Annotated in this window: 53 protein-coding genes (2 of these 53 cut by a window edge); 22 read left to right on the plus strand and 31 right to left on the minus strand. The window is 65.6% G+C overall.

The genetic code is table 11. The annotated features are described in order from the left end of the window. From rsmA to QF038_RS14170, 3 genes are all read right to left on the minus strand, one after another. Positions 1-215 carry the 5' end (the start) of a 16S rRNA (adenine(1518)-N(6)/adenine(1519)-N(6))-dimethyltransferase RsmA gene (gene rsmA / locus QF038_RS14160; protein ID WP_307610703.1) on the minus strand. The gene continues 658 nt to the left of window position 1, outside the view, so 215 of the gene's 873 nt are visible here — the first part of the coding sequence; it begins with the start codon at positions 213-215; its stop codon lies beyond the left edge, outside the window. A gap of 123 nt (positions 216-338) precedes the next feature. Continuing rightward, positions 339-1,520 (minus strand): resuscitation-promoting factor, encoded by a 1,182-nt coding sequence (locus QF038_RS14165; RefSeq protein WP_307610704.1) that lies wholly within the window; start codon positions 1,518-1,520, stop codon positions 339-341. 280 nt (positions 1,521-1,800) lie between these two features. Then, positions 1,801-2,706 carry a TatD family hydrolase gene (locus tag QF038_RS14170; RefSeq protein ID WP_307610705.1) on the minus strand — a complete coding sequence of 302 codons (906 nt, stop codon included), beginning with the start codon at positions 2,704-2,706 and terminating at the stop codon, positions 1,801-1,803. Between the two features lie 165 nt (positions 2,707-2,871). Here QF038_RS14170 and QF038_RS14175 point away from each other — a divergent pair, with 165 nt between their 5' ends. Genes QF038_RS14175 through QF038_RS14185 form a run of 3 tightly spaced genes read left to right on the plus strand, consistent with a single transcriptional unit; the run spans position 2,872 to position 7,923 of the window. Beyond that, positions 2,872-3,996, plus strand: a complete 1,125-nt coding sequence (locus tag QF038_RS14175; RefSeq protein ID WP_307610706.1) for a MoxR family ATPase — start codon at positions 2,872-2,874, stop codon at positions 3,994-3,996. 10 nt (positions 3,997-4,006) lie between these two features. Next, positions 4,007-5,443, plus strand: coding sequence for a DUF58 domain-containing protein (locus tag QF038_RS14180; protein WP_307610707.1), 1,437 nt, complete (start codon positions 4,007-4,009; stop codon positions 5,441-5,443). Next, complete coding sequence (locus QF038_RS14185; protein ID WP_307610708.1) at positions 5,440-7,923, plus strand: DUF3488 and transglutaminase-like domain-containing protein; 2,484 nt, start codon at positions 5,440-5,442, stop codon at positions 7,921-7,923. Before QF038_RS14180 ends, QF038_RS14185 begins: the two co-directional genes overlap by 4 nt. Positions 7,924-7,991: 68 nt before the next feature. Here QF038_RS14185 and QF038_RS14190 read toward each other — a convergent pair whose 3' ends face one another. Both QF038_RS14190 and rsmI read right to left on the minus strand, forming a co-directional pair. Then, the gene (locus tag QF038_RS14190) at positions 7,992-9,491 is read right to left on the minus strand and encodes an NAD-dependent succinate-semialdehyde dehydrogenase (RefSeq protein WP_307610709.1); all 1,500 of its coding nucleotides are present in this window, start codon (positions 9,489-9,491) and stop codon (positions 7,992-7,994) included. A 184-nt stretch (positions 9,492-9,675) separates the two neighbouring features. Beyond that, positions 9,676-10,611: a 16S rRNA (cytidine(1402)-2'-O)-methyltransferase gene (gene rsmI / locus QF038_RS14195; RefSeq protein ID WP_307610710.1), complete on the minus strand. Its 936-nt coding sequence runs from the start codon at positions 10,609-10,611 to the stop codon at positions 9,676-9,678. Positions 10,612-10,656: 45 nt separating this feature from the next. On the opposite strand from rsmI, the gene QF038_RS14200 reads away from it, so the two are divergent. After that, positions 10,657-12,384, plus strand: coding sequence for a dolichyl-phosphate-mannose--protein mannosyltransferase (locus QF038_RS14200; RefSeq protein ID WP_307610711.1), 1,728 nt, complete (start codon positions 10,657-10,659; stop codon positions 12,382-12,384). A gap of 65 nt (positions 12,385-12,449) precedes the next feature. Further along, positions 12,450-14,279 (plus strand): long-chain fatty acid--CoA ligase, encoded by a 1,830-nt coding sequence (locus QF038_RS14205; protein WP_307610712.1) that lies wholly within the window; start codon positions 12,450-12,452, stop codon positions 14,277-14,279. Here QF038_RS14205 and QF038_RS14210 read toward each other — a convergent pair. Beyond that, complete coding sequence (locus tag QF038_RS14210; protein WP_307610713.1) at positions 14,270-15,493, minus strand: TIGR01906 family membrane protein; 1,224 nt, start codon at positions 15,491-15,493, stop codon at positions 14,270-14,272. The genes QF038_RS14205 and QF038_RS14210 overlap by 10 nt on opposite strands. A 126-nt stretch (positions 15,494-15,619) precedes the next feature. Next, the gene (locus QF038_RS14215) at positions 15,620-16,612 is read right to left on the minus strand and encodes a stage II sporulation protein M (RefSeq protein WP_307610714.1); all 993 of its coding nucleotides are present in this window, start codon (positions 16,610-16,612) and stop codon (positions 15,620-15,622) included. A gap of 67 nt (positions 16,613-16,679) precedes the next feature. Between QF038_RS14215 and QF038_RS14220 the strand changes: the two genes are divergently transcribed. Further along, positions 16,680-17,480, plus strand: coding sequence for an RDD family protein (locus QF038_RS14220; protein WP_307610715.1), 801 nt, complete (start codon positions 16,680-16,682; stop codon positions 17,478-17,480). A 16-nt stretch (positions 17,481-17,496) separates the two neighbouring features. On the opposite strand, the gene QF038_RS14225 is transcribed toward QF038_RS14220, so the two are convergent. From QF038_RS14225 to QF038_RS14240, 4 genes are all read right to left on the minus strand, one after another. After that, positions 17,497-18,735 (minus strand): Ig-like domain-containing protein, encoded by a 1,239-nt coding sequence (locus tag QF038_RS14225; protein WP_307610716.1) that lies wholly within the window; start codon positions 18,733-18,735, stop codon positions 17,497-17,499. A gap of 63 nt (positions 18,736-18,798) precedes the next feature. Next, positions 18,799-20,277, minus strand: a complete 1,479-nt coding sequence (gene ahcY / locus QF038_RS14230; RefSeq protein WP_307610717.1) for an adenosylhomocysteinase — start codon at positions 20,275-20,277, stop codon at positions 18,799-18,801. Positions 20,278-20,380: 103 nt separating this feature from the next. Next, positions 20,381-20,617, minus strand: coding sequence for a hypothetical protein (locus tag QF038_RS14235; protein ID WP_307610718.1), 237 nt, complete (start codon positions 20,615-20,617; stop codon positions 20,381-20,383). Between the two features lie 77 nt (positions 20,618-20,694). Continuing rightward, complete coding sequence (locus QF038_RS14240) at positions 20,695-21,084, minus strand: DUF3499 domain-containing protein (RefSeq protein WP_306638703.1); 390 nt, start codon at positions 21,082-21,084, stop codon at positions 20,695-20,697. 119 nt (positions 21,085-21,203) lie between these two features. Between QF038_RS14240 and QF038_RS14245 the strand changes: the two genes are divergently transcribed. Beyond that, positions 21,204-21,716 (plus strand): metallopeptidase family protein, encoded by a 513-nt coding sequence (locus tag QF038_RS14245; RefSeq protein WP_307610719.1) that lies wholly within the window; start codon positions 21,204-21,206, stop codon positions 21,714-21,716. A gap of 32 nt (positions 21,717-21,748) precedes the next feature. On the opposite strand, the gene QF038_RS14250 is transcribed toward QF038_RS14245, so the two are convergent. The 3 genes from QF038_RS14250 to QF038_RS14260 are packed head-to-tail and all read right to left on the minus strand — an operon-like array spanning position 21,749 to position 27,295. Beyond that, the gene (locus QF038_RS14250) at positions 21,749-23,413 is read right to left on the minus strand and encodes a DUF5719 family protein (protein WP_307610720.1); all 1,665 of its coding nucleotides are present in this window, start codon (positions 23,411-23,413) and stop codon (positions 21,749-21,751) included. Then, the gene (locus QF038_RS14255; RefSeq protein ID WP_373461573.1) at positions 23,406-26,735 is read right to left on the minus strand and encodes a glycosyltransferase; all 3,330 of its coding nucleotides are present in this window, start codon (positions 26,733-26,735) and stop codon (positions 23,406-23,408) included. The genes QF038_RS14250 and QF038_RS14255 overlap by 8 nt, the downstream gene beginning before the upstream one ends. Before the next feature lie 29 nt (positions 26,736-26,764). Continuing rightward, the gene (locus tag QF038_RS14260; protein ID WP_307610721.1) at positions 26,765-27,295 is read right to left on the minus strand and encodes a WhiB family transcriptional regulator; all 531 of its coding nucleotides are present in this window, start codon (positions 27,293-27,295) and stop codon (positions 26,765-26,767) included. A gap of 392 nt (positions 27,296-27,687) precedes the next feature. Between QF038_RS14260 and QF038_RS14265 the strand changes: the two genes are divergently transcribed. Beyond that, positions 27,688-28,386: a TIGR03089 family protein gene (locus tag QF038_RS14265; protein WP_307610722.1), complete on the plus strand. Its 699-nt coding sequence runs from the start codon at positions 27,688-27,690 to the stop codon at positions 28,384-28,386. Between the two features lie 22 nt (positions 28,387-28,408). Here the strand turns inward: QF038_RS14265 and QF038_RS14270 are convergent, their stop codons facing one another. Further along, positions 28,409-28,978 (minus strand): GtrA family protein, encoded by a 570-nt coding sequence (locus tag QF038_RS14270; protein ID WP_307610723.1) that lies wholly within the window; start codon positions 28,976-28,978, stop codon positions 28,409-28,411. 176 nt (positions 28,979-29,154) lie between these two features. Between QF038_RS14270 and QF038_RS14275 the strand changes: the two genes are divergently transcribed. From QF038_RS14275 to manA, 4 genes are read left to right on the plus strand one after another with little or no spacing between them, the layout of a single operon-like run. Beyond that, a complete protein-coding gene (locus QF038_RS14275) occupies positions 29,155-30,351 on the plus strand; it encodes a 5-(carboxyamino)imidazole ribonucleotide synthase (RefSeq protein ID WP_307610724.1) in 1,197 nt (398 codons plus the stop codon). After that, positions 30,348-30,932, plus strand: coding sequence for a 5-(carboxyamino)imidazole ribonucleotide mutase (gene purE / locus QF038_RS14280; protein WP_307610725.1), 585 nt, complete (start codon positions 30,348-30,350; stop codon positions 30,930-30,932). The genes QF038_RS14275 and purE overlap by 4 nt, the downstream gene beginning before the upstream one ends. Positions 30,933-30,942: 10 nt before the next feature. Next, positions 30,943-32,589, plus strand: coding sequence for an LCP family protein (locus tag QF038_RS14285; protein ID WP_307610726.1), 1,647 nt, complete (start codon positions 30,943-30,945; stop codon positions 32,587-32,589). A 36-nt stretch (positions 32,590-32,625) separates the two neighbouring features. Next, positions 32,626-33,873 carry a mannose-6-phosphate isomerase, class I gene (manA, locus tag QF038_RS14290; protein WP_307610727.1) on the plus strand — a complete coding sequence of 416 codons (1,248 nt, stop codon included), beginning with the start codon at positions 32,626-32,628 and terminating at the stop codon, positions 33,871-33,873. 106 nt (positions 33,874-33,979) lie between these two features. Here the strand turns inward: manA and QF038_RS14295 are convergent, their stop codons facing one another. Next, on the minus strand, positions 33,980-35,035 hold the full coding sequence (locus QF038_RS14295; protein ID WP_307610728.1) for a peptidoglycan bridge formation glycyltransferase FemA/FemB family protein: 1,056 nt from the start codon (positions 35,033-35,035) through the stop codon (positions 33,980-33,982). An 85-nt stretch (positions 35,036-35,120) separates the two neighbouring features. Next, positions 35,121-36,143: a class II fructose-bisphosphatase gene (gene glpX, locus QF038_RS14300; RefSeq protein ID WP_307613487.1), complete on the minus strand. Its 1,023-nt coding sequence runs from the start codon at positions 36,141-36,143 to the stop codon at positions 35,121-35,123. 232 nt (positions 36,144-36,375) lie between these two features. On the opposite strand from glpX, the gene QF038_RS14305 reads away from it, so the two are divergent. From QF038_RS14305 to QF038_RS14315, 3 genes are all read left to right on the plus strand, one after another. Then, positions 36,376-37,056, plus strand: coding sequence for a DUF4245 domain-containing protein (locus QF038_RS14305; protein WP_307613488.1), 681 nt, complete (start codon positions 36,376-36,378; stop codon positions 37,054-37,056). 10 nt (positions 37,057-37,066) lie between these two features. Next, a complete protein-coding gene (locus QF038_RS14310) occupies positions 37,067-37,681 on the plus strand; it encodes a carbonic anhydrase (protein WP_256246833.1) in 615 nt (204 codons plus the stop codon). A 76-nt stretch (positions 37,682-37,757) separates the two neighbouring features. Then, positions 37,758-39,185 (plus strand): class II fumarate hydratase, encoded by a 1,428-nt coding sequence (locus QF038_RS14315; protein ID WP_307610729.1) that lies wholly within the window; start codon positions 37,758-37,760, stop codon positions 39,183-39,185. Between the two features lie 212 nt (positions 39,186-39,397). On the opposite strand, the gene QF038_RS14320 is transcribed toward QF038_RS14315, so the two are convergent. Beyond that, positions 39,398-39,868 carry an NUDIX domain-containing protein gene (locus QF038_RS14320; protein ID WP_307610730.1) on the minus strand — a complete coding sequence of 157 codons (471 nt, stop codon included), beginning with the start codon at positions 39,866-39,868 and terminating at the stop codon, positions 39,398-39,400. 44 nt (positions 39,869-39,912) lie between these two features. Then, a complete protein-coding gene (locus tag QF038_RS14325) occupies positions 39,913-40,467 on the minus strand; it encodes an A24 family peptidase (protein WP_307610731.1) in 555 nt (184 codons plus the stop codon). A 58-nt stretch (positions 40,468-40,525) separates the two neighbouring features. Between QF038_RS14325 and QF038_RS14330 the strand changes: the two genes are divergently transcribed. Together QF038_RS14330 and QF038_RS14335 are read left to right on the plus strand one after the other, a co-directional pair. Then, complete coding sequence (locus QF038_RS14330) at positions 40,526-41,317, plus strand: hypothetical protein (protein WP_307610732.1); 792 nt, start codon at positions 40,526-40,528, stop codon at positions 41,315-41,317. Positions 41,318-41,359: 42 nt separating this feature from the next. Then, on the plus strand, positions 41,360-42,007 hold the full coding sequence (locus QF038_RS14335) for a GNAT family N-acetyltransferase (RefSeq protein WP_307610733.1): 648 nt from the start codon (positions 41,360-41,362) through the stop codon (positions 42,005-42,007). A gap of 76 nt (positions 42,008-42,083) precedes the next feature. On the opposite strand, the gene QF038_RS14340 is transcribed toward QF038_RS14335, so the two are convergent. Next, positions 42,084-43,502, minus strand: coding sequence for a PhoH family protein (locus QF038_RS14340; protein ID WP_307610734.1), 1,419 nt, complete (start codon positions 43,500-43,502; stop codon positions 42,084-42,086). 238 nt (positions 43,503-43,740) lie between these two features. Beyond that, positions 43,741-44,502 carry an isoprenyl transferase gene (locus QF038_RS14345; RefSeq protein WP_307613489.1) on the minus strand — a complete coding sequence of 254 codons (762 nt, stop codon included), beginning with the start codon at positions 44,500-44,502 and terminating at the stop codon, positions 43,741-43,743. A 229-nt stretch (positions 44,503-44,731) separates the two neighbouring features. Here QF038_RS14345 and QF038_RS14350 point away from each other — a divergent pair, with 229 nt between their 5' ends. Next, positions 44,732-45,403 (plus strand): hemolysin III family protein, encoded by a 672-nt coding sequence (locus QF038_RS14350; RefSeq protein WP_373461647.1) that lies wholly within the window; start codon positions 44,732-44,734, stop codon positions 45,401-45,403. Between the two features lie 4 nt (positions 45,404-45,407). On the opposite strand, the gene QF038_RS14355 is transcribed toward QF038_RS14350, so the two are convergent. Further along, positions 45,408-45,770, minus strand: a complete 363-nt coding sequence (locus QF038_RS14355; RefSeq protein WP_307610737.1) for a hypothetical protein — start codon at positions 45,768-45,770, stop codon at positions 45,408-45,410. Between the two features lie 98 nt (positions 45,771-45,868). Beyond that, complete coding sequence (gene mca / locus QF038_RS14360) at positions 45,869-46,774, minus strand: mycothiol conjugate amidase Mca (RefSeq protein WP_307610738.1); 906 nt, start codon at positions 46,772-46,774, stop codon at positions 45,869-45,871. A gap of 127 nt (positions 46,775-46,901) precedes the next feature. Here mca and QF038_RS14365 point away from each other — a divergent pair, with 127 nt between their 5' ends. Continuing rightward, a complete protein-coding gene (locus QF038_RS14365) occupies positions 46,902-47,369 on the plus strand; it encodes a DUF4307 domain-containing protein (protein WP_307610739.1) in 468 nt (155 codons plus the stop codon). Positions 47,370-47,510: 141 nt separating this feature from the next. Continuing rightward, positions 47,511-48,005, plus strand: coding sequence for a transcription elongation factor GreA (gene greA / locus QF038_RS14370; protein ID WP_307610740.1), 495 nt, complete (start codon positions 47,511-47,513; stop codon positions 48,003-48,005). A 75-nt stretch (positions 48,006-48,080) separates the two neighbouring features. Here greA and QF038_RS14375 read toward each other — a convergent pair whose 3' ends face one another. The 4 genes from QF038_RS14375 to QF038_RS14390 are packed head-to-tail and all read right to left on the minus strand — an operon-like array spanning position 48,081 to position 52,311. Beyond that, positions 48,081-48,716, minus strand: coding sequence for a rhomboid family intramembrane serine protease (locus QF038_RS14375; RefSeq protein ID WP_307610741.1), 636 nt, complete (start codon positions 48,714-48,716; stop codon positions 48,081-48,083). Between the two features lie 9 nt (positions 48,717-48,725). Continuing rightward, complete coding sequence (gene ilvA, locus QF038_RS14380; protein ID WP_307610742.1) at positions 48,726-49,964, minus strand: threonine ammonia-lyase; 1,239 nt, start codon at positions 49,962-49,964, stop codon at positions 48,726-48,728. 3 nt (positions 49,965-49,967) lie between these two features. Next, on the minus strand, positions 49,968-51,311 hold the full coding sequence (locus QF038_RS14385; protein ID WP_307610743.1) for an AI-2E family transporter: 1,344 nt from the start codon (positions 51,309-51,311) through the stop codon (positions 49,968-49,970). Positions 51,312-51,351: 40 nt separating this feature from the next. Then, positions 51,352-52,311 (minus strand): aldose 1-epimerase family protein, encoded by a 960-nt coding sequence (locus QF038_RS14390; protein ID WP_307610744.1) that lies wholly within the window; start codon positions 52,309-52,311, stop codon positions 51,352-51,354. A gap of 132 nt (positions 52,312-52,443) precedes the next feature. Between QF038_RS14390 and galT the strand changes: the two genes are divergently transcribed. Together galT and galK are read left to right on the plus strand one after the other, a co-directional pair. Beyond that, positions 52,444-53,604 (plus strand): galactose-1-phosphate uridylyltransferase, encoded by a 1,161-nt coding sequence (gene galT, locus QF038_RS14395; protein ID WP_307610745.1) that lies wholly within the window; start codon positions 52,444-52,446, stop codon positions 53,602-53,604. Then, positions 53,601-54,788: a galactokinase gene (gene galK, locus QF038_RS14400; protein WP_307610746.1), complete on the plus strand. Its 1,188-nt coding sequence runs from the start codon at positions 53,601-53,603 to the stop codon at positions 54,786-54,788. Before galT ends, galK begins: the two co-directional genes overlap by 4 nt. Positions 54,789-54,885: 97 nt before the next feature. Here galK and QF038_RS14405 read toward each other — a convergent pair whose 3' ends face one another. The 4 genes from QF038_RS14405 to QF038_RS14420 all read right to left on the minus strand — a co-directional run. Beyond that, entirely contained in the window at positions 54,886-55,824 is a 939-nt protein-coding gene (locus QF038_RS14405) for a Bax inhibitor-1/YccA family protein (protein WP_307610747.1), read from the minus strand. Positions 55,825-55,960: 136 nt separating this feature from the next. Next, entirely contained in the window at positions 55,961-56,668 is a 708-nt protein-coding gene (locus QF038_RS14410; RefSeq protein WP_373461648.1) for an ABC transporter ATP-binding protein, read from the minus strand. Further along, complete coding sequence (locus tag QF038_RS14415) at positions 56,661-57,608, minus strand: ABC transporter ATP-binding protein (RefSeq protein ID WP_307610749.1); 948 nt, start codon at positions 57,606-57,608, stop codon at positions 56,661-56,663. Before QF038_RS14415 ends, QF038_RS14410 begins: the two co-directional genes overlap by 8 nt. After that, positions 57,605-57,671, minus strand: partial view of a branched-chain amino acid ABC transporter permease gene (locus QF038_RS14420; protein ID WP_307610750.1) — the 3' end only. The gene runs 1,184 nt beyond the window's last position; the window shows 67 of its 1,251 coding nt (coding positions 1,185-1,251); its start codon lies beyond the right edge, outside the window; the stop codon is at positions 57,605-57,607. Before QF038_RS14420 ends, QF038_RS14415 begins: the two co-directional genes overlap by 4 nt.

Genomic DNA, 57,671 nt, shown 5'->3' on the forward strand with positions numbered 1-57,671 from the left:
CCGAGGGTCAGGGACCCGAGGCCAGGCCCTACTTCGAGCACTGTTTCATCCGGTCCAATGCCGGCCGCGGCCACGATCCTTCGGATGGTGTTGCCGTCAATCACAAAGTTCTGGCCCAGGGTCTTGGTGGGGCGGATGCCGATCTCTTCCGCCAGCCGGCGTATGTCGGAGGCACCAAACAGCGGTGCGGGCGCGGCGGGGATGGGTTCAGTCACCTAGGTATCCTATCCCGCGTGCCGGTCCCGGCCTGCCGGGCAAAGCTGCGGTTAAATGCCGCGGCCGGGCCCGGAAGATCCGGGTCCGGCCACGGTGCGGTGGGGCTTCAGTTATGCCGTCCGTCAGCGGCTTGCCGCCCAGCCGCAGCCCCAGGGCTGCAGGCCGCGCTGCGCGTAGACGCGGTTGGCGATGTCGATCTGTTGTGCCTTGCTGGCGAGGCTGGCGTTGGGGGCGTACGCGCCGCCGCCGGCTCCGATCCAGGTCCGGATGTCGAACTGGAGGCCACCGTAGTAGCCGTTGCCGCTGTTGATGGACCAATTGCCGCCTGATTCACACTGGGCGATCTTGTCCCACATGGCTTCGTTCATCATGGCCGGAGCGGCTGCACCGGTGTTGGCACCGGCACTGGCACTGGCTGCCGGGGCCGGGGCGGCCTGGGCCACAGGCTTGGCTTTGGTGCCCACCGTGATCTTCTCGGTGACGGGCTGCGCGGTGACCGATTCGGTGACCAGGGTGCGGGATGCCTCGCGGCCATCAACGAGTACCAGCTTGAAGGTCTTCTCCAGCTTGCCGGCGGCACCGGCCTGGGTGACTTCCTTTTCACCCTTCAACAGCTCGGCACTTTCGACGGTCTCAGTCTTGAAGGGGACGTCCTCGGTGGTCACTGCGGTCTGTCCAACGTCCACGCGGGAGACCTTGATCACCATGTTGTTGACCACGTGGGCATTGGCCGGCTGGGAGGAGCGGTCGTTGGCTCCAAGGGTCAGGCCGGCATCCTCCAGGACTTTGCCCACGGTAGCGGCAGTGGTGGTGGCCGCCTGGACCTTGCCGTCGGCGACGATGCTCACGGACTTGGGGGTGGAGATGGAAACGAAGGATCCCGCCACTGAAAGCTGTGCGTCCTTGGGAACCGAGACCGACGACGCGCTTGCGACACCAAGTTCGGTGACCAGTCCTTCAACGTCCTGCGCGGTGGTGTTCACCGTCTTTTCGGAGCCGTCAAGGCTGACTTTGACTTCCTTGGCCTGGTTCACGTTGATAACCGTGCCGTTCTGGACGGTGTTGTCGATGGCCGGGGAAACCCGGTCCGCCGGCTTCAGTTCGAGGTTGGCGCTCTTAACGACCTGCCCCACTGTTCCACCGAAGGTCTGAACGGAAGTTACCTTGCCATCAACGTTGAGCGTGATGGTTTTGTTATTGCCCACGAAGGCTACGAGTCCCACCACCAGTGCGCACAGCACCAGCAGCTGGGTTCCAACCTTGAAAAAGCTGAACTTGCCGTCCGTTGTGAAGAACTTGACCACGATTGCCCGTAACTTTAGCTCCGTCCGGGCACGGGGAGAGCGCAATAAAATGCCCGGGCACACCTCGAGGAGGGGTAGTCCGGGCACCGTTGCGCCGCCACACTCCTGCCTGCAGGCAAGCCGGAACAAGCCCGGCGTATCCTGCTGCGGAAGAAGTGAACTTATCCGGTGGCCTTCCCCGACCCCGGCTAATAGTTTTCCACTGTAACCGTAGCGTTATAAAGCCGCCAAGAAATTTGCATACCAGGTATTTGTTGGAAGGTGGGCAGGCAATGTGTTCTTAATCCCATTTTCCGTAGGCGCGCACGGTATTTTCGCTGATGCCGGCACACAGGCCGGCAAGGTCCCGGCTTGTCAATTCCGCCATGGCCCGGACGGTATAGGGGACCATGTAGCTGGCGTTGGGCCTCCCCCGGTGGGGATGCGGGGTCAGGAATGGAGCATCCGTTTCAACCAGCAGGAGTGCCGGATCCGCTGCGGCGAGCGCGGCCCGCAGGTTGGCCGCGTTCTTGAACGTCAGGGTCCCGGCGAAGGACATCCACCAGCCTTCACGGTTGCAGATCGCGGCCAGTTCCTCGTCGCCTGAGAAGCAATGGAAAACCACCCGTTCCGGGGCGCCTTCTTCCTTGAGCACCTGCACCACGTCGCTGTGGGCGTCGCGGTCATGGATCTGCAGTGTCAGGTCCAGCCGCTTGGCGATGTCGATGTGGCGGCGGAAGGAGTAGCGCTGGTGGGCCAGGCCCTCTCCCTCGGTCCGGAAGAAATCAAGGCCGGTTTCGCCGATGGCGCGGATCCGGGGATGGGCAGCCAGTTGCTCGATCTCTGCCAGCGCCTCTTCCAGCTGGCCCCGCACGGCATAACGGGGAGCATCGTTGGGGTGAAGCGCCACTGCCCCCAGCAGCCGTTCATCCAGGTCAACCGCCTGCACCGTGAACCGGGATGATTCCAGGTCGCAGCCCACCTGCACGGCACCCTGGACGCCTACCGCCGCAGCAGCGTCAAGGGCTTCCTTGATCCCCACCGGCGCCTCTCCGTCCGGGAAGTCGAGGTGGGTGTGGTTGTCCATAACGGGCACCGGCAAAGGCTCAGGAGCCGGGGGAAACTCCCGCTGCCTGGAGCGTTCGGATTCCGGCGCATCACCGGCAGCTGAAGCACGGTATGCGGCGGGGATCAGCGGGTTGCACATCCATCAAGCCTAAACCGACAGTGCGGTCCCCATATTTGTTGGAACTCTCTGTCTGTGGTGGCAGTTGTGTTAGTAGTCTGGTACGAACACATGCGGACGCCCACCGACGGGCGAAGGCAGGGCCAGCTGTCCCGTCCAGGTGAACCCCGGGCTGAAAGGTTGCCGATGGAATCCCACCGACGCAGTGCCAACGATGTGAGCGCTGCGAACCGCAATCTCGCGGGAATCGCAGAGCCCGTGAGCCACCTGAACGGCCACCGCTCCGCTGCCATGGATGCCACGTCCTTCCACGAGGCAAGCCAGCGGATCCTGACGACTGTCAATACGGTGATCGACGGGAAATCGGATGCCGCGAAGCTCGCATTGACGGTGCTGCTCGCCCAGGGCCACCTGCTGCTGGAGGACGTGCCGGGGGTGGGCAAGACGCTCCTGGCAAAGACGCTCGCCCGGACCATCGACTGTACGGTGAACCGGATCCAGTTCACCCCGGACCTGCTTCCCTCCGACGTTACGGGCGTGTCCATCTACAACCAGTCTTCCAGGCTCTTCGAATTCCGGCCCGGCGCCGTCTTCGCAAACATTGTCATCGGCGACGAAATCAACCGGGCGTCAGCGAAGACCCAGTCCGCCCTGCTGGAGTGCATGGAGGAGCACCAGGTGACAGTGGACGGCAAGTCCTACCGCCTGGACGAGCCGTTCATGGTGGTGGCAACGCAGAATCCCATCGAAATGGAGGGCACTTATCCCTTGCCTGAGGCCCAGCGGGACCGCTTCATGGCGCGGATCTCCATGGGATACCCGGACAAGGAATCCGAGATCGAGATGCTGGAGACGCACCAGTCGGCGTCACCGCTGGCCAAGGTGTCCCCGGTGGTGACCACCGCCGAGGTAGCCGCCATGATCGCCACGGTCCAGCAGGTTTACGTCTCGCAGGCTGTCAAGGAATATACGGTGTCCGTGGGCCGCGCCACCCGGGAAAGCCCGCTGCTCCGCCTCGGGGCCAGCCCCCGGTCCATGCTGCAGCTGCTGCGGGCGGCGAAGGCCACTGCGGCTCTGGACGGCCGCGACTTTGTCCTGCCGGATGATGTTGTGGACGTCGCCGAGGCTGTCCTGGCACACCGGATCATCCTGGACCGGAAAGCCGCGGGCGCGGGGGAAACCGCACACAGCGTCCTCCGCGGCATCCTGTCCCGGCTGCCCGTGGCACAGAAACCGGCAGATACCGGAGCAAGGGCTTCCGCACCTGCCGGCCGGAACGCCCCGGTGGCAGGTTTAAGCAGGAACCGCTAGGCGGACTTCCATGGCGCTGCTGGACCGACTTCCCGGACACCTCTTCACGCAACGCGGCTGGGGAATGCTGGCCGCGGGGGCAGCAGCGCTTGCCGCCGCCCAGGTGATGGGCCGCAGGGACCTGTTGAGCCTTGCAGTGCTCCTCTTTGTCCTCCCACTGGTTTCCCTCGCCGGGATCCGGTTGGTGAAACCGCGCTTCCAGGTGTACCGCGAATTTAACCCCTCGCCCGTGGAGACGGCCGCGCCCACCACTGTCAGGCTTGCGGTGGCCCGGACGGGGTCCGCCAGCGGCCGCGCCACCATGGAAGAACGGCTGCCCCCCAGGTTCGGCGAGTCACCGGCCTTCCGGTTCCCTTCCCGTTCCGCCACCGGCGGCACCAGCAGGTATGAGTACCACCTGCGCTCCGCCCAGCGCGGCCAGTTCCTGATCGGGCCAGTCACAGCGGAGTTCACCGATCCGTTCGGCCTGTCGCTGCACAGGCAGGCCATTGACGACGGCGACACCCTCACCGTGACGCCTGCCGCCGTCGTCCTTCCGTTGACCGGGCTGGCCGGGGCACGGGGCAACGACGGCGTCACTGCTACGAGGATCCGGGCCAACCCCAGCGACGACGACGTGATGACCCGCGAATACCGGCACGGAGATCCAATGCGCCGTGTCCACTGGGCGGCCACCGCCCGCCACGGAGAGCTTATGGTGCGGCAGGAGGAATCCGTCACCACGCCTGAGGCCACCATCATCCTGGACCACCGGTTCGGGGCGTTCTCCGGCAGCTCCGGCGCCGCCCCGGCAGGAAACGCGGCCCAGGACGGCCACACGATGATCAGCAGCGAAACCTTCGAGTGGGCCGTGGTAGCCGCCATGTCCATCAGCGCCCACCTTTCCGAACGCAATTACGCGCTGCGCCTCCTGGATGCGCGAGGGGAACCGGCCTTCCTGCGTTCGCCGTCCGCTCCTGAACCCGAGCTGGAAGAGTACACCGGGGCCTCCGGGCTCCAGTCCATTGCCGAGAGCCTCGCCGCAATCCAGCTCACGGGGCCCCACCACCTGCGCGGCGAGGCGGGCCGCGCGGACGTCTTTGGCGTCAGGGAATCCCATGGCCAGGAGCCAGGGCCCCCACCTTTTGATGACAACCTCATGGACAAGCTCTCCGCCCACCGCATGCGGGGCCCGGTCATCGCCGTCCTGGGCAGGATCTCGGCACTGGAGGCGCTGTCCCTTGCGCCCGCCGCAGGCTACGGCACCAACGCCTTTGCGATCCTGGTGGCGGAGCGGCCTGCGGAGTTCGAGGATGCCCTGGAGAAACTCCGGCAGGGAGGCTGGCGGGCGGCGGCCGTGGCGCCGAGCGTATCCGTGGCGGCGGCATGGAACCAGTTCGACCAGGACCTGGACGTGCCGGAACCACCGGCGGCGGAGGTCCGGCGTGGAGCGGGGGTGGCCCGATGACCATTGCACCTGCAAGGAACCCCGGAACTGAACGGCAGCAGCCGGGGCCGGCAGGAACGCCGGGACGCACCCGGGTAGGCGCCTATCCCTGGGCGATGGCAGGTTCCATTGCGTTCGCGGTGGCAGGCGCGGCCCTGTCACTGAATGGAGTGCTGCGGGGCTGGGCCTGGTACTGGCCGGTTCTCACCACAGTGCTGGTGGTCAGCCTCACGCTCGCGGTCTTGCGTTCGGTCAGGGCGCAACCGCTGCTGGTGACCGCCGGCGGATTCATTTCCCTGGCCGCCATCCTGACGCTGACATTCTTCCGCAGCTCCAGTTTCGCGGGCATCCTTCCCACCGGAGCCAGCCTGTCCGAGCTTGACCGGCTGATCCGCCGTGCCAGCGAAACCGTCCTCTCCGAAACGGCCCCCGTGGCACCCAACGTGGGCATCGTGATGGTCATCTGCGTGGTCCTGGGCCTGGCCGTAATCCTGGTGGACGCGCTGGCCGTACCTCTCGGCATGCCCGCCGCCACCGGAGTGGGGCTGCTGGCCATCCTGGTGGTGCCGGCAATGATCAAGCCCCAAAGCGTGGGCTTTTGGGCATTTGCCGCCGCGGTGGCCGGGTACCTGATGATCCTGGCATGCAGCCAGTGGTACGTCCCGGATGCCCGGACACCCGCCGATTCCGCGCGCAATCCCGGCCAGGTGCGGAGGGCAGTCCTGACCGGGGCCGTGGCCGTGGCCGCCACCCTGGTGCTGCCGCTGGCCATTCCGGGATTCGACCAGGGCACCTTTCCGCAAGGCTCGCGCATTAATCCATGGGGCCAGTCCACCGGCCTGAACCCTATGATCACGCTGGGGAACAGCCTGCGGACCCCTGCCGGGAGCGGCCGCATCACCTATGCCACCAACTCCCCTGCCCCGCTGTATTTACGCTCGGTCACCGTGGACAATTTCGATGGCGACTCCTGGGGCCCCGATGACCGCAACGCTTCCCGCCGCCCGCTGGGCAACCAAATCGACCCCGGCTATCTAGTGCCCGATGTGCAGCAGCTGGTCACAGCCATCGATGCCGGGACATTCACCAGCCCCTACCTGCCCGTCCCCTACGCACCGGAATCCGTACGGGGCCTGGAAGGACGGTGGACCTGGGATCCTGCCACCTTGAGCATCAAGGGGACCGACACCACCTCACGCCGGCAGGAGTACCTGGTCACGTCCACCGTTCCGACGGTGACAGCGGGGCTGCTGGCCAGATCTTCGGCACCTGTGCAGGGCATAGCGGATGACTTCACCCGGATTCCGGGAAACATTCCGGATATCGTCCGGAGCACTGCAGACACGGTAGCCGGTTCCGGTTCCACTCCCTATGACAAAGCGATGGCCATCCAGAAGTACCTGCGGTCCGCGGAGTTCACCTACTCCCTGCAGTCCCCCGTGCAGGGCGGCTATGACGGAAACGGGCTCTCCGTCCTCGCAGACTTCCTGAACCAGAAGAGCGGCTACTGCATCCACTACGCGTCCGCCATGGCGGTGATGGCCCGGCTCGAGGGAATCCCCAGCCGGATCGCGGTGGGCTACGCCCCGGGCAGGCTGACGGGCGCCACCGTATCCGTGGCCGGTCAGGGTGCACTGCCTGAATACGAGGTGGACGCCAGGGATGCCCACGCGTGGCCGGAGCTCTACTTCCAGGGGCTGGGCTGGGTCCCGTTCGAGCCCACACCGTCCCGCGGCGTAGTGCCGGACTACGCCACCGAGACCTCCGCCTCCCCGGCCCCCAACGCGTTGGAGAACGGTGACGATCTGGTCCCGGAAGCCACACCTGCTCCCGCGCCGGCGCCGAGCGCCGCTCCGCTGCCCGGCCCGGAGTCGGGCGTCACCACGGACACCGGAAGCCAACTCCTTCGGTGGCTGATGAGTATCGGATCGCTTGTAGGGGCTGCGCTGCTTGCCGCGTGCCCCCGGCTCATCCGGGCAGGGATCCGGGCACGGCGGCTCAGAACAGCGGACCCTGCCGCTGCAGTGCCGTTGGCATGGAGCGAAATGGTGGACCTGGGTACCGACTACGGCCTGCCGCCCCAGCCAAGCGAGACCCCCCGGGCGTACTCCGCCAGGCTGCGTGGCTCCACGCTGCTGGGCGAACCGGGCGGAATGGACGAGGCCGCCCACCAGGCTGCGGCGGGGTTGACCGCAGAATTCGAACGCCAAAAATACGGCCCGCCGGTGGGCGGGGAGCCTGAAGCAGACCATTCCGGAACTGCGCGGAAGGCGTCCCGGAGCAGCGAAATCACCGCTGCCCGCATCGCGGCTCTTGAATCAGCATTCCGGGCCAACTCCCCCACGCTGCGCCGGCTGCACGCAGCCTGGCTGCCGGCGTCGGTTGTTGGACGGTTTGGACGCCTGCTGGCTGCTCCCTTCCGGGCTGCCGGCGTTGCCGCCGGCAAAGCGGCGAAAGCCGCTGCCCGCACCTGGTCTCTGCGCTGGTCCGGAGGTTCCTGATACAGGCCCTCCGGATCCAGCGGTTCCCGCACCAGGGCAGGCAGCGGCTTTCGCCGGCCGTGCAGCCTCTATCCGGCGTAGGGGTCGGCGATGCCGATGTACTGGGTGTAGAGGTATTCCTCGATGCCTTCGAGGCCACCTTCGCGGCCCAGGCCGGACTGCTTGACGCCGCCGAAAGGTGCGGCGGCGTTGGAGATGACGCCGGCGTTCAGGCCGAGCATGCCGGTTTCGAGCTTTTCGCCCATCCGGATGCCGCGGTTCAGGTCCTTGGTGAAAACGTAGGCCACCAGCCCGTATTCGGTGTTGTTGGCCAGCCGTACCGCGTCATCTTCGCTGCTGAAGGTGGTGATCGGGGCGACGGGGCCGAAGATTTCCTCGGACAGGATCCGGGTGCCTTCGGTGACGCCGGAGAGGATGGTGGGCTGGTAGAAGTAGCCCGGGCCCTCCACCGGTCCGCCGCCCAGGACTGCTTTGGCGCCGGAGGCAACGGCGTCGGAGACCAGCTCGTGAACCTTGTCCCGGCTCTTGGCATCGATCAGCGGACCCACCTTGGATTCGGGTTCGGTGCCCCGGGCGGTGGTCATCTCCTTCATTTTCGCGGCGAACTTCTCCGCGAACTCGGCGGCAACCGATTCGTGGACGATGAAGCGGTTGGCCGCGGTGCAGGCCTCGCCCATGTTCCGCAGCTTGGCGAGCATGGCCCCGGCGACGGCGGCGTCGAGGTCGGCGTCTTCAAAGACGACGAAGGGGGCGTTCCCGCCCAGCTCCATGGAGGTGCGCAGCACGGTTTCGGAGGCGTCCGACAGCAGTCGGCGGCCCACTTCGGTGGAGCCGGTGAAGGAGAGCTTGCGCAGCCGCGAGTCCTTGATCAGCGGGCCCGTGGTGGCACCGGCTGTGGAGGTGGGGATGACGTTCAGGACGCCGGCGGGCAGGCCGGCTTCCATCATGACCGCGGCGAACAGCTGGGAGGTCAGCGGCGTGAGGTTCGCGGACTTCAGCACCATGGTGCAGCCGGCTGCGACGGCCGGGGCGATCTTGCGGGTGGCCATGGCCAGCGGGAAGTTCCACGGGGTGATCAGCAGGCAGGGGCCCACCGGTTTCTTGGTGACCAGCAGCCGGGACTTGCCGTCCGGGGAGACGGAGTAGCGGCCGAAGGCACGGACGGCTTCTTCGGAGAACCAGCGCAGGAACTCGGCACCGTAGGTCACCTCGCCGCGGGCTTCGGCCAGGGGCTTGCCCATTTCCATGGTCATCAAAAGCGCAAAATCCTCGGCGCGTTCGGTAACCAGGTCAAAGGCGCGGCGCAGGATTTCGCCGCGCTCCCGCGATGGGACCTTCGCCCAGGACTCCTGCGCGGCAGCGGCGGCATCCAGCGCCGCGGCACCATCTTCGGGACCGGCGTCGGCAATGCTCAACAGCACCTTGCCCGTGGCCGGATCTTCGACGTCGAACGTCTTGCCGGAAGCGGCGGCCCGCCACTCACCATTGATAAGCAGGCCGGTGGGAACAGAGGCCAAAAGGGCGCTTTCGCGTTCTGCGGAAACGGCCGGCTGTGCAGTGACAGTCACGATGACTCCCTCGTCAGTAGGGTTATTGCAGCCCGCGGGCAGGTGGCCGGAACGGCCGCAGTGATACGGGCTGATTAGTTGCCAGACTACTGCCGGGCCGCGAGCCGGTCTACGCCTTTACGCACTACCGCAAGAGGAAAGGGCTGTGCACCTGCACAGCCTCAGCACAGGGAACTAGGCAACCCTAGCGGGCAGCCAAAACCGCTGAATAGAGCTCCCGTTTGCTCACCCGGACATCCTCCGCGACAGCGGCAACGGCCTCCTTGAGCCGGATGCCCTGCGCCACCAGCTCATTGACCGCAGCCACGTGGTCTTCGGGTGTTCCGGCGGCCTGCTCCGGGGCCCCTGCCAACACCACCGCAATCTCACCCCGCACCTCAGTGCTTTCGGCCCACTGCAGGAGGTCGTCCAGGGAGCCGCGAATGACTTCCTCATAGGTTTTGGTCAGTTCGCGGCAGACTGCGACACGCCGCTCCGGGCCGAACCGTTCCCGCAGGGCCCGCAGCATGGCTTCGAGCCGATGCGGCGCTTCGAAGAACACCATGGTCCGCCGCTCCCCGGCGAGGTCAGCCAGGCGTGAGGCCCTTTCCCCGGCCTTCCGCGGCAGGAAACCTTCAAAGCAGAAGCGGTCGGTGGGCAGGCCGGAGAGCGCCAGGGCCGTCAGGACTGCCGATGGCCCAGGAACAGCGGTCACAGTGAGTCCGGCCGTTACGGCGCCCTCCACCAGCCGGAAGCCGGGGTCGGATACCGACGGCATTCCGGCGTCTGTGACCATAACAAGGGTCTTTCCAGCCCTGACCTGGTCGAGGAGTTCAGCAGTCTTAGCGGCCTCGTTATGCTCGTGGTAACTGATCACCCGCCCTGCCACCGTCACCCCCAGGTTCTGTACCAGCCGGTGCAGTCGGCGGGTGTCCTCAGCGGCAACAATGTCCGCCGTCGCCAGCAGTTCCACCAGCCGGGCGGAGGCGTCGCCGGCGTTCCCGATCGGCGTGGCGGCGAGCACGATCCGCCCGGCCACCTGGCCCGGTGCCGTAACCGCTGCATCCCCTGCGGGTTCTCCACCAGCCTGGCTGGAGGGTGCAATGCCGGAATCAGGGAAGGGGCTGGGGTTAGGGTCCACGCCACCAGCCTACTGCTGCGGGCGCTGCCAGCCGCAAAAGGTAGCATGGGGCTCGTGACGCAGACCTCGACGCGGCCAGCCGGGGCCGGACACGCCACACCCGCGGCGTCCAGCGCAAGCTCTCCAGCAGCCGGCGGCCAACCCGGAAACGCCCCGGCCCGGCCATGGATCAGCCGCCCGGCCGAGGCATTTACCGCCGATTCCCTCCGCACCCGGCTGTTGGGCCCCCGGGAGCAGTGGCGCGACTACCCGCCGTCGCTGCGGCTGTGGTTCCTGCTGGTTCCTGTCCTGACGGCCGTGACAGGCGGGGTCCTCCGGTTCGTCCGGCTGGAGACACCGCACAAGCTGGTTTTCGACGAGACCTATTACGTCAAGGATGCCTACTCGTACCTGCTGAGCGGTTACGAACGGGCCTGGCCGGACAAAGCCAACGATTCCTTCAACGCCGGAAACCCGGGCGTCCTCCTGAACTCGCCCGAATACGTGGTCCATCCCCCAGTGGGAAAATGGATGATCGCTGCCGGCATGTGGCTCTTCGGCCCGGACAGTTCCTTCGGCTGGCGCTTCTCCGCAGCCCTGACCGGCACCCTGTCCATCCTGCTCCTGTCATTCATCGCCCTGAAGCTCTTCGGTTCGCTTCCGCTCGCGGGAGCCGCGGGCCTCCTGCTTGCCGTGGACGGGCACCACCTGGTGATGTCCCGGACCTCGCTGCTGGACATCTTCCTCATGTTTTGGGTCCTCGCGGCGTTCGGCGCACTGCTGCTTGACAGGGATGACGGACGACGGCGGCTGGCCGCCAGGCTTGCCCGGGCGGCGGAGGCCAGCGGGGAACGTCCCACTCCGGCACAGCTCTTGTCCGGGCCCTGGCTGGGGGTTCGCTGGTGGCGGATTGCGGCGGGCCTCTGCCTGGGCCTAGCCGTGGGTACCAAGTGGTCCGGACTGTTCTTCCTTGCCGCCTTCGGCATCCTTACGGTGCTGTGGGACCTCAATGCGCGCCGGGTGGCGGGTATCCGCGGCTGGATCAGCGGCGGCATCATCAAGGACGGTGTTCCGGCATTCCTGGGCATGGTTCCGGTTGCCGCCGTGGCCTACGCCCTGAGCTGGACGGGCTGGTTCCGGTCGGAGGACGCCTATTTCCGCCGCTGGGCGCAAAGCAATCCTTCCGCGGAGTGGGGCTGGCTGCCGGATTCTGTCCGGTCCCTTGCGCACTACCACCTGGAAGCGTACAAGTTCCATCAGGGCCTTGGTTCGGAGCATCCCTACGAGGCAAGTGCCTGGAGCTGGCTCGTGATGGGCCGGCCGACGTCGTTCTTCTATGAGTCCCCCGAGCGCGGCACCCCTGGCTGCGACTTTGACCGGTGCACATCCGCCATCCTGTCGGTGGGGAACCCGTTGATCTGGTGGACGGCCACCATTTCGCTGGTGGTGCTCCTGTTCTGGTGGGCGGGACGCCGTGACTGGCGGGCAGGGGCCGTGCTCGCCGGCGTGGCCGCCGGATACCTGCCATGGTTCATGTACCCCGAACGGACCATGTTCTACTTTTACGCCGTCTCCTTCGAACCGTTCCTGGTGCTGGCCCTGGTCTACTGCCTGGGGCTGGTCCTGGGGAAAACCACGGATCCGCCGTGGCGCCGCCGGTCCGGGCTGTATCTGGTGGCCGTGTTTGTGGCGGCGGCCATGCTGTTGTCGGCCTTCTTCTACCCGGTATGGGCCGCCGAGATCATCCCGTACCAGCAGTGGAGGCTTCGAATGTGGATGCCGTCCTGGATCTAGGGCAGGATGTCAGGAGACCCCGAAGGAGCCGCTGCCGCGGCGTGGCAGCGGAACGGAGACCTGCTGTGAGAGAAGCGAGCACGGAGCTGCTGGTTGAGCTTGATGCTGCCAGCAACGTCACCGACCTGTTGCTGGAACAGCAGGCCGCCAATCCGGCGCGTGCCCTGTACCGGCGCAAGGGGCCTAATGGCTGGGTGGACGTTCCGGCGCAGAAATTCCTGCAGGATGTCAGCGCGCTTGCCAAGGGGCTCATCGCCGGCGGACTCGAGCCCGGTGACGCCGTGGCGGTGATGTCGGCCACCTCCTATGAATGGACGCTGGTGGATTTCGCCATCTGGTTTGCCGGCGGAGTGACCGTGCCCATCTACGAAACGTCCTCCGCCAGCCAGGTGGAATGGATCCTCCACGACGCCGGAGTCCGGCGCGTGTTCGCGGAAAACCGGGCCAAGGCGGAGCTCGTCGCTGGTGTCCTGGCCGGCTCGTCCCTGCTCCGGGACCGGCTGATCAACGTGGTCCGGATGGATTTCGACGGCGATGCCCCCAACCTCGCGAGCCTTGCCGCTGCAGGGACGGGCGTCACCGACGCCGAGCTGGAACGGCACCGGGGCAAGGCTGTGCTGGACGACGTCGCCTCCCTGGTTTACACCTCCGGGACCACGGGCAAGCCCAAGGGCTGCGAAATCACGCACGGCAACTTCGCCCTGGTAGCCAAGAACATTGTTGCATTCCTTCCAGAGCTGCTGCTCCAGGAACAGGCCCGGACGTTGATGTTCCTGCCTCTCGCCCACGTGCTGGCCCGTGCGGTGCAGGTGGTCTGCCTGACAGCTGGTGCCACGTTGGCGCACTCGCCGGGCGCAGCCCAGCTGATCGAAGACCTGGGCTCATTCAGGCCCACCTTCCTCCTGGTGGTTCCACGGATCTTTGAAAAGGTCCGTGCTGCCGCGGCGCACAAGGCGGCAGTAGGGGGCAAAGCCCGGCTGTTCAGCGCAGCGTCCGCCACGGCCATTGAGTACTCAAAGGCGGAGGACCGGCGAAGCCGCGGTGAAGGCGATGGCCCAGGCCTGCTGTGCCGGATCCGCCATGGAATTTTCGACAGGATGCTCTACCCGCGGCTCCGCCAGGCCATGGGCGGCCAGGTGGGGTACACCGTTTCCGGCGCCAGCCCGCTGAGCCTTGAGGACGCCCATTTCTTCCGCGGCGCAGGGATCCCGGTCCTGGAAGGCTACGGCCTGACCGAAACCACTGCTCCGTGCGCAGTCAACACCCCGGCGCGTACCAGGGTGGGATCAGTGGGCATCCCCATTCCAGGCACCACCATCCGGGTGGCCGAGGACGGGGAGATCCTGGTGAAGGGCATCGGCGTCTTCCGGGGATATCACGCCAACCAGGCCGCGAACGCCGAGGCTTTTGTGGACGGTTTCTTGCGAACCGGCGATCTGGGGGAACTGGACCCGCAGGGATTCCTCACCATTACGGGTCGGAAGAAGGACCTGCTGGTCACCGCCGGGGGAAAAAACGTGGCGCCCGGACCCCTCGAGGAAAAAATCCGGGCACATCAGCTGGTGGGCCATGCCGTGGTTGTGGGTGACGGCAAGCCGTTTATCTCAGCGCTGGTGACCCTGGATCCAGAAGGCCTGGAGAACTGGTGCTCGGAGCGCGGCCTGCCGTCCCGGTCCATCAGGGAGGCCGCCGGCGATCCGCAGGTGGCGGCCGCGGTGCAGGAAGCGGTGGACCAGGCGAATCTGTTGGTGTCCAAAGCGGAATCCATCCGCAAAATCGCCGTGCTGGGAGCGGAATTCACCGTCGAATCCGGTCACCTCACGCCGTCGCTGAAGGTGAAGCGCAGCGCCGTGGTGCACGATTTCGAAGCCGAGATCGGCAAGCTTTACGACTGATCCGCTGACTTCCCGGCTGCCGCCGTCGTTTTCTCCGCTACCAGGCCGCGCCGCCGGCGTGTCGGCCAGGTGAGGATCAGCGTCACAAGCGCTGTCAGCACGACCAGGCCCCCGATCACCATTCCGGCGTCAATCCAGAACTGGCCGGGGAACAACCGGATCAGGGTGTCGTCCATGCTGAATGTCCAGGAGCCCTCGGCGAAGAAGATCCGGTGGAACTCGGTGAAGAACTGCTGCCATCCCAACACTGCCAGCGTTCCCAGCCCCAGGATCAGCACCAGCGTGATGAGGGAGCCGGCGAACAGTCCCCTCCTGACGCCTCCGGAACTGCGCCTGCGCAGGTACAGGATGGCGATCAGGCTGAACAGGACCAGCAGCACGCCCGCCCCGAAGGTGGACAGGATCACCAGCTTGACGTCCGCCATGTGGCTGACTTCGCCGTCCTTGAACAACTTGTCCCCGCTGCGGTGCACCAGGTCCCCCAGGTAGCGCGGGCCGGCCCAGTTGCTGAGGTAGTCCACGGCGTAGGAGCCGTAGGTCATTCTGTCGTCGGTGCTGAACCCGTAGCCGTCGCCGGGAAATCCGGGGCGGTTGTATTCCACCCAAAGGAACAGGGGGCTGGTGACCGCGCGGACGGCGAGGATCAGCAAGACCAGCGGAAAGAAGATGGCGAGCAGGACCTGCATCACACGGGGAGCCACCGGTTTGGCGTTTGCGGCGCTTTCCCGCTGGGCGTTGCGGCGCTCCACTTCTTCCTGGGGCGGGCGGACCTGGAGGGCCGAGGTGGGCAACTGCTCCCGGAAGACGGGTGAGCTTTCCCGGCTGGACGAAGCCTCCGGTTCCTCGACGGCGGCCTCAGCGGCTTTGCGGTCCGCCCGGCTCTCCGGCTGCTCAACCCTGCCCGCACCCTGGGCAGACGTGCCGGCCGACACTGTGGAGCCGTGGGCATCCACCCCGCCACGGGAAGGCGTTCCCCGGTGAGCATCAGCGAAACCGGCAGGTTCAACTGTGCTGCCGGAATGAGTGCTGCCGGAATGAGTGCTTGCGGATTCTGCGCTGACGGGTTCATGGGCGTCATCAGTGGCCGGGCCTCCGGTGTCTGTGCCGCCCGTCATCCAGGAAAACGCCGGCTCTGCAGAGTCCCCGGACGTGTCCAGGATCGGGTCCGGCTGCGGCTCGGCTCGCCGGGCGCGGGCAGGAGTGTCGTCTTTCACAGCAGGGTCCACTTCCGTTGGGTCTTCGCGCCTGGTTCCGGGTCCATTGCGCGTTTTCTCTGTTGACGAGCCTACCGTCCGGAATTCCGGCTGCGCGAGGAACCACCCCGGCAGGATTACAACGATTCAGGCAGCGATGTCGGAATAGCCCGCATCCTCGCGGCGCAGGTCACCGCGCTCCCCCGCCAGGTATGCAGGCCGGCCGCACACCACCACATAAAGCCAGTACCCGCCCAGGACCGTGGCTCCAATGCCGATCTTGGCCCATACCGGCAGTGCGCTGGGTGTCACGAACCCTTCCACGAGGCCGGAGACGAACAGCACCAGGACCAGTCCCAAGGCAACGGTGATCAGTGACCGGCCTTCCTCGGCCACGGCCCTTCCACGGGAGCGCGGGCCCGGTGACACCATGGCCCAAAAAATCCGGAGGCCGGCGGCGGAGGCGATAACCACTCCCGTGAGCTCCATCAGGCCGTGCGGCAGGATGTAGCTGAAGAAAACGTCAGACTTGCCGGCCGCGGCGAAGATGCCGGCAGCAATGCCCACCCCTTGGGCGTTGGCGAACAGGATCATGGGCACCCACACGCCGGTGATCCCCAGTGCCACGGCCTGCGCGCTGATCCAGGCGTTGTTGGTCCAGACCGCCCCGGCGAAGGATGCGGCAGGGTTCTCCGAGTAATAGTTGATGAAGTCTTCCTCGATGTACTGCCGGGCCGCCGCTTCGGATGCCACTGCCCGCAGCGCCTCAGCGTTCCCGCTGATCCACAAGGCATAGGCGGCGCCTATCAGGACGAACACGGCACCGCACGCCAGGGTAAGCCAGGTGAGCCGGTACAACGCGGCAGGAAGGGCCACCACAAAGAACCGTGCCAGGTCGGCCATCACGTTCGAGCGTGCTCCGGTGAAACGGGTGCGGGCCTGCGCCAGCGTGGCCGAAAGGGACGCGGACAGACCGCTTTCCGGAGCAAGGGACCGGATAAGGGACAGATGTGCGGACGTCGACTGGTAGAGGGCCAGCAGCTCATCTGCCTCGGACCCGGTGAGCCTGGCCTTGTAGGCGATCTCATGCAGCCGGGACCACTTGTCCGCATTGATGGCGGAGAACGCGTCCATATCCACGGCATCAGCCTAGCGCCCGGCACTAGACTTGCGTCTGCAACATCAAATGCGCGGAACGGGGACCAGCATGAGTTCGATCGTCACGGGCGAAGCAGTGGTACTGGAATTGCGTCCCGCCTCCTTCGCGGCCCGCGCCCTGGGCCTGCTCCTGGACATGGCGTTGAGCATCGCGTTGCTCGTGGTGATCTTGATGGGGATATCGGCCGCCGGTGACGACCTGGACGAGGCCGCCCAGCGGGCATTGGTCCTTGCCGGCGTGGTCTTTTGCCTGGTGATCGTTCCAGTGGCCATCGAGACCTTGAGCCGCGGGCTCTCCCTGGGCAAACTTGCAGCGGGCCTGCGGGTGGTCAGGGAGGACGGCGGGGCCATCCGCTTCCGCCACGCCCTCATCCGCGGCCTGACCGGATTCCTTGAAATCTATTTGACCTTCGGCGGCCTGGCCATTGCCGTGGCCCTCTTTAACGAGAGGTCACGCCGGCTGGGCGACCTGATGGCCGGGACATATGCCATCCGGAGCCGGGTCCCGGTGGAACGGTCCGCGCCGGTGTTCGTTCCGCCCCGGTTGACGGCCTGGGCGGCCACGGCGGATATCGGCAGGCTCCCGGATGCCACGGCGCGGCGGGCATCGCAATTCACCCGGCAGGCAGGCCGTATGGCGCCGTTCTCCAGGGCCGGGATGGCTGAGTCGATTGCCACAGAACTCGCGGCCCACGTGGCCCCTCCCCCGCCCGCGGGAACCAGCGCTGAAGACTACCTTGCCGCCGTCGTTGCCGAACGGCGGACCAGGGAATTGGCGAGGCTGGGCAAGGCACGACGACGGAGCGCTGAGACGGGCGCGAGGCTGCAGCGGCTGCCCTTCAGCAGTTAGCCGCTGCAGCCCGGCGCTAGTTGTTGTATTCGCCCCAGGGGATGTTCCAGTCGCCGAAGCCGTCCGTATGGGCCGCGTAGTCACCCTCGGTGTTGATAATCTGGACCACGTCGCCGGTGCCCATGTTGTCGAAGACCCAGGCAGCGCCGTCGGGAGCGAAACCGATGCAGCCATGCGAGACGTTGGTGTTGCCGATGAAGGGGAACGCGGACGGCAGGGCCTGGTGGATGTAGGCCCCGCTGAGTGTAAGCCGGATGGTGTATTCGACATCCACGTCACCGTAATAGGCGGGGTCATCGGGCTTCAATCCGATGCTTGAGGCCCGGAAGTGGTCATAGCGCTTCTTCTCCATCAGCACGCCATACCCCCGTGCAGACGGGAAGCGCTTGTCGCCCATGCTGACCGGCAGCGTCTTGACCACCTGGTCGTTGACGCTCAGCGTGAAGGTATGGGCGGCAGCGTCCGCCACAGCCACCTTTTTGTCGCCAATGGCAACATTCACTTTTTTGTTAAAGTTGGCGATCTGGCCGTTGCCCAGGTCCACGCCGAAGAGCTTCATGTCCATGGTGATGGTGGAGTTTGCGGCCCAGAAGTTTTCGGCCCGGTACCGGACCATGGTGTCGCTGTACCAGTGGAAGGCGCCCGCCTGGCCGGCACTGCTGGAGATGGTGATGGCCTTCTCCACGGCGTCGCGGTTTATGACAGGTTCGCTGAAGGTGATCTGCAGGGGCTGCCCCACACCCACCTTCATGCCATCCAGGGGGTAGATCGCGGCGTCGGCTTCATGGGTACTGGAGACGGTGCTGAACGTCTGGGTGGTGCTTGTCTCACGTCCGGCGCTGTCCTTGACCACGTAGGTGTAGCTGTAGTCCGTGTTGAACTTCAATGCTCCGGCTGCGGTCCAGCCGGTGCCCCCGGCGTCGATGCTGCCTTCGACGGTCTCCCCTGAGGTGCTGGTGAGGGTGACTCGTTCGATGGTGCCGTTGGCCACCTTCAGTGACACCGGGGCGGCAGGGTTCACCTGCTTGGCACCGTTGGCCGGCGCGGCGTCCAGTTTCACGGGAGCGATGACCGGCAACGCGACGCCGGGAGACGTCCTGACGGCGGAGCCTGCCTCGGATTCAATGGCACCGCGGGCGATTCCCGGCGCCACCGCGGAGAACACGCCCCCGACAGCGGCGAGGAGGCACACGGCTGCCACCACAAGAATCTTCTTGGTTCTGCCCGGACGGCGGGGCTTGACTTCAGGCTCCATATTTTGATCCTAGGTGCAAAAAGTAACAGCCCGGGTGCCGTTGGCACCCGGGCGCTTTACTTCTTAGTAACGATAGTGCTCGGGCTTGTAGGGGCCGGCGACGTCGAGGTCCAGGTACTCGGCCTGGTCCTTGGTCAGCTCGGTGAGCTCCACACCCAGGGCGTCCAGGTGCAGGCGTGCAACTTTTTCGTCCAGGACCTTGGGCAGGACGTAGACCTGGTTTTCGTACTCGCGCTGGCCCTCCGGCTGGTCCTTCTTGGTCCACAGCTCGATCTGGGCGATGGTCTGGTTGGCGAAGGAGTTGCTCATGACGAAGGACGGGTGCCCGGTGGCGTTGCCCAGGTTCAGCAGCCGGCCCTCGGAGAGGACGATGATGGAACGCTCGGCGGCCGTTCCGGCGTCGAACACCCACTCGTGGACCTGCGGCTTGATCTCCACTTTCCTGATGCCGGGGACCTTCGCGAGCCCGGCCATGTCGATCTCGTTGTCGAAGTGGCCGATGTTGCCCACGATCGCTTTGTTTTTCATGCCCGCCATGTGCTCGGCCATGATGACGTCCTTGTTGCCCGTGGTGGTGATGAAGATGTCACCCTGGGCGAGGACGGACTCGAGCTTGGCCACCTGATAGCCGTCCATGGCGGCCTGCAGGGCGCAGATGGGGTCGATTTCGGTGACGATGACCCGGGAGCCCTGGCCGCGGAGGGCCTCGGCGGCGCCCTTGCCGACGTCGCCGTAGCCGCAGACGACGGCGACCTTGCCGCCCATCAATACATCGGTGGCGCGGTTGATGCCGTCCGGGAGGGAGTGCCGGATCCCGTACTTGTTGTCGAACTTGCTCTTCGTGACCGAGTCGTTGACGTTGATGGCGGGGAACAGCAGCTTGCCCTGTTCGGCGAGCTGGTAGAGGCGGTGCACGCCGGTGGTGGTTTCTTCGCTGACGCCCTTGATGGTGGCGGCCGTACGGGTCCACTTTTTGGGGTCTGCCGCGAGGGAGCGGCGGAGGACCTCCAGGAAGATTCCGTATTCCTCGGAATCGGTGGGATCGGCGGAGGGAACGTTGCCCACTGCCTCGAACTCGACCCCCTTGTGCACCAGCATGGTGGCGTCGCCGCCGTCGTCCAGGATCATGTTGGGGCCGAGCTCCGGATCAGACTCGGCGCCGGGCCAGGTGAGGATCTGCTCGGCGGTCCACCAGTATTCCTCGAGGGTTTCGCCCTTCCAGGCGAACACCGGCACGCCCTGCGGGTCCTCCACGGTGCCCTTGCCCACCACAACGGCGGCAGCGGCTTCATCCTGGGTGGAGAAGATGTTGCAGGAAGCCCAGCGGACCTCGGCGCCGAGGGCCGTCAGCGTTTCGATCAGCACGGCGGTCTGCACGGTCATGTGCAGGGACCCGGCGATCCGGGCGCCTTTGAGCGGCTGGCTGGGCCCAAACTCCTCGCGCAGGGACATCAGGCCGGGCATCTCGTGCTCGGCGAGGCGGATCTGGTGCCGGCCGGCTTCAGCCAGGGAGATGTCGGCAACCTTGTAATCAAAAGCCATGGGTGAATCCTTTACTTGGACCGGCGATGGCCGGTGCGGGGTCCGGGAGCGGCACCTGGGCGCCAGTGGCCGGGTGGGCCTGTGGTTCGAAAGGGATGTGGGGCTACCCTGCCGGCGGCGCAGCAGTGGTGGCGTCGTGCTGGTCTGAACCGGCAGAGGCGGCGGCTGCCAGCAGTTCGGGCGGAAGCAGGAGCGGAATCCCGTCCTCGATGGCGTACCGGGGCTTAACGCCGGACTCGTCCCCGGCGGTTGCGACAAGCTCCTCGCCCTCCTGCACCAACAGCGAACCTGTCACGGGGCAACGCAGGACGGACAGCAGTTCAGGACTGATCTTTGGCATTGGTACATGCTCCCTGACGGGCGCGCTGGCGCCGGTAGCGGACGGAATTGCAGCTTCCAGCGTACCGCCAGATGCGGTCAGGACGGTTCCCGGAGGACGCGCAGGTGGCCGCGCCGGGTACCTTCCGCTCCAGCCGGAGCTTCGAGCGCTGAATGTGGCCCGCGCTTGGCTGTGGCCGGTTGCGGCTGGGCCGGCAAGGCAGCGGCGTCCCGCACCGCGTTAGCCAAGGCCAGCAGGTCATCGGGGCCCGGCTGCTGCGGAGTGGTGGGCATGGCGAGCCGGAGGACTTCCCAGCCCCGGGGAACGGTGAGGGAGCCTGCGTGCTGCTCGCACAGATCGTAACAATGGGGTTCAGCATAGGTGGCCAGCGGACCAAGGACTGCAGTGGAGTCGGCATAGACGTACGTCAGGGTAGCCACCGCTGACTGGCGGCATGCAGATCTTGAACACTGACGGATAGCTCCCACGACATCCCAGACTACTCGCTGTCCAGCGCATATCGGCGCATTGCGGCTTCGGGTCGACGCGCCCGTGAAGCCGGGGACAATGTATCGCGTAATTGTTCGCCCGGGTTTACAGTCGATGTATGCAGTCATCGAACCATGAATCAGGTTTTACGGTCCGGTTGGCTGACCCGGATGCCGTTAAGGACCCGGGCACCGGAATGCCCGGCAAAAGCTTTATGGCCCGCCGCCGAAACCGGCATGGACGCGGCCTCCGTGGCGAAGTGATGCTCCCCACCCATCCCGGTTACCGCACGCGCTCTGACCGGTTCGATGACATGGTCCTGGACTCCGCCCAGAGGCTACACGACATCTGGGGCAAGACCCTCGACGGCGTGCGGTTCGGCGTGGATGAGATTCCCCCGGACCTCGAACAGCTGGCAGCGAATTCGGCCCCGGCACCCATGGGCGCCTACATCCCTGCAACGGACCAGGACGGCCCCATGATCACGGTGTACCGGCGCGTGGTGGAGCAGGCGTGCGGGGGCGTCGACGACCTCCAGGACCTGGTCCATGACGTGGTGGTGGAACACACGGCTGAAATGCTGGGTGTTGCCCCCGAAACGCTGGACCCCGTTTACCGGCGCCGGTACTAAATGCCGGTACTAAGTGCCGGCTGTAGGCATCGTCAGTAGCTGAGGGTCACGGGTACTGTTTCCTGCCCGGCAGCGGCCGGGAGGAATGCCAGTGACGAGATGTCGTCCCGGCCGTCCTGCTGCAGCAGCAAGGAACCATAGGCAGCGTCCCCTGACGCCGAAACCACGTAGCCGACCACGTCCGAATCGTCAGCCTTCTCAGGCACCGTGATGGAAGCTGTTGTTCCACCGGCAATGTCCGCCGTGGCCGGCGCCCTGACTTTGCCGTCTGCGGTGATGGCCGAATACGTGATGGTGGCCCGGTTCTCCAGGGCGCCAAAGACCAGGGTGCGCTGGCCGCCCGGCGGAACCGGCACCACGTGCTGGCTGCCCAGCCTGACTCCGGATGCCGCCCAGGCGACATCCAGGGCTTTACTCTCCTGGAGTCCGCGCGTAACCCGCGCAGCGGCCACGAAGGTGACGTCCGATGATGCAGCCACGGTGTAGTGGCCGGCCGGGACCCCGGCGAGTGGAATTTCGGTAACCGCACCTGCTTTCGCGGTGATCACGCCGCCGGACGGCAGGGCCTTTTGGCCGTCCCGCCCGTAGAGCTTGACCTCCACCACGGCGTCGGAGGGGCCGGGTACGGTGAGCTGCAGGGCCGGTCCGGCGTCCTCATATCCGGACCTTGCCGTGAGCGAAGCAACCTGGCCCGCATCCTGGATGTCGACGCCGGTCATCACCTGCCGGACAGCCGGCGCTGCACCGGGGGCGATGAAGTCCACACCCCCCGGGGTTAGTCCCCGCAGGACGCTCTGCTGGATGACGGCGGCGACCGGGCCGCCGGCGCTGCGGATATGCACGCTCAACTGTGCTTCACCCGGGGCAAGGCCGGCGAGAACTACAGCCCGTGAAGTACCGGGGGCCACGAGCAGGCCGCGGCTTCCCGGCGCCTGGATCTGTCCGTTGGACCCGAACAGCTCCAGGCTCACGGTGGCCGGTGTGGAAGAAGCGTTGGTGAGCATCAGCACGGAGGTACGGCCCACCGTGGTACTGGCACCGGCGAGCCATTGGTCGTTGGAGGGCTGCTGGCAATTGGCGGCTGCCGTCCCCTGCAGGTCGCCGTCGGTTGCCGTGAACTTCATGCCCGCCGCAGCTGAGGCCTTCTGGTTGGTTGAGGCATCGGCGCTGAGCACACTCACCTGGTTCACCTGCCGCCCTGCAACAACCCCGGCCAGGAGCTCCTGCGGAGCGCCGGCGGCAGCGGACGGGCCGGGCTCTTTGGCAATTTCGACGGCGGTCCTGCCGCTGAGTTCCGACAGGCGGCTTGCCGGCAGCACGCCGCCGGCACTGAGGACGGCGCCGGTGACTGAACTGGCAGCAGTCTCGGACTCGGGACTGAATTGCGGGTCCGTGCCCGCTTCCGTGCCTTCCAGCAGGCGGGCAGGCCCCGGGCAGACCCCCACGCTGGTCCCGGCCGGAACCGCGGAAACCCCCGCGGGTACGCTGCGGCTGGAGCCGGGCTGCGGAAGGAGGGATCCCGCCGCAACCACTGCTCCCGCACCGGCCATGATGACCGCAGCCGACAGCAGCCCGGCCACGAGCGCTTTGCGGCCGCTCCCGGTGCGCTTCACCGGGTCCGGGCTCCCCTCGGTTTCCGCTTCCCCGCCGGCAGGCAGCGCGTACGGTGCTGCAGGGTGAACAGGGTTGTTATGCATTTTGGCGTTCCTTACGCAACGAGCCTTCATCCCGGGAGAGGCCGGTCCGCTGGCGCCGGGCCGGCATGGGGATGGCCAGCATCACCGTCAGTCCGATGACGGCGGCCTGGGCGATCCCTGCCCAAAGGGCGGCCGGGTTTTCGTACCGCACTGTCAGGTGGCCCGCCGTGGGCGGCAGTGTGAAAGCCTGTGACCATCCGGACGTGGTAGCTGTGAGCTTCCGGCCATCCAGCCACGCAGTCCAGCCCGGATCTGCCCGCTCTGCGAGCACTGCCAGGCGGCCCTCAGGACCCTCGGGAATTGGGGCATCGACGTCGTCGTGGCCTGAAGGTACCAGGCCAATCGCGGCGCCGTTGCCATCGACAATCCTCACGCGGTGGGTGATGTCTGCCGGCTGCAGCGCCGGCTGGTTCAGCGGAGCGATGCGCCAGAGCCAGCCGACGTCGGTCTGTCCTACGGCAATAAGCCCCGGCACGGCGTCCATCCTGCTGGCGGTCAGCTGTGCGGCGGTATCGGCGGCCCGCAGCACCACAAAGCCGGCGCCCAGCTGTTCGAGGTCGGTCCGGGGGTCCACGCCCTGGCCTGCAACCAGGGTGGCCACCACACGGCGGACTGCGGCGGTGACCTCGTCGTCGTCCCGGACTGTTTCGGAGCCCGGGGCGCCCAGGATGTTCCGCGCGGAGGCGATGGCGGAGAGGCTGTCCAGCGTGGTGCCCGCACCCCGCATCAACGAGGCGTCATAGGTGCCGTCGTCGCGGGTGCTGATCAACAGCGTGCGGGTCTGTTCGGGCCCGGTCCCCCGATCGATGGCCGTTGCGGGGAGGATACGCCGGCCGGCGGCTTCCACCAGGCGGGGTGTGCCCAGCGGTGCGCCGGCGCCGGCAGGGTCCTGGGCCGCCACGGCGGACGTTCGAAGAAGGTTTTGCGCGGACCAGGCCGTCATGCCGGCCAAGGGTCCTGCAACAAGGAGCACCGTGCCCAACGCTGTGGCGGACCGCAGGGTCAGCTTGTGCTTCGTGCCCGTTGCTGCAGCCTTGTCGGCACGGCCAAGGAGCTGTTCCGCCCCCAGTAGGGCGGCACCCAGAAAGGCAAAGGCCGCGGCAGAAACCGCCGGCCCGGGGAAGGCAGTAACCATGGTGTTGGAATTGATGCCGGCGGCCACGTTGCTGGCGAGCCATCCACCGGCCAGGGCGATGGTGGCAATAACCCACAGCGACCGGGCAATTCCGGTCCGCTGGCCTGGCAGGCAAAGTCCGGCTACGGCCAGGAGCAGCACCGGCACGGCCACCAGGAACGCCAGCAGTGATGCCCAGGGCAGGGTGCCGTCGGAGAAGAACGGGAGCCCGGAGAGACCACCGTCGGGGCCGAACTCGAGCGGCTGTCCGAGGAGCTGCTGCCACAACGGGGCGGCATCAAAGGCCAGCGGCACGCCGGGGTCTGCCAGTAAGGCCCGGGGCCGGTCGAGCGTGGAAAGTCCGAAGGGAATGAACAGGGCGGCCGTGGGCAGCAGTGCCCACCAGACGGTGCGCCCGCGGCGTCCAAGGAGGAGCCCGCAGAGCACTACTGCCACGGTGGCGGGAATGAGCAGGGAAGGCGCGGAAGCTGTCACCACCGCCATGGCCAGGCCTGCAGCTGCCGCCGCGGTCCAGGACGGCATCCCGTTGATCCCGGGTTTAACCGGCGGCCTGTCGGCGAAGCGCCGGTCGCCGGGAGCCGGGGCCTCAAAGCGGCCTTGGCCCACGGCTGAGCCGGTAGCCCGCAGCAGGGCGAGCGCCAGGAGGGGAATCATGATGTGGGCAATGAGGGCCCCTGCCCGGCCCTGGTTCAGTGCCACCTGCAGGGCGGGAGCACCGGCCCAGAAAAGTGCCGCCACCAGGCGCAGCCGGCGGCGGACCGTCAGTCCGCCGGCAGCAAACCAGGCGGTCAGACCGGACAACGGCGTGGTGAGCAGCAGCAGCCAGGCCATGGCGGCATTGGCGTCACCGCCACCGAGTACGCCGAGGACCCAGAGGACATAGCCGAAGGGGTCGCCGCGGCCCGGGAGTCCGGCGCCCAGGGAGATCCACCAGCTGGACGCGTGGTGCCAGATCTCGCCCAGCCCGGCGGAAACGGGGATCAGGGCACCGCCCGATACTGCAGGGGCTCCAAAGAGTCCGGTCAGGCCCAGCAGCGACGTGACTGAGGCGATGATAACTGCGGCCAGCGCCCCGTTGCCCACCCAGCCGCGTTTACTGGTGGCCAGCGCCGCGAAGTCGTCCGAAGCGTCACCCGTGGGCTGATGCGCCAGGGGGTCGTGTTCAAGGTGGTCAACTGCAGTGGTGTCCGACCCCAGGGCTTCCATCAGCGAACGCCTGTGGCTCCAGACCTCCCGCCTCGGTGTCTGGAGCTTGCGGATGACGGAGCGCCTGATCCTGCGTGTCCTCCGGGCGGTCCGCCTGGCCTTGATGACAGCGCGCGGCCTGGCCAGCGCAGCGAAGGTCGCAACGAGCTGCATGATGCCGTGCCCGGGATCCTTAACGGCAATGCTCAGCACAAATTTGAAGATGCTTCCCAGCAGGGCGGCCACAGCGTGGACAGGAACCATCCACAGCGGTGCATGCTTCAGGCGCAGATGGACCTGCGCTTTTCGGGCTGCCGCAGCATTCCCCAGCGCATGGGGCCGGTGGGCAACGTGGGACATCGTGGCTGCGGGAACTACCACCACCCGGTGTCCGGCCAGCCGGTTCCGCCAGCAGAAGTCAACGTCGTCGCCGCTGCCCGGCAACGCGGGGTCGAAGCCGCCCAACTGCTCCCAGATGTCCCGGCGGACCAGCATACCCGCCGAGTTCACGGCGAACGTATCCGTGCGGCCGTCGTATTGCCCCTGGTCCAGTTCATCGGCGTCGATCAGTGTCAGCCGTTCGGCCCAGCGGCTCGTTGACAGGCCGACGTCCACCAGATGGCGTTCGGCGTGCCAATCCAGCTGCTTGCAGCCGGCGACAGTGACGGACGGTGCGCGTTCAACAGCGGTGAGAAGCTCAGCCAGGGCTTCCGGGGCGGGCGCGGCATCGTCGTGAAGCAGCCAGATCCACTCCGAGGTGCCCGCGCCTGGCTTACCACGCCAGGGCGCGAGCTGGGCGAGGCCCGCGGATACCGCAGCACCCATGCCGCTCTTCCCGCGGTGGCTGACAACGTGCGCCACACCCAAGGACTGCTTGAGGAGGACCTCGGAATCGTCGCGGGAACCGGCATCGACTCCGATGACGTAGTCCGCGGGCCGGGTCTGGTCCGCCAGTGCTGCCAGGGTTCTGGGGAGATAGGCACTGCCGTTGTGGGCAACCACAACGGCAGTGACGTGGACATCCTGATGAATTAGATTGCTCGCTTCCTCAGCCGCCGGCGCTCACGCTCGGACAGGCCTCCCCAGATGCCGAACCGTTCGTCATTCGCCAGCGCGTATTCAAGGCATTGCGAACGCACGTTGCAGGCACCGCAGACTTTTTTCGCGTCGCGGGTGGATCCGCCCTTTTCGGGAAAAAACGCTTCGGGGTCCGTTTGGGCGCACAAGGCGTCCGTCTGCCAGCCAAGCTCGCCTTCGTCGTCAAAGTCCTGCTGGAACGGCAGGCCGATCCAGACCGGCTGGGACGTTCCGGCCGCCAGTTCCATAGGCGGGTCCAGCTCGTCCTCGGGGTCCTCACCGCCGTCGAGGAGCGCTTCATGTGCTGCGAGGAACGCCGTGGCCTGGTCCTGGAGAAAATCCTTGTTGTTCCTGTTGTACCGTTCCGCCGCATCAGGATCGGCCGGGTCCACGTACCAATCGCTTGGCACCCCCCGCGCACGGTATTTTGCCGTTGCCTGACCGGCTACGACGGCATCTTCCTGGATACGCTCTGCTTGCCCCACGGCGACCCTCCTGATGTTGCAGCCACTGCCTGGATACATGGACACTCGGTTGTGTGCCGGTATTTACGCAGTTGCCTTTAGTTACCTAATTACACGCGTGTAACTAGGGTGAGTCAAGCCGCTGCCCGGATAATAATCAGTAAATCCTGCGAAGTTTCGCACGCCACGCCCGGGATTTTTGTGGACTCCCGCGCCACAGCGGCTCCAAGGGTGCGAAAAGTCGGGGCAGGAAAGCCAAAAGGTCCCAGTTGGTGCGGAAAATAGCCGCTTTTCGCCAAAATAGCAAGCACGCTTAGTACCGGAAGTGATAAGAATCACACTGCCGGCGATCTGATGGAACCTTGCAAGGACGAACGAATGACCCGCCGCACGGTGGGTGGCAGGATTGAGCCATGAATAACCCCGCAATCGATCTGATGACCAGCCTTCGTTCCGGCAATTCCACAGCCCCGCGGCTCACCTGGTACGGCCCTGACGCAGAGCGCGTGGAATTGTCCGGAAAGGTGCTGGATAACTGGGTGGCCAAAACCAGCAACCTGCTGCAGGACGAACTGGACGCCGGCCCCGGCATGCGGCTGGCGCTGGACCTTCCGGCGCATTGGAAGTCCATGGTCTGGGCATTGGCTGCCTGGCAGCTCGGTCTTGAGACCGTGCTGAACGGGGATCGGGCCGACTTCCTGGCCACCGCTGCGCCGGATGCAGTGAACGGAAAGTACGACGCCGTGGTGGCAGTTGCGCTGCCGGCCCTCGCCATGCGCTGGGACGGCGGGCTTCCGGCCGGCTTCCTCGACTACGCAGCCGAGGTGCGCTCCCACGGGGATGTTTTTATGCAGCATGTCAATCCCGATCCGTCGGCCTGCGCCGTCGTGACATCCGACGGGCGCCGGCACCTCCACCGGGACCTGCTGGATGGCTTCGCGGTGCCCCATGAAGAAGGCGTCCGGCTGCATGTGGCGGCCGGCGCCGGGCTTGAGGCGGCCTTGGCCAATGCACTGGGCGCCTGGCGCCGCGGAGGCTCAGTGGTGCTCACGCACCCTGACGTTACTGACACCGGGAAGCTGCTCGCCGCGGAACGCATCCACGGCAGCTGAACAGCTGGTCCGGGCCGCGCCCCTACTTTTGGGGCTGGGCGGGGTCCTCGGCAAAAGGCCCGGGCTCCGCCACATCCGCAGCGGCGGGGGAACCTTTGGCATGGTGGAGTTCGATGAGCTCGTGGTCGTGCGAAAACTCGGGTTCCTGGTCCAGTTCCTGGTTGAACACGAGGAACCGGTAGGCGAAGAACCGGACCACTGTTGCTACCAGGATGCCCACAACTCCGGCAAGGAAGAGCAGGTTCTTGTCCGTGACCCCCATCCCGTACTTGGCCAGGGCGGTAAATCCGGTCGAAATCCCGATCCCGATGCCGTTGATGAGGATGAACATCAGGAACTCGCGCAGCACGTTGGCCTGCCGGCGGTGCCGGAAGGTCCAGAGGCGGTTCGCGATCCAGGAAAAGATCGTGGCCACCGAAGCCCCCACAAAACGGGCCTTGGCCTCGCTGTCCGACATCGCTCCGTGCATAAGGAAATACGTGAGGCCATTATCGATGACGAACGCCACACCGCCGACGGCACCAAACTTGGCCACCTCACGCCAGAAAAGCGAGGCGAGCCCCCGGATGCGATCTGAAAGTGCGCTAAACATGACCCTCCATGGCCGTTGAAAACAATGGGCCACACGGCCAGAGGCCCATTTTAGCCCCCAAAGCTGAACGGAAGCCCCCCAAACTTGCTCCCCGCAGCGGCCCGTCGGCCGAAAAACTCAACCGCCGCCCCGACCCGAAGGCGTGATACCGGACGGTTTTCGGTAGGCTGGCCCATGTGACTTTTCCAGTAATAGGTGTGGTTGGCGGCGGCCAGCTTGCGCGAATGATGGCCCCAGCGGCAACAGCACTCGGCTTCGAACTGCGCGTCCTTGCCGAAAGTGACGACGTTTCAGCCGTGTCTGCAGTGTCCTCCTCGCCGGTGGGCGACTACAAGGACTTCCAGACCCTGCTGGAATTCTCCAAGGGCCTGGACGTGATGACGTTCGACCACGAGCACGTTCCCACGGCCCATCTCAGGGCCCTCCAGGAAGCCGGCGTCAACGTCCAGCCCGGCCCGGACGCCCTGGTCCATGCCCAGGACAAACTCGTGATGCGCGCTGCCATCGACCGCCTGGAACTGCCGAATCCGGTCTGGGCTTCCGTTTCCGATGTCGCCGAGCTCGTCACATTCGGCGAGGAGACCGGCTGGCCGGTAGTCCTGAAGACGCCGCGCGGCGGCTACGACGGCAAGGGTGTACGCATCATCTCCTCCCCCGGGGAGGCTGCCGAAACCAGTGACTGGTTCGAGGCCATGAGCCCCCTCCTCGCCGAAGCAAAAGTCGAATTCACCCGGGAACTGTCGGCGCTGGTTGCCCGCACACCTGACGGGGAAGCCCGGGCGTGGCCGGTAGTACACACTGTCCAGGTCGACGGCGTCTGCGATGAAGTTATCGCCCCCGCCCTCGATATCCCTGTTGAAGTTGCCGCCGCGGCGGAGGACGCGGCCCTGCGGATTGCCAATGAACTCGGCGTGACCGGCGTCCTGGCGGTGGAACTCTTCGAGACGCCCGGAACAGGCGTCGGCTTCCTGATCAACGAGCTCGCGATGCGGCCGCACAACACTGGACACTGGACGCAGGACGGTGCCGTGACAAGCCAGTTCGAGCAGCACCTTCGGGCCGTCCTGAATTTGCCACTGGGCGCCACAGATGCCCTGGCACCGGTTGTGGTGATGAAGAACTTCCTGGGCGGAGACAACCAGGACCTGTTTTCGGCTTACCCGCTGGCACTGGCCAGCGAACCGGCCGCCAAGGTGCACTGCTACGGCAAATCCGTGCGCCCCGGCCGCAAGATCGGCCATGTCAACCTGGCAGGCACGTCAACGGCGGACGTTGACTCCGTTCGACGCCGGGCCGCAGTGGTGGCAGGCATCATCCGGGACGGCCGGGTGCCGGCAGAAGAACCGCCAGCAATTCTTGAGGAGAACGCATGAGCGCCGAAGCTACCCCGGCCCCAGGTTCCGCGGCCAGCCCCCTGGTGGGCCTGGTAATGGGTTCGGACTCCGACTGGCCAGTGATGGAAGCGGCAGCTGACGCCCTGGCGGAGTTCGGCATTGCCTTCGAAGCCGACGTTGTCTCCGCACACCGCATGCCCATGGAAATGATCCGTTACGGCCAGACGGCGCACGAGCGCGGGCTGAGGGTCATCATTGCCGGCGCCGGTGGCGCCGCCCACCTTCCTGGCATGCTGGCCAGTGTCACACCGCTCCCCGTGATCGGAGTGCCCGTTCCCTTGAAGACCCTGGACGGGATGGACTCCCTGCTCTCCATCGTGCAGATGCCTGCCGGTGTTCCGGTGGCCACGGTTTCCATCGCCGGAGCCCGCAATGCCGGACTCCTCGCAGTCCGGATGCTGGCAGCAGGCACTGATGAGCTTGCCGCCTCGCTGCGCGCCGACCTTATCGAATTCGCCGCCGACCTCAATGCCGTGGCCACCCGCAAGGGGGCAAACCTCCGGCAGAAGGTCAGTGAGGTCTTCGCAGAAGGAAACGGAACGCTCCGGGGCAGCCGTTAGGGAGGCGGCCATGTCCAGCAGCAAGATCCAGCAGTCCCCCTCGGACACTGCCCTGACGGACCCCGTCCGCTACCCGGTCAGCGCCTCACCCCAGGTCCGGACCAAACGCGGCTTTGTGCTGGTCCTGATGACCCTCCTGGTTCCCGGCAGTGCCCAACTCGTGGCGGGCGACCGCAAACTCGGCCGGGCCGCGCTGAGGGTAACGCTGTGCGCCTGGGCAGCCCTGGTGCTGGCCGTCATCCTGCTGCTGGTCAACCGGACCCTGCTGATCAGCATCATCACCAACCCCCTCGCCTCTTTGGCCATCATCATCGTTATGGCGGCGCTGGCCGCCGGCTGGGCCATCCTCTTTATCAACACCCTGAGGCTCATCCGCCCGGTACTGCTGGCGCCGCCCGCCCGGCCCGCCGTCGTGATTGCCCTGGTGCTGGCGATGGTGCTGGGAAGCGGCTCGCTGGGTTACGCCGCCTACCTGCTTAACGTGGGCCGGAACGCCATCGGCAGCATCTTCGCGTCCGGCCCCGCCATGGAACCGGTGGACGGCCGGTACAACTTCCTGATGATGGGCGGCGACGCCGGGGATGACCGGACCGGCAGGCGTCCTGACAGCCTTTCCGTGCTGAGTGTCGATGCCGAGACCGGCCAGACGGCCATCATCTCCATCCCGCGGAACTTCCAGAACGCCCAGTTCAGCGCGGACTCCCCCATGCGGGCCATCTACCCCGACGGGTACGACTGCGGCGACGCGTGCCTGATCAACGCCATCAACACTGAGGTCACCAACGAACACGCGGACCTCTACCCTGGTGTGGCGGACCCCGGGGCGCAGGCCACCCTGGAAGCCGTCTCCGGAACCTTGGGCATGGACATCCAGGCCTACGTGCTGGTGGACATGGACGGCTTCTCCAAGCTCATTGACGCCATGGGCGGCATCCGGATCAAAGCCGGCGGCTGGGTACCCATCAGCGGGGAAACCATCGATGAGGCCAACGGCATCCACGGCATGCCGCTGGGCTGGATCCCGGCCGGCGACAACACCCTCGACGGCTACCACGCCCTGTGGTACGGCCGCTCGCGGGAATTCGTGGACGATTACGCCAGGATCGCCCGCCAGCAGTGCGTCCAGCAGGCAATGCTCAAACAGCTGGACCCAGCCACCCTGCTGGCCAAGTTCGAGGACATCGCCAACGCCGGAACCAAGGTTGTGGACTCCAATATCTCCTCCTCGCAGCTGGGCAGCTTCCTGGACCTTGCCATCAAGGCAAAGGGAAAGGAAGCCAAGCGGCTCACCATCGGCCCGCCGGACTTCGACGCGTCCTTCTCCACCGTTCCGGACTTCGACATCATCCACGAGCGCGTGGACCAGCTGCTGGCCTCGGCCTCGGAGGCCCAGTCCGCAGGTTCCGCAGATGACATGCTGGTGGCTCCGGCGGCCGCATCCGGGCACCTGCAGGCAGCACCGGCCCCCTCCGCCCTGGCTGCCGGGGGTGGAATCCGGACGCAGCAGTCTCCTCCGTCGGCGGACTTCACGCCGGTGACCACCACTCCGGACGGTGAACCCATCACCGAGTCCCTGCTCAACGGGCTCAAGCGCCAGGGCGACGAACAAGCCATCCGTGAACTGGTGGCAACCAACGGCCAGTGCGCCCCCTTGTAATCCCCCTTCCCTCCAGACCTAGGAACGGACACCAACTTGTACGAGATTGATAACGTCCTCCGGGATTACGCCTGGGGATCAACAACGGCCATCGCGGCCCTGCTGGGGCGCCCCGAGTCCGGCCGTCCCGAAGCGGAGTTGTGGATCGGCGCGCACCCGGACTCGCCCTCCGTGGCCCGAGTTCCGGAGGACGGCTCCGCCGCTGCCCTGGACGCTTTGATCTCGCGCGATCCCGAGCATTTCCTCGGCGCCGAATCGGTGGCGCGTTTCGGCCCCCGCCTCCCTTTCCTGGCCAAGGTCCTGGCTGCCGCCCAGCCGCTGTCCCTGCAGGTCCATCCCAGCCTTGACCAGGCGAGGGCGGGCTTTGCGCGGGAAAATGCGCAGGGCCTTGCCCCTGACGCCCCCAACCGGAATTACCGGGACGACAACCACAAACCGGAGATGATTTTTGCCCTGACGCCGTTTGAGGCGCTCTGCGGTTTCCGCCCGGTGGCCCAGACCCGGGAAATCCTGCAGCATGTTGCGGCAGCCTTTGATGCGGTGGAAGGCGAGGCACCCGCGCTGGTCGGTGCCCTGCTCGAGGATCTCCGGGCGGGTGATGAAGGCGCCAGCCTCCGGGCCGCTTTCGAGCGGCTGATCACCGGCGGCCAGTCAGTGGCTGACGACACTGCCCAGGTGGTTGCAGCGCTACTGGCCGGCGCTCCGCTGGCACCCTACGAAACCGAACTGGCCACCGTCATCAGCCTCAATGAGAAGTACCCGGGTGACCCCGGCGTACTGATATCGCTGCTGCTCAACCGCATCTCCCTACAGCCTGGTCAGGCGGTCTACCTGCCGGCCGGGAACGTGCACGCCTACCTGCACGGGCTTGGCGTAGAGGTGATGGCGTCCTCGGACAACGTGCTGCGCGGCGGGCTTACACCCAAGTTCGTCGACGTCCCGGAGCTGCTGCGGACCATCGACTTCCAGCCAGTCGCCGTGCCGATGCTTCAGGCCGAGCGGACCGTCATGGACCAGGAGCTTTTCCGGCCGCCCTTCGAGGAATTCCAGCTCCAGCGGATCGAGCTGGCACCGGACGCGGGCCCCGTTCCGCTGGCCCAGTCCGGCGCCGCCGTGGTGATTGTGGTGGTCGGGGACATCTACCTGGACTCCCCCAAGGGGGATCTTCAGCTCTCCCGCGGCGGCAGCGCCTTCCTGCCGGCCGCCGAGGCGCCGGTCAACGTCCATCCGGTGGCCGGCAGCACTGAACCCGCGCTGGCGTTCGCCGTGACCACCGGCCTTTAGCTGTTTGCTGATGGCAGCCAGCGGCTGCCAGGCCGGCAACGAGCAAAGGGCGACGGCGGCACCGAAGCGGGGTGCCGCCGTCGCCCTTTTGTCCTGGCTTACCTGGTCAGTTGCCCGGGCGCAGCTTCCGGACCAACGGCCGCACGCGGACGGCCGCCGTTTTCAGGAACCGCCGCCCCTGCTGCAGGCCGCGGCGGGCCAGCGGCATGGCCTGGGCGTAGGCCGGGTAGAGCGGTGAGAGCGGCTTGTCCCACGTGCCCAGCAGCATGTTCTCGTGCTTGGCGAACTGCTTCTTGAAGTCGGAGATGCCGTCGTTGAGGAGGCCGTTGAAGTCGTAGCGGGAGCACCCGTCTTCCCGCATGGCCTGCAGGGCGGCCCACTTCACGCCGTAGTTCACGCGCTGCTTCTGGCCTTCGGCAGATACCCCGCCGTACAGTTCGAAAGCTGTGGACCCGCTCCTGGCCAGCCAGACGAAGGCCAGCATCTGCTCGCCGTCGAACGCGGCGATGACCGGGGACCCGTCCCCCATGTTCTTGAAGATGTCGCGGTAGTACTGGTCCTCATGGATGCCGAAACCGGCGCGCTCGGCCGTCTCGTGGTAGATCGCGAGGACCTGTTCAAGCTCGGAATCGTTCTTGACCTTGCGGAACTCGACATCGCTGCGCATGGCCTTGCGGATGTTCGCCCGGGTGGACTTGGACATCTCCGCCATCAGTTCGTCGTCCGTCCTGGTCAGGTCCAGGATCAGCGTCCGCGGGATCAGCACGGTGTTGCTTGTGGTCCGGAAGCCGGCGGAGGCTACGGCACCGGCGAAGGCGGAGTCCTCATCCCAATCGGGTTCGATGCTCAGCGCCACTGCGTGGTGGCGGGCGGCTGCATGGTCAGCCAGGGTTCCCAGGACGGCCCGGGCGTCCTCCACCGAACACATGGGGCCGCGCGGGATGTATGCCAGGGCGCGGAAGGGGAACGGCAGCCGCCGGACCAGCAACTGGGCGCAGCCCACGGTCTTGCCGCCGTCGTTGACCAGCACCCGGTCCACGGACCAGCCATGCATTGCCTTGGTCTCACCCCAGCCCCACAACTGCTGCGGATGTCCCTGATATTGGTCAACATATTCGTCCCAGAGGGCGCGGTCAGTACAGGGCACAACAGCAGGAATCATGGCTTCAACCCTATACCAAGGCCTGAAACGGCAGATCCCCGGAGCACACTGCGGCGCTCCGGGGATCTGTGTCAGGCAGGAAGGGTCAGCTCTTGCGGGCGTAGCCCTCCCACTTGCTGGCCTGGTGCTCGCCGTCCACAAAACGGATGGTGCCGGACTTGGAGCGCATCACGATGGACTGGGTGAGGACCTTGTCCTTGGAGTACCGTACGCCCTTGAGCAAGTCGCCGTCCGTGATGCCGGTGGCGGCAAAGTAGCAGTTGTCGCTGGAGACGAGGTCGTTGGTGGACAGGACGCGCTCGAGGTCGTGGCCGGCGTCGATGGCCTTCTGCTTTTCATCGTCGCTGGTAGGCCACAGGCGGCCCTGGATGACGCCACCGAGGGACTTGATGGCACAGGCCGCAACGATGCCTTCGGGCGTGCCGCCGATACCCATCAGGGCGTCCACGCCGGTACCGGAGCGGGCAGCTGCGATGGCACCGGCAACGTCACCGTCCATGATGAATTTGGTGCGGGCGCCGGCCTCGCGGATTTCCTCCACCAGGGGGCGGTGGCGGTCGCGGTCAAGGATCATCACGTTGAGCTGGTTGACCTTGACGCCCTTGGCCTTGGCGATCAGGTGCAGGTTCTGCTTGACGGGCAGGCGGAGGTCCACCATGTCAGCGGCTTCCGGGCCGGTGACGAGCTTCTCCATGTAGAACACCGCGGAGGGGTCGAACATGGAGCCGCGCTCGGCCACGGCCAGGACGGCCAGGGCGTTGTTGATGCCCAGTGCGGTCAAGCGGGTTCCGTCGATGGGATCTACGGCCACATCACATTCGGGGCCTGTGCCGTCGCCGACGCGTTCGCCGTTGAAGAGCATGGGGGCTTCGTCTTTTTCGCCTTCGCCGATGACCACAACGCCGTTGAAGTGGACCGTCTGCAGGAAGGAGCGCATGGCATCAACGGCGGCGCCGTCGGCCGTGTTCTTGTCGCCGAAGCCAACCCAGTGGCCGCCGGCGATTGCCGCAGCCTCGGTAACGCGGACAAGCTCAAGGGCGAGGTTGCGGTCCGGCTCGTCATTGCCCACAGCCAGGGACGGGGAGATCGTGGAGTACTTCTGGGTCATGGACGCTGGTGACACGTGAACCTCTTCTTCGAGTGGCGATCATTGAACCCGCTCCGCCGGAACAGCGAAAGCGGTGATTCCTCTGATATCGATCATAGTCGCGGCTCCGCCTTCGGGCTGCGGCATGACGCGGCGGCGCAATGTACCGAGCGTTGCCGCAGCCAGGAGCCGGTGCGCCTGGGGCGACTGTGAGTTGTGCACCGGCATAGGGGACTATGGAGGGGTGAGCGAAATGCAGGAAAAGACCAGTCCCACCCCCGAACCGTCCGGATCCGGAAGCAGCAGCGCTGCCGGCGCGGCCGGCGGGCAGGCCCCGGTTAAGCCTGTGATTCCGGCTGCCGCGGCCAAACGGGCCAACGCCTCGGTGATCGGGATGATCATCGCCCTGGCGGTCAGCATCGCGGCCTTCCTGCCCATCGTCCTGATGAACCCCTCCCCCAAGAATGACGGCTACCGCCCGGACATCGACGTCAGCGCCGCAGCCCGCAACGCAACAGATGTGGCAGGATTCACACCGGTGGCCCCGGATACGGGCAACACCTTCCGGCCCAACTACGCCCGGTGGGAAGCCGGCACGGGAAGCGGCGTTCCCTCGTGGGAGGTGGGCTACATCACGCCCAAACAGTCCTTCATCGGACTCATCCAGACCCGGACCGCCAACCCCACCTGGCTCCTGCAGCAGACACAAAATGCACCGGTCACCGGATCCCGCAATGCCGGCGGGCAGGAATGGGAACTCCGGGATACCGGCAAGGGGGAAAAGTCGATGGTGCTCGAGTACCGCGGAACTACCGTCATCCTCTCCGGCGCCGCCCAACTGGACGAATTCGCCATTCTGGCGGACGCCGTCGTGAAGTCCATGGACAGCAATCCTGCCGTCACAGTTTCACCTTCGGCCACCACTGCCCCCTAAGGTAAGCAGGGTGACTACCTATCTGACTCCTGCCCTTGCCTGGCGCCGGATGCGCGAAGGAAACGAACGCTTCGTGGCCGGCCAGTCCTCCCACCCGAACCAGGACTCCTCGCGCCGGTCCTCGCTCGTGGAGAACCAGCACCCGTTCGCCGTGATTTTTGGCTGCTCGGACTCCCGGCTCGCAGCAGAAATCATTTTCGACGTCGGACTTGGCGACGTTTTTGTGGTGCGCACGGCAGGTCAGGTTATTGACGACGCCGTCCTCGGCTCGCTGGAATACAGCGTGGGAGTGCTCGGCGTGCCCCTGATCGCCATCCTGGGCCACGACAGCTGCGGTGCCGTCAGCGCCACCAAGGCGGCAGTGGACACCGGCGAGATGCCTCCCGGCTTCATCCGCGACCTGGTGGAGCGCATTACGCCGTCGGTGCTTACCTCCATGCGCCAGGACAAGCACGAGGTCAACGACATGGTGGTTGAGCACGTCAAGCAGACGTCCAAACGGCTGGTGGACAGCTCGCGTGTGATTTCGGACGCAATTGAAAGCGGGCGCACCGCAGTCATCGGCCTCTCCTACAGCCTGGCGGAGGGGCGCGCCAACGTTGTTTCCGGGATCGGTGAGCTGTAGGGCGGGGGTAAAAACCCGCCCGTAGCATGCTCTTCACGGTTTTCGATGGGGTGCCGGATCGCCCTAAGCTAGCCCCATGACTTCCACTGAAGAGTTCCGCATTGAACATGACACGATGGGCGAAGTCCGCGTCCCCGTGAACGCACTGTACCGCGCGCAGACGCAGCGGGCAGTGGAGAACTTCCCTATTTCCGGCAAGACCCTGGAACGTGCCCACATTGAGGCATTGGCCAGGGTCAAGAAGGCGGCTGCCCAGGCCAACGCTGAACTGGGTGTGCTCGACGGCGAGCTTGCCAAAGCCATCGCAGACGCGGCGGATGAGGTGGCTGCAGGGAAGTACGACGGGGACTTCCCCATCGATGTCTTCCAGACGGGCTCCGGCACGTCCTCGAACATGAACACCAACGAGGTCATCGCCGAGCTCGCCTCGCGTGCCCTGAAGACGGCCGGCAGCGACAAGGTTGTCCACCCGAACGACCACGTCAACGCCTCGCAGTCCTCGAACGACGTGTTCCCCACGTCGGTGCACGTCGCAGCGACATCGGCCCTGATCAACGACCTCATTCCCGCCCTCGGCTACCTGGCCGAGTCGCTGGAGCGCAAGGCCGCGGAGTTCAAGGACGTCGTCAAGTCCGGCCGCACCCACCTCATGGATGCCACCCCGGTGACGCTCGGCCAGGAGTTCGGCGGCTACGCCGCGCAGGTCCGCTACGGCATCGAGCGCATCAACGCCTCGCTCCCCCGCGTTGCCGAAGTTCCGCTCGGCGGCACGGCCGTGGGCACGGGCATCAACACTCCCGCCGGCTTCCCCGAGCGCGTAATCGAACTGCTGGCAACGGACACCGGGCTCCCGCTCACCGAGGCCCGCGACCACTTCGAAGCCCAGGCCAACCGCGACGGCCTCATCGAAGCGTCCAGCCAGCTGCGCAACATCGCCATCTCCTTCATGAAGATCAACAACGACCTCCGCTGGATGGGCTCCGGCCCCAACACCGGCCTGGGCGAGATCGCCATCCCGGACCTGCAGCCCGGTTCCTCGATCATGCCCGGCAAGGTCAACCCGGTGATCTGCGAGGCGTCCATCATGGTGGCCGCCCAGGTCATCGGCAACGACACCGCCATCGCGTGGTCCGGCACCAACGGCGCCTTCGAGCTGAACGTTGGCATCCCGGTGATGGCCTCCAACCTGCTCGAGTCCATCCGCCTGCTCGCCAACACCAGCCGCGTTATGGCGGACAAGATGATCGACGGCATCACGGCCAACGTGGAGCGTGCCCGCTTCCTCGCCGAGGCTTCCCCGTCCATCGTTACGCCGCTGAACAAGTACATCGGCTACGAGAACGCGGCCAAGATCGCCAAGACGGCTGTGGCCGAAGGCCTCACCGTCCGCCAGGCCACCGAAAAGCTCGGCTTTGTCGGAGACGGCGAAGGCAAGGTTTCCGAGGCCGACCTCGACAAGGCCCTGGACGTCACCACCATGACCGCTCCGGCGCACAAGGCCTAGCCTCCGCACTAACCCCCAAGTACGACGACGGCCGGTACCTTTCCCACGAAAGGTACCGGCCGTCGTCGTACTCCTGCCAGCCGTGGTGCAGGAGTGCCGGACAGACAGGGTCGCCACAATCTTGGGGGTTGCGGCGGCCCTGTTGTGTTTCGGGACTTTGGCCGCGCTGCGTGCCGCGGGGCGTGCCGGGTGCCCCAGGGCCTGCGGTGCGGTCAGGGTTCGAAGTGGGCTGCTTCGGCCGGAGCCAGTGCACGGTGGATGCTGGTGAGGTGGCCTGCCATGAGGTCGGGGAGTTCATCCAGGCCGAACCAGCCGACGTCGATCGACTCGTCGTCATTGACGCGGGCGGTTCCCGAGACGTAACGGCACAGGAACACCACATCGAGGAACTCGCACACGTCACCGTTTGGATAGGTGATGGGACCCACCGCCCCCACAGAGACCACACGCTCCGGTTCGGCCACCACCGCCGTTTCCTCAAAGATCTCCCGCACCAGGCCGCGTGCCGGCTGCTCGCCCGGATCGAGCATTCCGCTGATCAGCGCCCACTGCCTGTTGTCGGCCCGCCGGGCAAGCAGGACACGGCCCGAGTCATCGACCACCACGCCCCTCACGCCAGGGACCCATAGGGGGTCGTTGCCGATTTTCTTGCGGAGTTTCAGGACGTAGTCAGGCGCAGGCATTAAGCCAGCCTACCGAACTGACCGCACGCATATGGGCCGGCCTTTCAGGCGGGCAGCAGCATCGCGGCCGCGGCGCCGGCCAGCATAAACGGCCCGAACGGAATGGAAGACTTCAGGGTCCCCCGGCGGGCGGCCAGCAAGGCAATGGACCACAGGCCGCCCAGCAGGAATGCCAGGAAGGTACCGGCGAACAGGTGGCCCCACCCGAGAAACCCAAGATACATACCAAGGACACCCGCCAGTTTCACATCGCCAAAACCCATCCCCGCCGGGTAGGCGAACCGGAGAAGGAAGTAGAAAAGCCAGAGGATGGCAGCGCCGGCCACTACCCGGAGGGCTGGCACGGCCATCAATCCAGCGCTCCAGCCACCCGGCCCCTGCGCCGCCCCGGCACTGACGTCCGCAAAGATTGCAGCCGCGAGCAGGAGTATGCCGGCCACAGCATAGGACGGGAAGACGATCCGGTTGGGCAGGAGGTGATGCCGGACATCTATGACGGTGAGCCTGACAGCCATCACTGCAAAGTAGGTGCAGGCAGCCAGCACCAGCCAGAAGGCCAGCGGGGTGTGCTGCCACAGTTCGCCCAGTCGTTGGATCACCCTCGGATGCTACTGGATTTTCGCTGTCCCCTGCAGCGCCCGCGCGTAAACTGTGGATATGGCGACCTGGGACTCCCGTCACCGGACGAATCCGGACAGCAGTTCAGCCGCCGCGGATCCGGCCATGTTCCGGAATCTTTGCAGGTCCTCCCCCTGGAAGTGGCAGTCCCTGCGCTTCGAGTACTGGGACGAGCCGTTCGCCGAGGCGCCCAGTCCGGCAGCGCCCCCGGTCCGGGCATGGCTGCGCCGCCCCGGCGCACTCCGGCTCGAAACCGCGGACGGACTTGTCCTGCACAGCACCACCGGAATCAATGATTCCAAGGACGGCCTGTACGTCAGCGCCACCCGGAAGTCCTGGCTCCTGCCGCCGCATCTGGTCACGCCCGTCTACGACGACCAGGGCCTGGTGCGGCGCCGTCCGGAAGCCGCCTACGGTGAGCCCGGCTTCGGCAACGGCCGGTTTTCCGCCGCTTTGGACCCGGTGGAACTGGCCGGCAACGCGCCGGTGCCCATCGAATTTCCCGGGAGCAACAGGGTGGAAGTGCACGAGGTCAGCCACCGGGAGCACGAAGGCCGGCCTGTGCTGGAAGCGGTGGTGGCGCCCACCGCCGCCTACCACCCCATCCATCCACCGGCACCGCTGTGCCTGCCGGGAAAGTCACGGGTCCGGGTGGATCTTGCCACCGGCGTCTGCGTGGCAAGCCAATCCCTGGAGCCCGGGACGGAAGAGTACGGCCACTGGCTCCGGATCATCGCTGTGGACGAGTACATGCTGGATGACCTCTTCGTAGCGGAATCGATGAGCCTTACCGATGTCCGGCAGCACATCAGCTGGGAAATCCCCGCCTAAGGATGACAAGCCTTGGATGAGGCCATCGGCTAGGCTTCGCGGATGACAACGATCAGCGACGTCTGGCCTCTTTTTGGCCTTCGGCTAACCACTCCCCGCCTTGAACTCCGCCCCATCAGGGATGAGGACATCCCGGCGGCCGTGGAAGCCGCACGCAGCGGCATCCACGACGCCGGCCGGAACCCGTTCAGCACCCCCTGGACCGAGCTCCCGGCAGAGGAACTCGGGCCCAACATGGCCCGCTGGTACTGGCGCTGCCGGGCCGAATGCACCCCGGAATCCTGGACCCTGCTGCTGGGCATCTGGCATCAAGGCGAGTTCATCGGCTGCCAGGACGTGGGGGCCAAGGACTTCGCCGCCATCAAGACAGTCAGCACCGGGTCCTGGCTGAAGAAGTCCGTGCAGGGCCGGGGCCTCGGCAAGGAGATGCGTGCCGCCGTCGTCCTCTACGCGTTCGATTGGCTCGGTGCGGAAGTCGCCGAATCCGAAGCGGCCCTCTGGAACGAAGCCTCAATCGGCGTCTCGCGGTCCCTGGGCTACGACCTGAACGGCATCACCCGGAAAGCCTGGGGTCCCAAAGTCGAAACCGTCCAACACGTCCGCCTCACCCCCGAAACCTTCAAACGCCCCGACTGGACCCTCGAAGTAGAAGGCCACGAGGCAGCCTCCCGTTTCCTCAAGGTCACTTAGTGCCCCAGCCGCTACCCTGCACAGAAGGGCCGTGGCCCGGCGAACCGGACCACGGCCCCTCTGAACAACTTAGCTCTTAGCCTTCGAGCAGTTCCGTGACCAGCGCCGCGATTGGCGAGCGTTCGGATCGGGTCAGGGTGACGTGGCCGAAGAGCGGGTGTCCTTTCAGGGTTTCGACGACGGCGGCGATTCCGTCGTGGCGTCCGACGCGGAGGTTGTCGCGCTGGGCGACGTCGTGGGTGAGGACGATCTTGGAGTTCTGTCCCATGCGGCTCATGACCGTGAGCAGGACGTTCTTTTCCAGCGACTGGGCCTCGTCCACGATCACGAAGGCGTCGTGGAGGGAGCGGCCGCGGATGTGGGTGAGGGGCATAACCTCGAGCATGCCGCGGTCCATGACTTCCTCCACCACCTCCTGGCTGACCAGTGCCCCGAGGGTGTCGAAGACAGCCTGCGCCCAAGGGTTCATTTTCTCCGACTCCGAGCCGGGAAGGTAGCCGAGTTCCTGCCCGCCTACTGCGTAGAGGGGCCGGAACACAATCACCTTGCGGTGTTCCCGGCGCTCCAGCACCGCTTCCAATCCGGCGCACAGGGCCAGTGCCGACTTGCCGGTTCCCGCCCGGCCCCCAATGGAGACGATGCCGACGGCGGGATCCATCAGCATGTCGATGGCCAGCCGCTGTTCCGCGGAGCGGCCGTGGAGTCCGAACACGTCACGGTCTCCCTTGACCAGCCGCACCTGCTTGTCCGGTCCCACCCGGCCCAGCGCGGAGCCGCGGTTGGACAGCAGCACCAGCCCCGTGTTGACCGGCAGTTCAGCAGCGGCCGGGATGAAGACGGGCTCGTGCCCGTAGAGCGTGGTGATCTCCTGTTCGCCGGCTTCCACCTCGGCCACGCCGGTCCAGCCGGAGTCCTTCACCAGTTCGTTGCGGTACTCGTCTGCGGTGAGCCCCATCGCCGAGGCCTTGACGCGCATGGGCAGGTCCTTGGACACAACCGTGACGTTCCGGCCTTCGTTCGCCAAGTTCTTTGCGACGGCGAGGATGCGGCTGTCGTTGTCTCCGCTGCGGAAGCCGAGCGGCAGAACCTCCGAGGAAATGTGGTTCAGTTCCACCACCAGGCTGCCGCCGTCGTCGCCGATGGGAATGGGCTGGTTCAGTCCGCCGTGTTTGACCCGCAGGTCATCGAGGAGCCGGAGTGCCTTGCGCGCGAAGTAGCCAAGCTCGGGATCGTGCCGCTTGGCCTCAAGCTCGGTGATGACCACAATCGGCACCACAACCTCATGCTCGGCAAAGCGCAGCAGCGCACGGGGATCGGAGAGCAGGACGGAGGTGTCGATCACAAAGGTGTGGATGGTGGCGTCCCTTCCAGAAACAGCAAAACCGGCCGCAGCTTCTTCGGCTGCACCGGTTTCTATGATGGCTCGCGTGGCGCGAGAGGTAGCTTTCTCTCCCTGGTCGGAAAGGACCGCGGGCAGTTGTTCAGAAGTAGCCACATCGACTCCAGCCCCGGGCGCAAGCCCGGATGTGTTAGTGGTGAGCCGGCTCGGCCATGAGGCCGGGTCCGGCCTCCCATACAACCGGTGCGATGTCTCGCTCCATGTACTGGCCTCCCCGATCAGCCGGCGGTTTTGCCTGCTGATGGATATAACGTAAATCCATCGGAAGTAATTTCCGCAACCATTACTCGGCGATTCTTGTTGCGGCCGCGTGAACTCGCGGTGAACCGGAAGGTCAGGCTCCGAAACGCCGCTGCCGTCCCGCGTAATCACGGAGGGCACGCAGGAAATCCACTTTGCGGAAGGCGGGCCACAGCGCTTCGCAGAAGTAGAACTCGCTGTAGGCGCTCTGCCACATCAGGAACCCGGACAGGCGCTGTTCCCCGGACGTGCGGATCACCAGGTCCGGATCGGGCTGGCCCCGCGTGTAGAGGAACTGGGAGATGTCGTCCACGCAGAGTTCGTCCGCCAGCTTGCCGATGTCTTTGCCCTTGGCCACGGCATCATGCAGGAGCTCACGGACCGCATCAACAATCTCCCGGCGGCCGCCGTACCCCACGGCGACGTTCACATGGATTTTTTCCCGGACCGGGGTACGTGCAGTCAGCTTGTTCAGCCGCTCGGCCAGGTAGTCCGGCAGAAGTTCGGGAGCACCCATGGCGTGCACGGAAATGTTGGCGTCCTCGTCCAGCCGGTCAAGGGTATTGGCGATGATGCCCATCAGCAGGTCAAGTTCTTCGCTGGACCTGTTCATGTTGTCCGTAGACAGCATGTACAGCGTGACCACTTTGATCCCGAGTTCCTGGCACCAGCCAAGGAACTCGTGGATCTTGTCCGCGCCCGCCTGGTGGCCTTGGCTGGTGGGGGCGTTGAACTGCCTGGCCCAGCGCCGGTTGCCGTCCACCATCACGCCGATGTGCCGGGGAATCCGGTCTCGGGCAAGGTCCTTGAGCAGCCTGCGCTCATAAAAGCCGTAGAGGAACCCGGGCAACTCCACGCGTTCTCTCACCTGACTTCCTTGCTGTACGTTCGGCTGTGCACATCCTAGGCTACCGTCCGCAGCCGGAGGAGCGGTCCCGGCCTGGCCGGAACCACCCGGGACGGTTTATTACTCAGCGGTAACTTACTGCTGCGTAAGTTATTCTGAAGCGATGAACAGCAACACCACGGATGCGTCCCGGACGCCGCAACCGGACGGCCGTGCAAGCGCCGGAACCGGCCCTGAGATGAACGCCGTGGACGGCGCCGCCGTCCGCCTGGCTGAGCTCCTGATGATCAAGCCCAGGTGGCGGGGCTGGATCCATACCGTGACCGCTCCGCTGGCCCTGGTGGCCGGTATTGTCCTGGTGGTGCTGGCCCCCACGGTGGACCGCAAGGTCTCGTCGGCCGTTTTTGCGGCCACCGGAGTAATGCTGTTCGGCATCAGTGCGGTCTACCACCGCGGCAACTGGTCCCCCACGGTAAAGATGGTCCTTAAGCGGCTGGACCACACCAACATTATGCTGGTGATCGCCGGGACCTACACGCCGCTGGCCTGGACCCTCCTGGAACGGCCCCAGGCCGTCCTGCTGCTCTGGGTCATCTGGTCCGGCGCCATACTGGGAGTGCTGTTCCGGCTGCTGTGGACGGACGCCCCCCGTTGGCTTTACGTTCCGATCTATATCGCCCTGGGCTGCGGATCCCTGTTTTATCTCCCGCAGTTTTTCCACGCCAGTGTTCCTGCAGCGGTCCTCATCTGCGTGGGCGGGGTGCTCTACATCACCGGGGCGGTCTTTTACGCGCTGAAGAAGCCCAACTTCAGCTACCACCACTTCGGCTTCCACGAACTGTTCCATGCCTTGACCGTGGTTGCCTTTGCCGCGCACTTCACGGCCATAGCCCTGGCAGTACTCAGCTAGCCCGCTAGCGGGGGCGGCTGCCGGGACCGGCGTCCGTGCCGCCGTCGCCCGGTTCCTGGAAGGAATCTCCGGAGGCGGAACCTGCCGCGGACCCCGCAGCGGATCCCGATCCGGCAGCCTCTGCCGCTTCGATGTCAGCGGCCGAAGCAGCCGCGATGCGCTCCTCCTCCACCTGGGCGCGGTAGCGGAGCCGCCGGATCCGCCGGACCATGTCCACGATCAGCAATGCGGTGGCCACCACAAAAAAGGCCGTCATGATGAAGCCCAGGAGTCCCGGTGTCACCTGGTCCTGCGTAATCCCCTCCCGCAACGAGGGCGTGGGCTGGGGCGCGGGCGTGGTGGCCAGGCTGAGGAGCAGACTTTGCACGGTGAATACCTTCTATGGAACGGGTGTCAGCAGGGAGCAGATCCAGCAACCCGCGGTCGGGTGCTTCTTCTACACGGCATAGAAATCGCCTGCCGGTTCTATCTTAGCCCGGCGAACAGGTCCTTCTCCGGCAGCTCGGAGGGCACCCGGGAACTGATCAGCGAGTAGTCTTCCCAAGGCCACGCCCGGCGCTGCATCTCCGGGGAAACAGCAAAGAAAAACCCCAGCGGGTCCACCTGCGTCCTGTGCGCCCTCAAGGCGTCATCACGCACTTCAAAGAAGTCGCCGCAGTCCACCTGGGTGGTGGTGGGATGTGGGGCCGGCGGCGGCGTATGGCCCTCGGCATCGGACTCCAGCCACGCCGCGAGCCGCTCCGCATACGGCGACTGAAGACCCGCCTCTTCCAGGGCGAAATGCAGTGCACGGAAGCGCTCGGGACTGAAGGCCCGGTCGTAGTACAGCTTGCTGGGCTCCCAGGGTTCGCCCGCCCCTGGGTAGCGCGCCGGATCCCCCGCGGCATCGAAGGCCTCGACCGCTACGCGGTGGGCCATGATGTGGTCCGGGTGGGGGTAGCCGCCGTTTTCGTCGTAGCTCAGAATGACATGCGGCTTGAAGGATCGGACCAGGCGCACCAATGGGGCGGCGGCGTGGTGGAGCGGCAGCGTGGCGAAGGACCCTGCCGGCAAAGGCGGCAGCGGATCGCCTTCAGGAAGGCCCGAATCCACGAAGCCCAGCCAGCGCTGCCTGATGCCCAGAATTTTGGCCGCCCGCTGCATTTCCAGCCGCCGGGCCCCCGCCATGTCCCGCTTGGGATGCGGTTCGCCTTCAACTGCCGGGTTCTGGATGTCCCCGCGTGATCCGTCGGTGCAGGTGGCCACCATGACGTCCACCCCGGATGCAGCGTACTTCGCCATCGTGGCGGCACCCTTACTGGACTCGTCATCCGGATGGGCATGGACGGCGAGCAGCCGGAGCGGCGCCTGTGTGTTGCTGGACGCTGTCATCGAAGGACTGCTCCTTTATTCTTCATATCGCGGCTTGTGGCTGCTGGATGTATCGCTGAACGGGCGGTTTCCCCCGGCCGGGCTGCCGGCCGGGAAGGCACCTGCGGATGGGCACTAAACTGGTCTGGTGACTTCCCCGGACCAGCAGGCCCCATCCGAGCCCGCGAACACTAGCCTAGCCAATCGTTATGGCGCCCAAAAGCGCAGGCTCTCCCCTGCCGCCAGGCGGGCCATCGGCGGTGCTGCGCTGGCCGCGGGCATTGGGTTCATGGCCTGGGTCTCCACCTCGAATTCCCTCACCACGGTGAGCTTCAAAGATATCGGCTACGCCACTACGGACGCCACGGTGGCCGAGGTGGATTTCCAGGTCACCAGGGAACCTGGCACGGCTGTCAAGTGCGCCATCAAGGCACTGGACGCGAAATTCGCGGTGGTTGGCTGGAAAGTCGTGGACATTCCGCCGTCGCAGCCAGAGGAGACGGCCGACGGCGGGCGGACAGTTTCGCAGCGCGTTACCGTCCGCACGGAGTCCCTGTCCGTGTCCGGCGTGGTGGACAGCTGTTGGATTCCGGGCAACTCCGGCCAGAAAATGTGATCCGCGCCGCTCCCGCGTTGGGTAAATCCACGGGATTGACTACAATGGAGCAATACCTTTACCCCGCTGAGCTGGTTACTGTTCCACAAGTGGCCACCGTGGCGGGGTCTTTTGCATGTAGGACCATTAGAGGAGAAGTCCGTGTCTACCACCAACAGCGCAGCTGCAGCCTGGCTCACCCAGGAAGCTTTTGACCGCCTGAAGGCAGAGCTGGACCACCTTTCCGGCCCTGGCCGCGCGGAAATCGTCCAGAAGATTGACCAGGCCCGGCAAGAGGGGGACCTGAAGGAAAACGGCGGCTACCACGCAGCCAAGGAGGAGCAGGGCAAGATCGAAGCCCGCATCCGCCAGCTGACGGTGCTGCTCCGTGACGCCCATGTGGGTGAGGCTCCGGCCGATGACGGAATCGTGGAGCCCGGCATGATCGTGGTTGCCCGGATCGCCGGCGACGAAGAAACCTTCCTGCTCGGCTCCCGCGAGATCGCCGGGGATTCCGATATCGACGTCTTCAGTGAGAAGTCACCGCTGGGCGCTGCCATCCTTGGCCACAAGGAAGGCGAGACGCTCGGATACACAGCGCCCAACGGCAAGGACATCAAGGTAGAGATCCTTTCCGCCAAGCCGTACGCCGGATAACGGTAAGAGCAACAAAAAACGCTGGCCGCCCCTCGGGGCGGCCAGCGTTTTGCTTTGTCAGCGGCCGGGCCGCGGTCAGAAGTCGTCGCCGGTCCCGGCATTCCGCGGGCGCAGGAGCAGCGCCGCCACCACTCCCCCGGCCGCACCTCCAAGATGGGCCTGCCAGGAGACGTAGCCGGAAAATAGGGGCAGCACGCCCAGCAGGATGCTGCCGTAGCCCATAAACAACACCACCGCCAGGAGGATCTGGCGCCAGCTGCGGTTGAAAAAACCGCGCACCAGCAGGAATGCGAACAGTCCGAAAACCAGGCCTGAGGAACCCACGGTGACGCCGCCGTTTCCGATGAGCCAAACTGTCAGTCCCGATCCGAGCCAGCTGAAGGCCAGCGCCGTCATAAAGACCCGCAGTCCGGACAGGAAGACCAGGAAGCCGAAAATGATCAGCGGAAAGCTGTTGGACAGCAAATGGTTCAGGTTGGCGTGCAGGAGCGGGAAGGTGAAGATGTCCAGCAGCCCGTCGGCGCTCCTGGGGCGCAGGCCGAACGTCCGGTTGAGCGAGCGCAGCATCAGTGCGTTGAACAGTTCGATGATAAAGAGGAGCGCCACAAAACTGCCCAGCACCAGCAGGCCGCCCTTGGCCCTGGCGGCAATGGTCCGCCGGTCCCCGAAACCCCTGTCCCCGAAACCCTTGTACCCTGTCAGTCCGGCCATCGGCTCCCCCTAGTGCACCACGATGGGCTGGAAACCCTCGGCCCGGAGCGCGCCCAGCACCTGCTCGCCGTGCTCATGGCCCTTGGTTTCCAGGTTTACGGTAATGGAGACGTCACCCATGCTGATTGACCCGCCCACGCGGGTGTGGTCCAGGCCGGTGACGTTGGCGTCGTTCTCGGCAATGATCCGGGCAATGGTGGCGAGCGAACCCGGGCGGTCGTCGAGCATCATGCGGACGGTCATGTAGCGCCCGGCGGCGGAGAGGCCGCGCTGGATGACCTTGAGCATCAGCATGGGGTCGATATTGCCGCCGGAAAGGACAACCGCTGTGGTTCCGGGATTTTCGATCTTGCCGTCCATCAGGGCGGCAACCCCCACGGCGCCGGCTGGCTCAACCACCATCTTGGCCCGCTCCAGCAGGAAGATCAGGGCGCGGGCCAGGGAGTCTTCGCTGACAGTCACCACATCGTCCACCAGCTCGCGGATGATGCTGAAGGGAAGCTGGCCGGGCCGGCCCACGGCGATGCCGTCGGCCATGGTGGATACCTTCTTCAAAGGCACCAGTGCATCTGCCGCGAGTGAGGGCGGGTAGGCCGCCGCGTTCTCCGCCTGTACGCCGATGATGCGGATGTCCCGGCCCAGTTCCTTGGCACGGGCTTTGATGGCGACGGCGACACCGGCCAGGAGCCCGCCGCCGCCAACGCCCATCAGGACGGTGTCCACGTTGGGCACCTGCTCCAGTATTTCCAGTCCCAGCGTTCCCTGGCCGGCGACGACGTCCACGTTGTCAAACGGATGGACAAAGACTGTCCCGGTCTCGTTGCTGTAGCGCTGGGCTTCGGCGAGCGCCTCATCCACATTGTGGCCGTGCAGGATGACCTCGGCGCCGTGGCTGCGGGTGGCGGCCAGCTTGGGGAGGGCCACTCCGAGCGGCATGTAGATGCGGGCTTTGATTCCCAGGCTCTTGGCCGCCACGGCGACGCCCTGGGCATGGTTGCCTGCGGAAGCGGCCACCACGCCGCGCTTCTTTTCTTCGGGCGACAGGCGTGCCATCCGGACGTAGGCGCCGCGGACCTTGAACGATCCCGCGCGCTGCAGGTTCTCGCACTTGAAGTAGACGTCTCCGCCCACAAGTTTTCCCAGGGCGCGTGATGATTCCACCGGAGTCCGCGCAATAATCCCGTCGAGCAGCTTCTGCGCCTCCAGGACATCGTCCAGCGTGACGGGAAGGGTTTCAAGGATGTTCACGGACTAATCTCCTCTGGATTTCGGCCCCGGCGCCGCGTCATTGGTATGGGCGTCAGGATGTTCTGCGTTTGTGCCGGCTGCCTCGCGGTTGCCGTCCTTGAGGGCGTCCGGCGGGTCAACATTTGCAATGGTGTTGTCCGGTCCGGCGCCGGCAAGCAGGGGGCCGCCCGGCGCTGCCAGCACCTGTTCATGTTCCCACGTTCTGGCGGCGATGTAGCGAATGGCCGAATTTGCGACGGCGAGGATGGGCACCGAGAACAGCGCTCCGGGGATCCCTGCCAGGTACGAGCCGGCCGCGACGGACAGGATCACCGCCACAGGGTGCAGGGATACGGCTTTGCCCATGACCAGCGGCTGCAGAATATGGCTTTCGAGCTGCTGGACGAGCAACACGATGGCGAGCATAATCAGGGCGTTCACCGGGCCGTTGGCCACGAGCGCCAGCAGGACCGCGATCACGCCGGTCACGAGGGCGCCCACCACGGGAATGAAGGAACCGATGAACACCAGCACACCCAGGGGAAGAGCCAGCGGCACACCGATGATGGCAGCACCAACGCCAATGCCCACGGCGTCCACCAGCGCGACGAACATCTGGATCCGGGCATAGCTGACCATCGATGACCAGCCCTTCCGGCCAGCCCCAAAGGTCGCGGCCCGGGCCTTCCTTGGCAGCAGCCGGACCAGGAACGCCCAGATGCGGTCGCCTTCGAGGAGGAAGAAAATCAGGATAAACAGCGCCAGGAGCATTCCCGCGGCGAAGTGGCCGGCGGTACTGCCAAAGGACAGGGCGCCGCTGAGGATGCTGCTGCTGTTGTTCTGCAGCGCGTCCGTGGCCTCCTTAACATACTGGTCAATCTGCGCGGCGGTGAGGTGGAGGGGGCCGGCCGAAAGCCAGTCCTGGATCTGCTTCACGCCTTCCAGCGCCTGGGACCAGAGCTCGCCGAATCCGATGAGCAACTGCCTGCCCACCAGTGCCAGCGCTCCGGCGATGAGTCCAATAAAACCGAGGACGGTCACGGCCACTGCGAGGCCGCCGGGCAGTCCCCGGCGCCGCAGCCAGGTTGTCACCGGACTGAGGAGGCCGGCGAGGAGAGCGGCCACCATCACCGGGATGATCAGGAAGCTGACTTGCCGCAGCAGCCAGACCAGCGCGCCGGCCACCAGGAGGATGAGGCCCACCCGCCAGGCCCAGGACGCGGCGATGCGGACGCCGTACGGAATGTCCTTGTCCAGTTCACGGTCTGTCAGGACCCGCAGCGGCGGATCTGCCTGGGCAGGTGTGGCGGCTGGTTGCCGTACTGGTTGTTGAGGGTCGGACGTAACGGGATCCTCGGCTGGCGTCATAGCCCTTATACTTCCGCAGCCGTGGCCTAATGGGAAACTGCTACCCCGCTGCGCCAGGACTGTAGTCAATTCCCCACGAGATGGTGAACGATTCCCCCGGCGGCAGCCAACGGAGGCCGTCCCCGGAGTTGAAGGCATTCGCCGGCCCGGTCATTGGTTCGACCGCCACAGCACGGTTCCGGCCGGGGTAGATGGTACTGACATAGACATGGACGTACTGGCAGGATTCGTCCTGCCAGAGGCTGACCTGCTGCCCGCCGGGTCCGGCAAGGGTGTGGCGCGCCCAGTCGCCGTCGAACTGCAGGTCCGTCAAAGCAACGTCCACGCTTAGTGGAGCAATGTGCCGTCCCGTCCGGAAGTCAGTGTCCCCCTGAACTGGAGCACTGCTGCGCGGGATGAGCCGCTCATCAGCGAGCAGTTGGGTGCCCGCTGAAACGGTCAGCACCAGGTCTTCAATCGGTACGTCACCAAGCCGCAGGTAGGGGTGGGCACCGACGACAAAGGGCGCCGGAGCCTTGGCGTCGTTGGCCAGCGTCTGGCGGACCACCAGCCCCAGGTCCTCCGCAAGCAGGTACTGCACGCGGTGCCGTGCCAGGAAGGGATAGCCGTGCTGGGGAAAGATGGTGGCTTCCAGCGTGACCGAATGTTCCGACTCGTCCACCAGCGCGTAGGAGGCGTTCCGGAGGAGGCCGTGGCTGGCGTTGTTGCGTGCCACTTCCGTTATGTCCAGCTGCTGCTTTTTGCCGTCCAGGAACCACTGCCCGTCTTCGACCCTGTTGGCCCAGGGAGCCAACGTAATGCCGCACCCGCCCGGCGGAATCTGGTCATCGCCGTAGGTCTCCGTCAGCTGCACGCCTCCCCTGCCGTAGAGGCGGAGTCCGGCCGCCAACTCAGTGACCACAGCAAAGGCATCTCCCCGCCGGAGCTCATACTGCCGGCCGGTAGCGTATGCCCGGTAGCCTGAAGCAATGCTGGTTTCAAGGGGTGAGTCGGAAGTCATGAGGATTACCGTACAGCCCAACGCCTGCCGCCGCACCAACCGTTCGTGTTACTTTTTGTTTGATTCTCTTCTCTTCTGAGCGAACTATGGCACAATACTGTTAAGTTGCTGCACCACCAAAGGACAGGGTTCATGACGGGAATCACCAGCACCAGGCTCTCCGACGGCCGGGAATTGATCTACTTCGACGACGCCCACGCCCCGAAGGCAAGGACGGCGGAGACCACAACGGACCACCGCGGCCTGCCGCCGCGCGGCGAGCCGGGAGAAGTCCGTTTTGACGCCCTGACGGACGAGTGGGTAGCCGTTGCTGCCCACCGCCAGAGCCGCACGCATCTTCCCCCGGCAGACCAGTGCCCCATCTGCCCCACTACTGCCAGCAACCCTTCAGAGATTCCGGCCGACGACTACGACGTGGTGGTGTTCGAGAACCGCTTCCCGTCCCTGGGCCCGGCCCTCGGAACCGTCCCGGCTGACCCCGCCTGGGGAACAAAGGGCCCGGCCTATGGACGCTGCGAGGTGGTGGCCTTCACGCCTGCCCACACCGGGTCCTTCAGCGGATTGAGTGAAGCCCGTTCCCGCACGGTCATCGAGGCATGGGCACAGCGCACCGAAGCCCTGAGCGCGCTTCCCGGGATCAAGCAGGTGTTTCCGTTTGAGAACCGCGGCGCGGACATCGGCGTGACCCTCCACCACCCGCATGGCCAGATCTATGCCTACCCGTACGTGACCCCGCGGGCGGGAGTCCTGGGTGCGGCGGCCCGCAAATTCTACGATGCGGCGGAGGGCCGGGAGACGCTCACTGGCTCGCTGCTGCGCTCCGAGCGCGAGGACGGCAGCCGGATGGTCATGGAGGGTGAGAACTTCAGCGCCTATGTCCCGTTCGCTGCCCGCTGGCCCCTCGAGATCCACCTGGTTCCCCACCGCCAGGTTCCGGACCTGGCGGCGCTGAGCGGGGAGGAGAAGGATGAACTGGCGCACGTCTACCTTGACCTGCTCAAACGCCTGGATGCCATCTACCCCACCCCCACGCCGTACATCTCAGCATGGCACCAGGCACCGATCGACTCGCTGCTGCGCCCCGCAAGCTACCTGCACCTCCAGCTGACCTCGCCCCGCCGGGCGGCGGACAAGCTCAAGTTCCTCGCCGGATCGGAGGCCGCCATGGGCGCCTTCATCAACGACACCACTCCGGAAAGTGTGGCGGAGCGGCTGCGCAACGTCACCGTTCCGGCATCCACCCCATCCCCAGCTGCCCTTCAGGCAGCCCTGCCTGAAGGAGCTACCGCGTGAGTGCCAGTCGTGATTCTTTGACCACCTCCGGACCGGCAGGCACCGAAGATCTCGCTGCCCGGTTCACCCGTGAATTCGGCAGCGTTCCCACCGGCGTCTGGCAGGCACCAGGACGCGTGAACCTGATCGGCGAGCACACCGACTACAACGAGGGGTTTGTGCTGCCCTTCGCCATTGACCGGACTGCCCGGGTTGCCGTAGGGACCCGGACCGATTCCACAGTGCGGCTGCTGTCCACCTACGGGGACCAGGGAATTGTGAGTATGTCGCTGGATTCCCTGCGTCCCGGTTCGGCCAAGGGCTGGACCAAGTACCCCTTGGGAGTGATGTGGGCACTGCGCCAGCGGGGCATCGACCTTCCCGGCATTGACCTGCTGCTTGACTCCAATGTTCCGCTCGGTGCAGGACTCTCCTCCTCCCATGCCATCGAGTGTGCGGTCATCTCGGCATTGAACGAACTGACCGGCGCCGGCCTGAAGGCAGAAGAGATGGTCCTGGCCACGCAGCAGGCCGAAAACGACTTTGTCGGAGCACCGACCGGGATCATGGACCAGTCAGCATCGTTGCGCGGGTCAAAAGGACACGCCGTGTTCCTGGATTGCCGGAACCAGGACGTCAATCTGGTTCCCTTCGAAACCGAACCGGCGGACCTGGTGATGCTGGTGATCGACACCAAGGTGTCGCACTCCCATGCCGACGGCGGTTATGCCTCCCGGCGCGCCTCCTGTGAGCTGGGCGCGGAGGTCCTCGGAGTCAAGGCCTTGCGGGACGTCCAGCTGGGCGACCTGGAAGAGGCCTCTGGACTCCTTGATGAAGTGACGTTCCGCCGCGTACGGCACGTGGTCACGGAAAACGACCGCGTCCTCCAGACCGTGGAGCTTTTGGCGGCCCAGGGTCCGGCGGCAATCGGTGCCCTGCTGGATGCCAGCCATGTATCGATGCGCGACGATTTCGAAATCTCCTGCCCCGAACTGGACCTGGCAGTGGAGTCCTCGCGCGCCAATGGCGCCATCGGCGCCCGCATGACCGGCGGTGGTTTCGGCGGCGCGGCCATCGCCCTTACCCCGGTCAGCTCGGAGCACAAGGTGCGTGACGCCGTCGTCAAGGCGTTTGCAGGCGCCGGTTTCACCGCACCGGACATCTTCACTGTGACGCCCGCTGCCGGCGCCATGCGCATTGCCTGAGTTACCGTCCAACAACTGAGGGCCCCACCTGGTGGTGGGGCCCTCAGTTGTTATTGGGCTGCTTCAAAAAGTACGACGGCGGCGGTCCGCTGAGCGGTTAGTCGTCCCCGCGCAGGATGGCCAGCAGGCGGATGATTTCCACGTACAGCCATACGAGGGTGACAGTGAGGCCGAAGGCGGCAGTCCAGGAGAAGCGCTGCGGGGCACCGCTGCGGACGCCCGCCTCGATGCTGGTGAAGTCCATGATCAGGGAGAAAGCGGCCAGGCCGATGGCCAGCAGGCCGATGAACACGCCCAGCGGGATGCCGAAGATTTCAACCTGGGTGCGAAGGCCGAACGGCTCCTGCGTCATTCCCGTCATCATCATGACCATGTTGACCAGGGCAAACACCGCGTAGCCGATGAGGGCGATCATAAAGAAGCGCATGGCCTTGGGCGTTGCCCGGACCTTGCCGCTCTTGAACAGCACCAGCGTTACGGCGAACACGGACAGGGTACCGATCACAGCCTGCAGGCCGACCCCGGGGAACTGCGCATCCAGGATCCGGGTCAGGCCGCCGAGGAACAGGCCTTCCAGTCCGGCGTATGCGAGGATGAGCGCCGGTGAGGGCTGCTTCTTGAAGGTGTTGACCAGAGCCAGCACGAAACCACCGAGGGCGCCAACAATCATCAGCAGCGACGCAAGGCCCATGCTGACGAACATGGTGACGGCAGCGCCGGCCACCACAACGCCAAGGCAAGCTGCGGTCTTGACGATGACGTCGTCGAACGTCATCCGGCCGGTGTCCGCCGGGCCAGCTGCAGGCTGGTTGTACATCTGCCGCAGTTGCTCGTCGGTCATGGGCTGCTGGCCGTAGCCTTGCTGGCCATAGGGAGCCTGGCCATACGGCTGCTGCCCGTAGCCCTGCTGGCCGAAGGGCTGGCCATACTGCTGGCCGTAAGGAGCCTGGCCGTAAGGAGCCTGCGGGACAGGCGGTGCCTGGGTGGCTCCACGGAAGCTTTTTCCGTTGAAGATCGGGTTGCCGCCAAGTGCCATTGCGGGATTCCTCCATGTGATGGTGTTTTGTATGCCTTATAGCTCACGCTACCAATTTCCACGTGGCGGCACCGCTAAAAGTTCCCGGGCCGCCACGTGTGCAACCGAACCGTAACCACAGCGGCAGACGCCTCTCCTACCCGACGCCGAGGTATGCCTCCTTCACGGAAGGATTTGCCAGAAGCTCCTTGCCCGTCCCGCTATGGGTTATCGCCCCTGTTTCCAGGACGAATGCACGGTGTGCCCCGGCGAGGGCCTGGTTGGCGTTCTGCTCCACCATCAGGACGGTGGTGCCCTGGTTGTTGATTTCCCTGATGATTTTGAAGATCTGGCGGATAAATTGCGGAGCCAGCCCCATGGAGGGTTCGTCCAGCAGCAACAGCTTCGGGCTGGACATCAAGGCCCTTCCGATGGCCAGCATCTGCTGCTCACCGCCGGACATGGTGCCGCCGAACTGCTTTTCCCGCTCCTTCAGCCGCGGAAACAGATCGAAGACACGATCCAGGTCCTTGGACACACCACTCCTGTCCTTCCGGCCGAATGTTCCCATGTCCAGGTTTTCCCGGACCGTCATGCCGGGAAAGATGCCGCGCCCTTCAGGGGCCTGGGAGATCCCGTGCACCACGCGGAGATGGGCCTTCATTTTCGTGATGTCCTCACCGGCGAACTTGATCTTCCCGCCGGTGCAGTTGAGCAGGCCGGAAATTGTCTTCATGGTTGTGGTTTTACCGGCACCGTTCGCTCCGATGAGTGCGACCACTTCGCCTTCATCGACGGTAAAGGACATGTCGCGGATCGCCTGGATCCGCCCGTAGTGGACCGAAACACCTTCGACTTCAAGCAAGGTCATCTTCAGGCTCTCCCAGGTAAGCCGCAATCACTCGCGGGTCTTCACGGATTTCGTGCGGCAATCCGTCAGCGATTTTCTTGCCGAATTCCAGGACGATGATCCTGTCCGTCACTCCCATAACGAGTTTCATGTCGTGTTCGATCAGGAGGACTGTATATCCCTCATCCCTGATGGTCCGGATGAGCGCCATCAGTTCTTCCTTTTCCGCCGGGTTGAACCCTGCTGCCGGTTCGTCCAGGCACAGCACCTTAGGATCGGTGGCCAGCGCCCTGGCGATTTCGAGCCTGCGCTGGTAGCCGTAAGGCAGGTGGCGGGACAGGAAGTGGGCGTGGTCAGCGATGCCCACGAAGTCAAGGAGTGCCATCCCGCGTTCGATGGCCGACTTTTCCTCCCTGATGTGGGTGGGCAGGCGCAGCAAGGCTCCACCGACACTGGTCTTGTGGCGGGCGTCGAGGCCCACAACCACGTTTTCCAGCGCTGTCATCTCGCCAAAAAGCCTGATGTTCTGAAAGGTGCGGGACAGGCCCAGCCGTGTAATCTTGTGTTGCTTGAGCCCGTTCAGGGCCTGTCCCTCAAGCAGCACCTTTCCACTGCTGGGCTTGTAGACGCCCGTCATTGCATTGAAGCAGGTGGTCTTGCCCGCCCCGTTCGGACCAATGAGTCCGAGGATCTCTCCTCGCTTGATGGTGAAGCTGATGTTGTCCAGTGCCACCAGGCCGCCAAACTTGATGGTCAGGTTTTGAACCTCAACGATGTTGTCCCCAACCTCCACTGCGATGTCGCGATCCGGGGCAACCTTCTCCGCCAGGTCCTGGTCGACTCCTGCCTCTGCCAGGGCCTCTATGTCCATCCCGGGGACTACAGGAACCGACGGGTCGGTGCCGGCATGTTCCGGAACTGCACTGGAACCGGTGGCTGCCTTTTCCACGCTCATGCTTCCGCACCTTTCTCGCTGCCCGCGGGTGTCCCGCTGCCGGAGGGCCCGGTGCGTCGCGTG

Origin of the sequence: Pseudarthrobacter sp. W1I19, assembly GCF_030817835.1 — a bacterium.
Taxonomy (GTDB): domain Bacteria; phylum Actinomycetota; class Actinomycetes; order Actinomycetales; family Micrococcaceae; genus Arthrobacter.

Bases quoted from the DNA above. Each gene is read 5' to 3' on its own strand.
- QF038_RS14245 (WP_307610719.1), top strand. From the start codon at position 21,204: ATGCAGTCATCGAACCATGAATCAGGTTTTACGGTCCGGTTGGCTGAC.
- QF038_RS14175 (WP_307610706.1), top strand. From the start codon at position 2,872: ATGGAATCCCACCGACGCAGTGCCAACGATGTGAGCGCTGCGAACCGC.
- ahcY (WP_307610717.1), bottom strand. From the start codon at position 20,277: ATGGCTTTTGATTACAAGGTTGCCGACATCTCCCTGGCTGAAGCCGGC.
- QF038_RS14405 (WP_307610747.1), bottom strand. From the start codon at position 55,824: ATGGCACTTGGCGGCAACCCGATCTTCAACGGAAAAAGCTTCCGTGGA.
- QF038_RS14375 (WP_307610741.1), bottom strand. From the start codon at position 48,716: ATGGCCGGACTGACAGGGTACAAGGGTTTCGGGGACAGGGGTTTCGGG.
- QF038_RS14385 (WP_307610743.1), bottom strand. From the start codon at position 51,311: ATGACGCCAGCCGAGGATCCCGTTACGTCCGACCCTCAACAACCAGTA.
- QF038_RS14225 (WP_307610716.1), bottom strand. From the start codon at position 18,735: ATGGAGCCTGAAGTCAAGCCCCGCCGTCCGGGCAGAACCAAGAAGATT.
- QF038_RS14330 (WP_307610732.1), top strand. From the start codon at position 40,526: ATGGCGACCTGGGACTCCCGTCACCGGACGAATCCGGACAGCAGTTCA.
- QF038_RS14270 (WP_307610723.1), bottom strand. From the start codon at position 28,978: ATGTTTAGCGCACTTTCAGATCGCATCCGGGGGCTCGCCTCGCTTTTC.
- QF038_RS14250 (WP_307610720.1), bottom strand. From the start codon at position 23,413: ATGCATAACAACCCTGTTCACCCTGCAGCACCGTACGCGCTGCCTGCC.
- QF038_RS14170 (WP_307610705.1), bottom strand. From the start codon at position 2,706: ATGTGCAACCCGCTGATCCCCGCCGCATACCGTGCTTCAGCTGCCGGT.
- mca (WP_307610738.1), bottom strand. From the start codon at position 46,774: ATGACAGCGTCCAGCAACACACAGGCGCCGCTCCGGCTGCTCGCCGTC.
- QF038_RS14335 (WP_307610733.1), top strand. From the start codon at position 41,360: ATGACAACGATCAGCGACGTCTGGCCTCTTTTTGGCCTTCGGCTAACC.
- QF038_RS14295 (WP_307610728.1), bottom strand. From the start codon at position 35,035: ATGATTCCTGCTGTTGTGCCCTGTACTGACCGCGCCCTCTGGGACGAA.
- purE (WP_307610725.1), top strand. From the start codon at position 30,348: ATGAGCGCCGAAGCTACCCCGGCCCCAGGTTCCGCGGCCAGCCCCCTG.
- QF038_RS14350 (WP_373461647.1), top strand. From the start codon at position 44,732: ATGAACGCCGTGGACGGCGCCGCCGTCCGCCTGGCTGAGCTCCTGATG.
- galT (WP_307610745.1), top strand. From the start codon at position 52,444: ATGACGGGAATCACCAGCACCAGGCTCTCCGACGGCCGGGAATTGATC.
- QF038_RS14180 (WP_307610707.1), top strand. From the start codon at position 4,007: ATGGCGCTGCTGGACCGACTTCCCGGACACCTCTTCACGCAACGCGGC.
- QF038_RS14235 (WP_307610718.1), bottom strand. From the start codon at position 20,617: ATGCCAAAGATCAGTCCTGAACTGCTGTCCGTCCTGCGTTGCCCCGTG.
- QF038_RS14185 (WP_307610708.1), top strand. From the start codon at position 5,440: ATGACCATTGCACCTGCAAGGAACCCCGGAACTGAACGGCAGCAGCCG.
- QF038_RS14285 (WP_307610726.1), top strand. From the start codon at position 30,943: ATGTCCAGCAGCAAGATCCAGCAGTCCCCCTCGGACACTGCCCTGACG.
- QF038_RS14415 (WP_307610749.1), bottom strand. From the start codon at position 57,608: ATGAGCGTGGAAAAGGCAGCCACCGGTTCCAGTGCAGTTCCGGAACAT.
- QF038_RS14305 (WP_307613488.1), top strand. From the start codon at position 36,376: ATGCAGGAAAAGACCAGTCCCACCCCCGAACCGTCCGGATCCGGAAGC.
- QF038_RS14200 (WP_307610711.1), top strand. From the start codon at position 10,657: ATGGGGCTCGTGACGCAGACCTCGACGCGGCCAGCCGGGGCCGGACAC.
- glpX (WP_307613487.1), bottom strand. From the start codon at position 36,143: ATGACCCAGAAGTACTCCACGATCTCCCCGTCCCTGGCTGTGGGCAAT.
- QF038_RS14220 (WP_307610715.1), top strand. From the start codon at position 16,680: ATGAGTTCGATCGTCACGGGCGAAGCAGTGGTACTGGAATTGCGTCCC.
- QF038_RS14320 (WP_307610730.1), bottom strand. From the start codon at position 39,868: ATGCCTGCGCCTGACTACGTCCTGAAACTCCGCAAGAAAATCGGCAAC.
- QF038_RS14265 (WP_307610722.1), top strand. From the start codon at position 27,688: ATGAATAACCCCGCAATCGATCTGATGACCAGCCTTCGTTCCGGCAAT.
- QF038_RS14315 (WP_307610729.1), top strand. From the start codon at position 37,758: ATGACTTCCACTGAAGAGTTCCGCATTGAACATGACACGATGGGCGAA.
- QF038_RS14390 (WP_307610744.1), bottom strand. From the start codon at position 52,311: ATGACTTCCGACTCACCCCTTGAAACCAGCATTGCTTCAGGCTACCGG.